Source organism: Stenotrophomonas sp. JC08 (assembly GCF_052180205.1).
In the GTDB taxonomy this organism is placed as follows: Bacteria; Pseudomonadota; Gammaproteobacteria; order Xanthomonadales; family Xanthomonadaceae; genus Stenotrophomonas.
The window spans coordinates 2319884-2376908 of the sequence record NZ_CP197473.1; the positions used below are offsets into that span (position 1 = coordinate 2319884).

Consider the following 57025-nt stretch of genomic DNA (forward strand, 5'->3'; position numbering starts at 1 on the left):
CCAGCGTTCCTGGCAGGCCGCCAGCTCGGCATCATGTTCAATCCGGCGCAGCATGAAGCGCGCCTCGTCGGCGGCCAGCTCACCGTCCACCAGCGACGACAGCTGCCGCCGGTAATGGGCTTCAAACTTGTCGGCAGACATATCCACCTGCTCCAGACGATTACCGGTATTCATGCGCGGCCCTGCTCTCGGGTGGCACTGGTGGCATCCAGCAACGGCCGCAACTGCACATCGATGGCCTCGCGCGCACGGAAGATCCGCGAACGCACCGTGCCGATCGGACAGCCCATTTTCTGTGCGATTTCCTCGTAACTCATGCCTTCCACCTCTCGCAACGTGATGGCCTCGCGCAATTCTTCGGGCAGCGCCCCGAACGCCTTCATCACGGTCTGCTCCAGCTCCTGCCGCATCAGCTCGCGCTCGGGCGTATCGGTATCGCGCAGGCGAATGCCGCTGTCGAACTGTTCGGCATCGCTGATGTCGATATCGCCCGTGGGAGGACGCCGGTTGTGGGCGGCCAGATGGTTTTTAGCGGTATTCACTGCGATCCGATGCAACCACGTATAGAACTGGGCGTCGCCACGGAAACTGCCGATTGCGCGATAGGCACGCACGAAAGTGTCCTGGGCCACGTCCTGACATTCACTCCAGTCGGCGATGTAGCGCCCGATCAGCGCGATGATCCGGTGCTGGTACTTGCGCACCAGCACATCGAACGCCGCGCTCTCGCCGCGCTGCACGCGCCGGACCAGCTCCAGATCCAGCTCCTGCGGTGTTTCAACCTCGGCCATAACGGGCCGCACTCCTGTCAGCCCAACCGACGTCAGGCGATATGACCGCTGTTCGCGGGAAAAGTTCAGTCCCCTCGCCGGAGGGGCGCGCACCGGCTTTTAACTCCCGTTGGGATAGCCTGTCTTCGAGTGCTGGTCGGCGCGCGTGCTTCACGTACCCAAGCATTGGGATTTGACGCCGGGGAAACAACCTCTGGATCATAGCCATCTTCTCCATACACAACCGGATGGAACGTCCCATGCTCCCAGGCTTCGATGGGCTCCGCTTCAATCATTGGCACACCCAGCTGCGCGAGGACGGCATCGCCGTGCTCAGCCTCGACCGCAAGGACAGCCCCGTCAATGCGATGTCGCAGGACGTCCTGCTGGAACTGGGCGACATCCTCGAGCGCCTGGCGATCGACCCGCCCAAGGGTGTGGTGGTGTGCTCGACCAAGCCGGCCGGCTTCATCGCCGGGGCCGACCTGAAGGAGTTCCAGGAGTTCGACCGGCGCGGCACCGTCAATGACGCCATCCGCCGCGGCCAGACCGTCTACCAGAAGCTGGCCGAACTGCCCTGCCCGACGGTGGCGGCCATCCACGGCCACTGCCTCGGCGGCGGTACCGAGCTGGCGCTGGCCTGCCGCTACCGCGTGGCCTCCAATGATCCCTCCACCCGGATCGGCCTGCCGGAAACCCAGCTGGGCATCTTCCCGGGCTGGGGGGGCAGCGCGCGCCTGCCACAGCTGGTCGGCGCCCCGGCGGCGATGGACATGATGCTGACCGGCCGCACCCTGTCGGCCTCGGCCGCGCGCGGCATCGGCCTGGTCGACAAGGTCACCGCGCCGGCGGTACTGGTGGACGCGGCGGTGTCACTGGCGCTGTCGGGCACCACGCGGCCATTCAAGCAACGCGCCACCGCCTGGGCCACCAATACCTTCCTCGCCCGCAAACTGCTGGCCCCGCAGATGGCCAAACAGGTCGCACGCAAGGCCAAGAAGGACCAGTACCCGGCGCCGTACGCACTGATCAGCACCTGGGAGCGCAGCGGCGGCAGCCCGATCCAGAAGCGCCTGGATGCCGAACGCCGCGCCGTGGTCAAGCTGGCCAGCAGCCCAACCGCGCGCAACCTGATCCGCATCTTTTTCCTGACCGAACGGCTCAAGGGCCTGGGCGGCAAGGATTCGGGCATCGCGCATGTGCATGTGGTCGGCGCCGGCGTGATGGGCGGCGACATCGCCGCCTGGGCAGCCTACAAGGGCTTCACCGTCACCCTGCAGGACCGCGAGCAGCGCTTCATCGACCCGGCGATGGCCCGTGCGCAGACCCTGTTCGAAAAGAAAGTGAAAGACCCGGCCAAGCGTCCGGAAGTGGCCGCCCGGCTGAAGGCCGACCTGACCGGTGACGGCGTGGCGCAGGCCGATCTGGTGATCGAGGCCATCATCGAGAACCCGGAAGCCAAGCGGGCGCTGTACCAGACGCTGGAACCGAAGATGAAGGCCGACGCGCTGCTGACCACCAATACCTCCTCGATCCCGCTGGTCGAATTGCGTGACCATATCCAGCGCCCGGCGCAGTTCGCCGGTCTGCACTATTTCAACCCGGTGGCGCAGATGCCGCTGGTGGAAATCATCCACCACGACGGCATGGCGCCGGAAACCGAAAAGCGGCTGGCCGCGTTCTGCAAGGCGCTGGGCAAGTTCCCGGTGCCGGTGGCCGGCACGCCGGGTTTCCTGGTCAACCGCGTGCTGTTCCCGTACATGTTGGAAGCCGCCACCGCCTATGCCGAAGGCATCCCCGGCCCGGTGATCGACAAGGCGGCGGTCAAGTTCGGCATGCCGATGGGCCCGATCGAGCTGCTCGACACCGTCGGTCTGGACGTGGCCGCTGGCGTGGGCAAGGAGCTGGCGCCGTTCCTGGGCCTGCAGATCCCGGCGGCGCTGGCCAGCGTGGAGCAGGGCAAGCGCGGCAAGAAGGACGGCCAAGGCATCTACACCTGGGAAAACGGCCGCGCAAAGAAGCCGGAGGTGGCCAAGGACTACCAGGCGCCGTCGGATCTGGAAGACCGCCTGATCCTGCCGCTGCTCAACGAGGCGGTGGCCTGCCTGCACGACGGCGTGGTCGCCGATGCCGACCTGCTCGATGCCGGGGTGATCTTCGGCACCGGTTTCGCACCCTTCCGTGGCGGCCCGATCCAGCACATCCGCGCCAGCGGCGCCGACGAACTGGTCGAAAAGCTCAAGGTCCTGCAGGCCCGTTACGGCGACCGCTTCGCGCCGCGCCCGGGCTGGGACCTGCCGGTACTGCGTGAGCCGGTGGCCTGAGCCCAACCGCTGCCGGCCCGTCGTGACCGGCAGCCTGCTTCGATAGTGGATACCGGATAGACGGGCTGCCTTGCAGCCCGTTTTCATATCCCTCTGGACAAGGCGGCACCCACCTGGCGACCAGCGTTCCATATCCCTGCCAGAACCTGAAGCACGCACCTTCAACCGCGTGTTGCTTGACCCAGATCAATGCAAAGGCATGCGCCAGGGACGAATCTAGCCCCGTCATCCGGCACAGCATCAGGCCGGGCTGTAGCGACCCGGCAACACCGGTCGCCACCCCATCAACCAAGGAGCCACACCCCATGAAGAATTCCCGTCGCCTCCTCCTCGCCCTTGCCCTGATCGGCACCGCTGGCGCGGCCCAGGCTGCAGCCAACTGCACCGTCACACTCAAGGGCGACGATGCGATGCGCTTCGACCTGAAGGAAGCCACCGTCTCGGCCGGCTGCGCCAACATCACCATCGAGCTGCTGCACACCGGCAAGCTGCCTGCCGCCGCGATGGGCCACAACGTGGTGGTCTCCACCACCGCCAACATGGCCGGCGTCGCCCGCGACGCCATCCGCGCCGGTGTCGCCAACCACTATGTGCCGGCTGGTGACGCCCGCGTGATCGCCTCCACCGAGCTGATCGGCGGCGGCGCCAAGACCCAGGTCCGCTTCCCAGGCAACAAGCTCACCGCCGGTGGCGATTACAGCTTCTACTGCACGTTCCCGGGCCATTCCTCCATCATGAAGGGCAAGTTGAACGTCACTCGCTGAACGACCAGCTGACTGGCCAAGGCCCGGGCAACGGCAACGTTGCCCGGGCCTTCGTTCTATAATTCCGTCAATTGCTGTTCTGACCTCATACAAAATGGCAAGAACCGGGGAATTTGCGAGTACTCCGGCAGCGCATTGATTTCAGTCAATGCTCCACGCTTTTCATCTGGGGGATGATTCTCCCGTTCAATCTGAGGGATATGCCGCATGCAAAGCGTGCTGGGGACATATAATGACAAGGTGGTGCGTCAGTTCGCGGTGATGACCGTGGTCTGGGGCATCGTAGGCATGCTGGTAGGCGTGTTCATCGCCGCCCAGCTCTATTGGCCGACGCTCGGCGAGGGCATTCCGTGGCTGGGCTATGGCCGGTTGCGGCCCCTGCACACCAATGCGGTGATTTTCGCCTTTGGCGGCTGCGCGCTGATCGCCACCAGCCTGCATGTGGTGCAGCGTACCTGCCACGTGCGGCTGTTCTCGGACAAGCTCGCGGCCTTCGTGTTCTGGGGCTGGCAGCTGGTGATCGTGGCCGCGGCCATCTCCCTGCCGCTGGGCTGGACCCAGGGCAAGGAATACGCCGAGCTGGAGTGGCCGATCGACATCCTGATCGCCGCGGTCTGGGTGGCCTACGCCGTGCTGTTCATCGGCACCATCGCCAAGCGCCGGGTCAAGCACATCTATGTGGCCAACTGGTTCTATGCCAGCTTCATCCTGGCCATCGCCCTGCTCCACATCGTCAACAACATTTCCATCCCCGCCGGGCTGACCAAGTCCTATCCGGTCTACAGCGGTGCGGTGGATGCGATGGTGCAGTGGTGGTACGGGCACAATGCGGTCGGCTTCTTCCTGACCGCCGGCTTCCTGGGAATGATGTATTACTTCGTGCCCAAGCAGGCCGGCCGCCCGGTGTACTCCTACCGCCTGTCGATCGTGCACTTCTGGGCGCTGATCGCCGTGTACATGTGGGCCGGTCCGCACCACCTGCATTACACCGCCCTGCCTGACTGGGTGCAGTCGCTGGGCATGGTGTTCTCGCTGATCCTGCTGGCCCCGTCGTGGGGTGGCGCGATCAACGGCGTGCTGACCCTGTCCGGCGTCTGGCACAAGCTGCGCACCGACCCGATCCTCAAGTTCCTGATCGTGGCCGTGTCGTTCTACATGATCGCCACCTTCGAAGGTCCGATGATGTCGATCAAGACGGTCAACTCGCTGTCGCACTACACCGACTGGACCGTGGGCCACGTCCACGCCGGCGCGCTGGGCTGGGTGGCGATGATCTCCATCGGCTCGATCTACGCACTGATGCCCAAGCTGCTGGGCCGCAACGAGATGTACTCGATCAAGGCCATCGACACCCACTTCTGGCTGCACACCGTCGGCGTGGTGCTGTACATCGCCTCGATGTGGATCGCCGGCGTGATGCAGGGCCTGATGTGGCGTGCAACCAATGACGACGGCACCCTGACCTACACCTTCGTCGAGTCGCTCAACTTCACCTACCCCTACTACCTGATCCGCTTCGGCGGCGGCGTGGTGATACTGAGCGGCATGTGCCTGATGGCCTGGAACGTATGGCGCACCTGGCGCACCGCCGCGGCGATCGAAGCGCAGCCGGTGCTGCCGGTCGACGCCTCCGAAGTGCGCGCCTGAGGAATCGAATCCATGAGCGAAAACAAGAATCCCCACGAGAAAGTCGAAAAGAACGTCGGCTTGATGGCAGTGCTGATCGCAATCGCCATCTCGTTCGGCGGCCTGACCGAAATCGTCCCGCTGATGTTCCAGGCCGAGGCGATCGAGCCGCTGGAAGGCGTCAAGCCCTACCCGGCGCTGGAGCTGGCCGGGCGCGACATCTACGTCCGCGAAGGCTGCTACAACTGCCACTCGCAGATGGTGCGCACCCTGCGCTTCGAGACCGAGCGTTATGGCCACTACTCGCTGGCGGGCGAATCGGTCTACGACCGTCCGTTCCAGTGGGGCAGCAAGCGCACCGGCCCGGACCTGGCCCGTGTCGGCGGCCGCTACTCCGACGACTGGCACCGCGTGCACCTGATCAACCCGCGTGACGTGGTGCCCGAATCGAACATGCCCAGCTTCCCGTGGCTGGACAAGGACATGGTCGATGGTGCCAGCGTGACCAAGCGCATGAAGTCGCTCAAGGCCATCGGTGATCCGTACAGCGATGAGGAAATCGCCAGTGCGGCCGCCGATGTCGAGGGCAAGTCCGAACTGGACGCCGTTGTCGCCTACCTGCAGGGCCTGGGCCGGCACGCACCGCGCGGAGGCCAGCAATGATCTCCGGCATCGTCACCGCGCTGCTGCTGGTGCTGTTCATCGGCGGCTGGATCTGGGCCTGGAGCCCCAAGCGCAAGCGTGAATTCGAGGATGCGGCACGCCTGCCGCTGGAAGACGACAACGAGCAGTACAGCAACGGGGGAGAGCACAGATGTTGAGCATGGGATGGACGTGGTACGTCATTGCCCTGGTTGCACTGAACATCCTCGGCTGCGTCTGGCTGCTGTGGTGGACCGCCCGCCGCCGCCCGGATGATCCCAAGCCGGAGGAGACGCTGCACACCTGGGACGGCGACATCACCGAGTACAACAAGCCGTTGCCGCGCTGGTGGATCAACATGTTCTACCTGACCATCATCTTCGCCATCGGCTACCTGTTCTGGTACGGCGGCTTGGGCCGTATTCCCGGCTACAGCAGCTGGAGTTCCCAGAGCGAGCACGCCGAGAAGAAGGCGGTCGAGGATGCCAAGCTGGAACAGACCTTCAAGCCCTTCGCCGGCCAGCCGATCGACCAGCTGGCCAAGGACCCGAAGGCGCTGGCCCTGGGCAGCTCGATCTTCGGCAACACCTGCGCCACCTGTCACGGTTCCTCCGGCCAGGGTGCGATCGGCTACCCGAACCTGACCGATGACATCTGGCACTGGGGCGGCTCGCCCGAGAACGTCCTGGCAACGGTGCTGGACGGCCGCGAAGGCATCATGCCCGAGTGGGGCACGGTCCTGACCGGCATGGGCGGCCCGGAGGCGGTGGACTACACCGTCGCCTACGTGCGCACCCTGTCGGCGCCGGAAACCATGCAGAACAACTTCATGGCCGCCCGCGGCAAGAAGCTGTACGAAGGCGTCTGCGTGGCCTGCCACGGCGTGGATGGCAAGGGCAACCAGGATATCGGTGCCCCCGACCTGTCCGACGACTACTGGATGTACGGCTCCAGCCGCGAAAGCCTGTACAAGACCATCGCCGAAGGCCGCCACGGCAGCATGCCGGCCCACCGCGAACTGCTCGGCGAAACCCGTGCACGTCTGGTCGCTGCCTATGTGTGGTCGTTGTCGCATAATCAGGACAAGCCCACCGCCAACACAGGCGCACAGTGACCGACTTCAGCGAACCTCGCTTCGACCATCCCCCACGTCCGCTGGCCCAGCGCGTGGGGGCCATCGCCTGGCCCAGCTTCTTCGCAGCGGGCGTGGCGACCATGGTGTTTTTCGCCTTCGTCGATCCACTGGCGTTGCGCGACCTGACGTTTCCTGACATGCAGATTTCACGAGAGCTCGGCTATTCGCTGGGCTTTCTCATGTTCTGGGTGGCGACCGCCGCCTCCAGCCTGTTCACCTGGATCCTGCTGCGGCCTGCCAGCCGCTTCAATCATCCCCGCCCTCCGGGCCTGTGATCGGCCGGCTGCGACAATCCGTCACTTCCGGACTTCCCCCACAAGCCGATACTGATCGCACCTGCGCGTTGCAACCCCACGTCATGACTGTCTTGCCACTGCTATTTTCCTTCTCCCTGCCTCTGGCGGCGACCGCCCGGGGCCGTACGCCATGAGCAAGCGTATTCCGCTGGATGTGGTGGACGAGAAGGGCAATTCCTTCTACGTCAGCGAGCGCAAGGTCTACCCGCGTGATGTCTCCGGCTTCTTCAACCGCCTGCGCGTGGCCGCGGTGGTGTGGCTGCTGGGCATGTACTACGTGTTCCCGTGGCTGTCGTGGGATGGCCGCCAGGCGGTGCTGTTCGATCTGCCGGCGCGCAAGTTCTACATCTTCGGGCTGGTGTTCTGGCCACAGGATTTCCTGTTCCTGGCGCTGCTGCTGATCATCGCGGCGATGACGCTGTTCTTCTCCACGGCGCTGTTCGGGCGGCTGTGGTGCGGTTTTGCCTGTCCGCAGACGGTGTGGACCGAGACCTTCCTGTGGATGGAGCGCTGGACCGAGGGCGACCGCCCCAAGCGCATGAAGCTCGACGCCGGCCCCTGGAACCGCGAAAAGATCCTGCGCAAGGGCAGCAAGCACACGCTGTGGCTGCTGTTCGCACTGTGGACCGGTTTCACCTTCGTCGGCTTCTTCACCCCGATCAAGGACCTGGGTGCGCGCCTGGTGCCGTTCGACTGGGGCGGCTGGGAAACCTTCTGGGTGCTGTTCTACGCGCTGGCCACCTGGGGTAACGCCGGCTTCCTGCGCGAGCAGGTGTGCAAATACATGTGCCCGTACGCGCGCTTCCAGAGCGCGATGTTCGATCGCGACACCCTGCTGATCGCCTACGACCCGATGCGCGGCGAGCCGCGCGGCCCGCGCAAGCGCGGCCTGTCCAGCGTGCTGGAGCGCGCGCGCGGCCTGCTCAAGCCCGCCGTCGCCTACGACTATGTGCTGCGCTCGGGCCTGCACCCGTCCGCTGCCACCCAGGCCGCCCACGCCAAGGGCACCATCACTTGGGACGGTGACCAGAGCGAGATCACGCCGCTGCCGAAGTTCACTCCCGAGGAACTGGGTGACTGCATCGACTGCACCATCTGCGTGCAGGTCTGCCCGACCGGCATCGATATCCGCAATGGCCTGCAGTACGAGTGCATCGCCTGCGGCGCCTGCATCGACGCCTGCGACGAAGTGATGGACAAGATGGGCTTCCCGCAGGGCCTGATCCGCTTCTCCACGCAGAACGCCATCGATGGCAAGCCCACCCGGGTGCTGCGCCTGCGCATCCTGATCTATGGTGCGCTGCTGCTGGGCCTGTGCGCGGCATGGATGTGGGGCGTGACCCACCGCAGCGAGCTGATCGCCGAAGTGCTGCGCGACCGCAACGCGCTGTACCGCCAGTCCGCCGACGGCAGCATCGCCAACGCCTACACCCTCAAGCTGATCAACAAGGGCCAGGAAACCCGGCGCTACCACATCACCCTGGAACCGGCCGACGCCGGCCTGCGCCTGGTCGGCCAGACCGAGATCGAGGCCGGCCCCGAGCAGGTGCTGCCGATCGCGCTGAACGTGGTCGCCGATGGCGACATCAGTGGCCGCCGCACCCTGCACTTTGTGGTCGAACGTGAAGATGGCGGCGAGAAGCGCGTCATCGAAAGCAGTTTCTTTGGTCCGGTGCAATGAACGAAAACTCCAAATCCCCCTGGCGCATCCCCGTGTTCTGGCTGGTGATCGGCCTGCCGCTGCTGTCGATCGTCGCCGGCGTCGGCCTGGTGATCATCTCGGTACGCTCCGGTGGCTCGGACGCGGTCTCCGATCCGGTACGGCGCGTGTCGCAGATCCAGACCGCCAACCTGGGCCCTGACGAAGCGGCCAGGAAGCGCGGACTGAGCGTGGTGCTGCGGGTGGAGGATGGCATCGTCGAGGTGCTGCCGGCTACCGGCGATTTCGCCAAGGGCAGCGCCCTGCAGCTGGTGCTGGAACACCCCACCCGCCAGGCCGCTGACGTGTCGCTGGAACTTGTCCCGGAGGGGGCGGGCTGGCGTACCGAGCACACCCTGGACCACGAGCATGACTGGCTGGTGCAACTGCGTGATGCCGATGGCCAGTGGCGCCTGCACGGCCGCCTGCCCCGCGAGCAACATGCCACCCGCCTGTCGCCCTCGCTGGGCGGGGGTCACTGAGCATCACCGTGGTCGCTGATTCCGTCCGGTCGCCCGCTGCTGTGGCGGCCGGCGCCTCCTGCCACCATTGCGGCGAACTCCTGACCGCCCAGCCCTGCATCATGGAACTGGGCGGCAACTCCCATGCTTTCTGCTGCCAGGGCTGCGCCGCCGCTGCCGAGTGGATCGCCAGTGCCGATCTGGAGGGGTATTACCGCCTGCGCAGCGCCAACGCCGCCCGCGTCGGTGAAGACCTGCCGGATCTGGCGGTGTGGGACCGTGCCGATGTGCAGGCCCAGCACAGCCGCGAGATCGCCAGCGGCCGCGAGATCACCCTGCTCACTGATGGCATGCGCTGCGCGGCATGTGCCTGGCTGATCGACCGCGCGCTCGCACGCGAGCCGGGGATCATCGACTGCGCCGCCAACGCCGTCACCGGCCGCATCCGCATCGCCTGGGACCCGGCACGCACCGCACTGTCGGTGCCGCTGCAACGGCTGGCGATGCTCGGTTACCGGCCTTACCTGGCCGGCAGCGAGGCCGCCGAGCAGCAACGCACCCGCGAACGCCGGCGCTGGCTGCTGCGGCTGGGCATTGCCGGCGTCGGCATGTTCCAGGCCATGATGATGGCCGAGGCGCTGTACCTGGATTTCAACAACACGATGTCGGTGCCGACCCGCGACTTCTTCCGCTGGTTGACCTTCCTGCTGTGCACGCCGGTGGTGTTCTATTCCGGCTGGCCGTTCCTGTCCGGCGCGGTACGCGAACTGCGCGAGCGCCGCCTGGGCATGGATGTGCTGATCGCCAGCTCCACCTTGCTGGCCTATCTGGCCAGCCTGATGGAAACCATCCGCGGTGGTCCGCACGTCTGGTACGACGCGGCGGTGATGTTCGTGTTCTTCCTGCTGATCGCACGCATGCTCGAGCAGCGCGCGCGCAGCGTGGCCAGCGCCCAGGTCGATGCGCTGGCCCGTGCCCGCCCGGCCTTCGCCACCCGCGAACTGGCCGATGGCAGCCGTGAGGCGGTACCACTGGCGGCACTGGGCGTGGGCGACGTGGCCTGCGTGGCCGCCGGCGAAGCGGTACCGGCCGATGGCGTGCTGCTGGGTGAGGCTGGCGACGAGGCCTGGTTCGAGGAGGCGCTGCTGACCGGCGAATCGGCCCCGGTGCGCAAGCTCCCAGGCCAGCCGGTCTATGCCGGCACCGTCTGCCGCGAGCGCCCGGCGCGATTGCGGGTCACCCTGACCGGTACCGCCACCCGCCTGTCGCAGCTGGCACGGCTGGTCGAACAGGCGCAGGAACACCGACCGGCGCTGGCGCGGATGGCCGACCGTATCGGCAGCCGTTTCGTGCTGGCGCTGCTGCCGGTGACCGTGGCGGTATTCCTGGGCTGGTGGCACTACCAGCCCGAGCGCGCACTGGAGGTCACCCTCGCCCTGCTGGTGATCAGCTGCCCCTGCGCACTGTCGCTGGCGGTGCCGGCGGCCTTGACCAGCGCCCATGGCGCCTTGGCCCGCATCGGCCTGCTGGCGCTGCGGCCGGACGCCATGGACACGCTGGCGCGCGCCACCGACATCGTCTTCGACAAGACCGGCACGCTCAGCGACGGCCGGCCGGTACTGGCCACCACCCAGGTGCTGGACGCGCGCTTCGATGCCACCACCGTGCTGGACATCGCCGCCGCACTGGAGCGCGACAGCGGCCATCCGCTGGCAGCCGCCTTCACCCTCGGCGACCGTGGTGTGCTGCAGGCAGGTCAGGTCGAAGCCGTACCGGGACACGGCATCCAGGGCATGGTCGAAGGACAACACTGGCGGCTGGGGCGCGCCGATTTCGCCGCCGCACAGGTCGATGACGGCGTGCTGTGGCTGGGCGATGGCGAACGTGCCATTGCCCGCTTCGTGCTGGAAGAGCGTGCCCGTGAGGATGCCGCGCAGACGTTGACGGCACTGCGGGCGCAGGGCCTGCGCGTGCATCTGGCCAGCGGCGATGGCGATGCGGCGGTGCAGCGCATGGCCACGGCGCTGGGGCTGGCCGAGGTGCATGCCCGGCAGTCACCGGAGGACAAGCTGGCGCTGGTACGCCGCCTGCAGGCCGAAGGCCGGGTGGTGGCGATGGTCGGCGACGGCCTCAACGACGCGCCGGTACTGGCCGGTGCCGACGTCTCCATCGCCATGGGCGAAGGCGCCTCACTGGCACACCGCGCCGCCGACCTGGTCACCACCGGGGGCGGCCTGCTGCGTATTCCCGCCGCGATCACCCTGGCCCGCACCACCCAGCGCATCATCCGCCAGAATCTGGCCTGGGCCACCGGCTACAACCTGCTGGCGCTGCCGCTGGCCGCCGCCGGCTGGGTCACGCCATGGCTGGCGGCGCTGGGCATGGCGCTGTCATCGCTGATCGTGACCCTCAACGCCCTGCGCCTGTCGCGGCTCAAGACACCGATGGAGACTCGCTGATGGCCATCCTGCTGATGCTGATACCGATCAGCCTGATCCTGATGGCACTGGCCGTGGCTGCCTTCGTCTGGGCGGTCAAGCGCGGCCAGTTCGATGATATGGATACGCCGGCGCTGGACATCCTCGAAGACAACGACCGTCCAGCACCGGAACCGCCTGCCGGCACCGGCACGGACAGCAACACCACAACCGGAAAACACGGGGGCTGAGCATGCTGCCGCTGGATATCCCGGTCCTGATCGCCGCCGCCATCGCCGGCCTGCTCGGCGGCCTGCACTGCGCGGTGATGTGTGGCGGCATCGCCACCGGCTTCCCGGCAATGGCTCCGGGGCGTCCCCTGAGCGTGGCCTGGCAGGCCAATCTCGGCCGCATCGGCGGCTACACCGTGGCCGGGGCGCTGGTCGGCGGCCTTGGCGGCGGCCTGCTGCGGCTGGCACGCAGCGACATGCTGGTGCTGGGCGTGCGCGTCGCCGCCGGCCTCGCGCTGGTACTGCTGGCGCTGCGCCTGCTTGGCGGTGGCAGCCGCTTCGACCTGCTGGCGCGTCCCGGCCAGCAGCTCTGGCAGTGGCTGCGGCCGCTGCACCGGCACCTGCTGCCGGCCGACCGCACCTGGCGACGGCTGGCGCTGGGCGCACTCTGGGGCTGGATGCCCTGCGGCCTGAGCCTGAGCCTGCTGAGCGTGGCCTGGCTGCAGGCCAGCGCCATCGGCGGGGCGCTGGTGATGGCCGCGTTCGGACTGGCGACACTGCCGGTGATGCTGCCGCTGACCTGGTCCGGCGCGCGCATGGGCCGCTGGCTGCAACGCCCCGGCCTGCGCAAGGCGCTGGCCGGCCTGGTTCTCGCCGCCGGCCTGCTGACCATCGCCGCACCATGGCTGATGCAGGTACCGGCCCTGCACGGCGTGCTCAGCGCACTGGGCTGCCAGCCGCTGTCGTCACGCTGACCGCATGCGGCTGCGCGCCGCGTAACTCAGCGCATGCGGAGCCCGCAGCTTGTGCCATGAACGCGCCGCGCACCTGCGCTTGAGTGCAATGTGGTCGAACAGATAAAGACTTGGCAAAGCGCCGCCCGCAAAAGACAGCCCTCCCCGATCAAGTGACCCGGCATCGACGGCAAACGGAGGAATGCGGCAGCCACTCTCCCTCCCATCACTGCCAGCGTGCCGCAAAGCAGACACGGCATGAGCCGGGAGTCGAGGGTTTCCTGTCCTGCCCCACGTGTTCGCGCCTGACTCCTGCGCCGGACAACACGACGGACGGGATTCTCATGTCATCAGCAATGCGCTGATGTCGGTGACCCGTGGATCATCGAGCAGGCTGCGCCGGAAGATCAGCACATGGCTGTTGCTGTGGGCCGAATAACGGCTCAGCCCTGCAACCACCGCGATCGGCAGCAGCGCGGCGTAGCGCACCACCAGTCCGGCGTCGTACACCACCGCGGCCAGCACATCGAACGGCTCCCGGTCGAGATTGCGCAGTGCGCCCAGCTGTGGCGAGGCGTTGTGCGCGGTGAGCCGGCGGCCCTTGATCTGATAGCGCAGCCCCGCCGCATCGCGCGCGTCATAGCCGGCCCGCGACTGTGCCTCCAGGCGCAGATCCAGCGCGCGTGACACCAGCGATTCGGTGTAGTCGGCAACCGGGTTGTTGGCACTGCGCACCACCCCGCGTGCCTTCAGCGCGGCCAGCAATTCGCAATGGGCCGACAGCAGCTGGCGATCGCTGTATTCCGACCAGTCCGGCAGCGGCGCCACCAGCTCGACGACGATGCCACCCAGGTGCGCCTCGTCGGCGCGGCACAGGCGCCCGTCGATGAAGCAGTCGTGGCCCGCATGCGGACTGCCATCATCGGCATGACGGGCTGCAAAGCCGCCGGAAAGCCCGACGTTGAAGAATTCCAGCCGACGCCCCGCGGCCGAACACGCCCGGCCGGCACAGCTCGTGCAGACGTAACGCGGATAGCGGGTGAGCGCCGGCAGGGCGCAGCCGCAGACCGGGCACTGGTGATCGATACCGGCCATCGTCGCTCAGTGGTCGTGGTCGTGGTCGTGGTCGTGCTTGTGATCGTGCCCGTCGTGACCGGCAGGCGGCCCATGCACCGCGCAGGCATCACCGCAATGTTCGGCCTCCACCTGCAAGGTCACATGCTCGATGCCGAAGCGGTCGTGCAGCATCTGCGCCAGCGCGCGCCGCAACGCCTCCGGCTCCCCACCTTCGGCCAGCACCACGTGTGCGGTCAACGCCGGCGTGCTGGAACCCAGCGCCCATACATGCAGATCGTGGATGCCGGCCACTTCCGCGTGCTGCTGCAGCGCCTGTTCGATATCCGCCAGCGCCATGCCCTTGGGCACGCCTTCAAGCAGCACGTTCAACGCGTCACGCAGCAGCACCCAGGTGCGCGGCACCACCCACAGGCCGATCAGCACCGCCAGGATCGGATCGACCAGGGTCCAGCCGGTGAAATGGATGACCAGGCCGCCGGCGATCACCGCCAGCGAGCCGAGCATGTCGCTCCACACTTCCAGATAGGCGCCCTTGACGTTCAGGCTCTCGCCGCTGCCGGCGCTGAGCAGGCGCATCGCGATCAGGTTCACGATCAGGCCGAACACCGCCACCCAGACCATCCCGCTGGAGGCGATGGCCTGCGGCTGCTGGAACCGCTGCGCCGCCTCCCACAGGATGTAGAGGCCCACGCCGAACAGCAGCAGGCCGTTGGTCACCGCGCCCAGCGCTTCCAGCCGCACATAGCCGTAGGTGCGGCGCGCATCCGGCGGCCGTCGGCTCAGGCGCACCGCGGTCAATGCGATCATCAGCCCCAGCGCGTCGGTGGCCATGTGCGCGGCATCCGACAACAGCGCCAGGCTGTTGGTCATGAACGCACCGATGATCTCGACCAGCAGATAGGCCGAGGTCAGCCCCAGCGCCCACCACAGGGGTTTCTCGTGGCGGATTTCACTGGGCAGGTGGTTGTGGTCGTGACTCATCGGCGGCTCCGGCAGGCGCGGCCAGCATAGTCAGCCCGTCGCCACGGAGACTATTACATCGCCGCGGCCGCGCCCTGCCCCACGGCTTCAGCGCGGCCCGAGGACTGTTTCCAGATCGGCACCCTGCGGCATGCCCGAACGCATCTGCACGCTGCCATCGGCATCCTTGAAGACGATACCCGGCGTGCCCTGGAAACCGAGCTCCAGCATCGTCATCTCGTTGGCGCGCAGCTTGGCCTGCACCTCGGCCGGCACCGTGGACAGCGGCTTGATGCCGCCCTTGGCAAAGGTGCGTTCGTTCTCCAGCAACGCCTGCTGCGGCGCGGTCGCGCCCAGGATCGCGGCGGCCTTGCCGGCGCTGTCCTCGCGGATCACGCCCACCAGGATATGCCGGATCTGCACCTTGCCCGACTCCACCCACGGCTGTGCCGCCTGCCAGAACTGGTTGCAGTACGGGCAGTTGGGATCGCTGAAGGAATAGACGATGCGCGGCGCATCGGCCTTGCCTTCGGCGATCCAGTGGCTGCCTTCGACGCTGGCCCAGGCCTTCTGCCCGAGCGGGCCCTGTACCAGCTCCTTGAGCTTGGCCGCATTCAGGTCCTCCCCCTTGGCATTGACCAGGGTGCCGACCACCGCGTATTCGCCGTCTGCGGAGACGTATACCGCCAACGGCTGCTGGCCGGCCACGCCGGCATAGCCGGTCAGACCAACTGGTGTTTCGAAGGTGCCCATGAAATCCACGCCCTGGTCACGCAGCGTGGTGATCACCGCCGGCTCGGCGGTGGCCTTTTCAGCTTCTGCCGCGACCGGAGGGGCCGCAGCCGCACAGGCGGCCGGCAGCAATACCGCGCAGGACAGCAGCAAAGAACGAATGACAGTCATCATCAACCTCGGGAAAGAACAATCGGTTATTGGATATCGCGCAGGCGCGCTTCAAGCGTGGCGCGCGAGATCTCGCCCATATGGGCGCGGACCAGCCGTCCCTGCGCATCGAAGAACAAGGTGGTGGGCAGCGCCCGCGCACCGGTCTGGCGCATGAGCTCCGACTGCGCGTCGAGCAGCACATGGTCCGGTGCCATGTTTTCAGCACGCAGGTAGTCGGCCACTTCCTGCGGTGTCTCGCCCTGGTTGGCGAAGACGAAATTCACCGCCGGGTGCGCCTGCTGCGCCTGCACCAGCACCGGCATCTCGCGCCGGCACGGGCCGCACCAGGTCGCCCACAGGTTCAGCACCAGGGGCTGCCCGTTGAAGCGTTCCAGCGCCACGGCCTCGCCGTGCAGGTCCGCCAGCACCGCCACCGGCATGCTTACCGTCGAGCGCTGCACCGCGAACAAGGCCAGCCCGGCCATCAGCCAGAACGCGCCTCCGGCCACCAGTCCCAGCAACACCGGTTTGCGCGGCAATGGCCGGCGGGTTTTCCACAGCGCGTACAGCACCGCCACCACGATTCCCGCCACCGGCGAAAATCCGCCATCGCCCAAACGGATGATCGATAGCGGATCGCCCAGATAATCCCGCAAGTGCAAGGCCACATGGGCCAGCCGCGCGGCCAGCAGCCCCCACAGGAACGCATCGAGCACCATCGCACCGGAACGGCTGCGGGCGTCGCCGGCCGCCGGAGTCAGGCCACGCGCAAACCCCCAGGCGATCGCCAGTGCCAGCAACGCCACCACCGCCATCATCGGGAACGGGCCGGCGCTGATCATGCCGGTCCTCCCGGACACCAGACGGCGTGGTCACGCCGAACTATGGAGGCCGCCGATGTGGCGTCCTGCGCGCCCGGAAAAGAGAAGTTGGAGTTCATATCGCATACACCATGGATGAACGCGGGTGAGCCGGGGCTGACCCGCGACACCTGGGCGGTGCAGCGGCCTCTTGCAAACATGTCCGGGAATAGAAAAACCGTGATATTCACCACGGTTCAAGGCTAAGGTTACGTCCCCTCCGGCCGATACCGGCTGCCTGACTCCAGCTGTCGCGTACCTTCCTCATGTCCAGCCCCACGCTTCCCTCCGAAACTGCGGATACCGCCGATACCGGCAACGCCGCCCTTGTCGCGGCCTGGCAGCACAGCCTGACCGGGTGTGGCCCGGCAGCCATGCAGCTGCTGGCCAGCCTGGCCGATGCCGGCGCGGCGGACATGGCGCTGCACTTTTACCGGCTGATGATGGATGACAAGCGCGCCTCGCGGCTGCTGTCGCACGAGCAGGTACGTACCCGCCTGCAGCCGGCCATGCAGCGCTGGGTTTCCGACCTGCTGCTGGCCACGCCGGAAAAGGTGGAGGCACTGATTGCCGCCCAGCGCGTGGTCGGCGACGTACATGCGCGGGTCGGCATTCCGGTGGATCTGGTGACGCGCGGCACCCGCGTGCTCAAGCAGCGGCTGTTCCAGCTCATCCTTGCGCAGGCCGGCCACGGCGAGGTCGCGCATGCGGCCTGTACCAGTCTTTCCGCCTCGTTCGACATCGCACTGGAAGCGATGACGCTGGCCTATTCCAACGCCCGCGAGCGTTCCACCCGCACCGACGCGGCCTACCGGCTGTTCTCGTTGATGCAGAACGTGGGAACCGAACGGGAACGCCAGCGCGCACTGCTGCTGGACTGGGAAAACACCCTGCTCTACACGCTGGCCAGCCAGGGCGACGACACCACCTTCCAGCCACTGGCAGGCTCCGAGTTCGGTCTGTGGTTCCTGCACAAGGGCATTCCCAGCTTTGGCGAGAGCCCGGAAACCGAACAGATCTGCAGCCTTGTCCGCGAGGTCGACCAGATCCTGCAACAAGCCCTGCACACTCCCCTTGACCCGCAGCAGCGCTCGGCCCGTCTGCAGGAGGTGCGCATCCGCGTCCACCAGATCCGCACGCTGCTGGGCATGCTGTTCGAGCGTATCGGCGAACTGGAGGCCGGCCGTGATGTGCTGACCAATCTGCTCAACCGCCGCTTCCTGCCGACCGTGCTGCGCCGGGAAATCGAGCTGGCGGCAAAAACCGGTGGCAGTTTCGCGGTGCTGCTGCTGGATCTGGACCACTTCAAGGCGATCAACGACGCCCATGGACACGAGGGCGGCGACCAGGCCCTGCAGCATGTGGCCGCCATCCTCAGCCAGTTCACGCGCGGCAGTGACTACGTGTTCCGGTATGGCGGTGAGGAGTTCGTGGTCGTGCTGGTCTCCGTGGAGGAGCGCCAGGCGCTGGTGATCGCCGATGGCCTGTGCCGCCGTATCGCCGACACCCCGGTGGTACTGGCGGACGGCAGTTCACTGACGATCAGCGCCAGCATCGGTGTCGCCCTGCATGACGGGCACCCGGACTACCAGCTGGTGATGGCCAAGGCCGATGCGGCCATGTACGAGGCCAAGAAGCGTGGCCGCGACCAGGTGGTGCTGGCCTCCGGCGATCTGCCTGCCACACCGGGACAACAGGCGCTGCAGCGTTCCTGAATCGTCCCGGATACCGCCGGCCACCTCCCGGCGTAGCATTGTTGACGTGGCGCGCACCGGCGCGCCAGCCAGGAAATCACCGATGTCGATCTTCCAGTCCCTGATCCGCCTTCCCGCCGTACTGCTGCTGACGCTGTTGCTGGCCCCGGTGTTGGCCGGAGCACGCGAGGCACCGCCTGCGGCAGCGCATGTCGATGCCGATGGCCCCTATGTGTTCCGCACCCGCGCCGGCCTGCGGGCGGAATGGATCTGCAACGACAAGGTCATCCGCCACACCCTGCCGGCACGGGCTGCCAGCAGCGTCATCACGCCCGAGTGCGGTTATCCGCACCCGTTGACGGTACTGCCTCCCGCCTCGGCCACCACCGCGCAGTTGCCGGCTACCGCGCGCATCGTCGCGCTGTCGGATATCCACGGCCAATACGGTTTGCTGGTCAGGCTGCTGCGTGCCCACCACGTGATCGATGCGCATGACCGCTGGTCACTCGGCAACGCCACGCTGGTCATCGCCGGCGATGTGTTCGACCGTGGTCCGCAGGTCACCGAGGTGTTCTGGCTGCTGTATTCACTGCAGCAGCAGGCCAAAGCCGTCGGTGGTGCGGTGCATTTCGTGCTCGGCAACCACGAGACCATGGTGCTGTACGACACCCTGAGCTACGTCCATCCCAAGTACATCCGCAGCGCCGAGCTGCTCGGCCGCCCGTATCCCGAGCTGTATGGCCCGGATTCCACCCTCGGCCAGTGGCTGCGCACCCGGCCGGTGCTGCTGCGCATCGGCGACACCCTGTTCCTGCACGGCGGCATCGCCCCGGAAAATCTGGACCTGGTGCGTCGCCTGGCCACCACCAACGCCACCTACCGCGCCTCGCTGGGACGCCCGCGCGATGAGGTCAAAAACGGGCGCCGCACTGCGCGACTGTATGACGGCAAAAACAGCCCGATCTGGTATCGCGGCTACTTCGACGGGCAGCTCGATGGCGACCAGGTCGAGGCGCTGCTCAAGCGCCTGAAGCTGGCGCGCATCGTCGTCGGCCACACCTCGATGCCGCATATCAGCAGCTTCCATGACGGCCGCATCATCGCCATCGACAGCAGCATCAAGAACGGGGAGAACGGCGAACTGCTGTTCATCGAGGACGGCAAGCTCAGCCGTGGCCTGCTCGACGGCTCACGCGTGCCGCTGGCCGAGGGCCAGCCGCGCAACAACTGACCTGCGCGACGTTCAGCAGCTGGCAGAAGCTGCGGGCTTCCCGCCCAGCGAGCGCTCCAGCGCGCGGTAATACGGCAGCAGCGCCAGCGCCCGCGCCACCACGAACAGCACCAGTGCCGCCCACAGCCCGTGGTTGCCCCACGCGGCCGTGGCCGGCCACGCGCACAGCACAAACGCCGTCAGCGACGCCATTGCGGCATTGCGCATCTCACGGGTACGGGTGGCGCCGATGAACACACCGTCGAGCTGGAACGCGGCCACCGACAGCAGCACGTACACCGCCACCCACGGCAGTTGCGCGCGTGCCAGCACCACCACCTCCGGCAACGAGGTCAGCAGCCCGACCAGTGCATCGCCGCCCAGCCACAACAGCCCCGCCAGCAGCACCGCGGTGGCCAGTGCCAGTTCGCTGGACAGGCGCACCGCCTGGCGCAAGCGCTCCCGTGCATTGGCACCCACCGCCGCACCGACCAGCGCCTCGACGACGAAGGCGAAACCGTCAAGGAAGAACGCGCTGAACGACACCAGCTGCAACAGCAGGTGGTTGGCTGCCAGCGTCGCCGCGCCCAGCGCGGTGCCCAGCCGCGCGAACAGCCCGAAACCGGCCAGCAGGCACAGCGTGCGCAGCATGATGTCGCCATTGGCCGCCAGCGTGCGGCGCAGGCGCGCGCGGTCGCCGATACGTGTCCACGGCAGGAACGGTTCGGTATCGGCATGGCGCTCGCGCAATATCCGCCACACCAGCAGCGCCGCGATCACGCAGGCGCTCCATTCGGCGATCGCCGTGCCCAGGCCGATGCCGTACGCGCCCATCTCGAGCACCCCGGCCAGATACACGTCCAGCGCGGCGTTGAGGCCATTGAGCAGCAGCTGCACCGCCAGCAGCGCGCGGCTGCGGCCCAGCCCGACCAGCGCCCCGCACAGCGCATACAACGCCAGCGCCGCCGGCGCACCCCACACCCGCGCGCGGAAATAGGCCGTGCCGGTCGCCGCCACCGCATCGCCGGCATCCATCAATGCGAAGTAGCCGGCCGCCAGCGGCCATTGCAGCAGCCACACGGCCACGCCCAGCACCGCGCCCATCAGCAGCGGCCGCAGCAGTGCCGCGCGCACCTCCGCCTCGTCACCCGCCCCCGCCGCCTGCGCCACGAAACCGGTGGTCGCCATGCGCAGGAAACCGAAACTCCAGTAGACGAAATTGAACAGCAGCGCCCCCAGCGCCAGCGCACCCAGATCCACGGTGCTGCCGAAGTGGCCGATCACTGCGGTATCGACCAGTCCCAGCAGCGGCACCGACGCGTTGGCGAGGATGATCGGCCAGGCCTGGCGGACGATGGCCATGCGGGTGAGCGGCGGCGCAGCGGGAACGGACGTCATCGCCGCATGATGCCGGAGTGCGCCGTCCTACCGGCACCGGGACCGCTCACCGGGCGCGCCCTGCGGCGCTGTCGAAAAACGCCAATGCATCGACCAGCGCTTCGGCCAGTGAACGGTCATCGCACTCCAGCCACTCCATCATTGCCGCCAGATACAGGAAGTGCAGATAGCCGGCCAGTCGCGGGGCCGGCCGCTCGTCAGCCAGTTCGCCCTGCGCCTGTGCGCTGGCGATCAGCTGCTCGTAGAGCACACGCATGTCCGAAGCGGTTTCCGCCGCATTGCCCTCGCGCAGCTGCCGGAAGCGGTAACCGATATAGGGCGCCGCATAGGCACGGTGCGCCTCCCACCAGTCGGCCGATGCCTGCCACAGCACAGCCACACGCGCCACAAAGCCGGACGGCTGCAGCACCGCCGCATGCAGCATCCCCAGATCCTCCGCCAACCGGGCGTGGATGGCCTCCACCAGCAGCGCTTCCTTGACCGGGAAATGGTTGTACAGCGTGCCGCGCGCGACACCGGCGGCAACGGCCACCTGCTCCATCGTCACCGTCTCGAAGCCGCTCTGGCCGAACAGTTGCCAGGCCACCTGCGCCAGTTGCCGGCGGGTGCGCAAACGCTTTCCCGGGGACGCTTCACTCATGCTTGCCAATCATTTTTGGACAATGTTCAATATTCTACAGCGTTCAACGAGGTGAGCCGAGATGCCGGCAGGCACGGTGGTGATAGGCGCAGGACTGTCGGGGCTGGCGGCCGCCCTGCGGCTGGGGCGCGACGGCCGGCCGGTGCTGCTGCTGGAAGCCGGCGATGCGATCGGCGGCAGCTGCTCCACGCAGTCCATCGACGGCTACCGGCTGAACAACGGCGCGATCTATGTCGCTGTGCCCTCGCTGCTGCGGCTGGCATTCCAGCGCCTGGGCCTGCAGCTGGAGCAGGCGCTGACGCTGCAGCCGATCACCCACCCGATCCAGGCGCGGCTGCAGGATGGCGCCGCGGTCTGGCTGTCCAGCGCCACCGACTCCTTCGTCGAAGGCGGTCCCGACCCGGCCGGCCGTACCGCGCAGCTGCGCCGCGGGCTGGCGGCACTGCAACAGCAATGGCATCCGCTCTACCGGCGACTGATCGGGCAGGTGCTGGTGCAGGAACCCTCCTTGCCGCGCACCCTGGCCGCGCTGTGGCGCTACCTGCCGCTGCTGTCCGGCAAGGCCGACCGGCTGATCGCCCGCCACTTCCCCGATCCGGGGCTGCAGGCAGCGGTGGCTTCAACCCTGCTCTTCACCGGACAGGCACCGGCGCAACTGCCCTCCACCCAGATCGTCGGCCTGCTCGGGCTGTTGGAAGAAGGCTTCCACCTGCCACAGGGCGGCATGGGCGCGATCAGCGATGCTCTGCGCAACGCATTGCCGGCGAATGTCGAGCTGCGCTGCGGCGCGGGTGTGCGACGGATCGAAGTGAACGGAAAACGCGTGCAGGCGCTGCTGCTGGAAAGTGGCGAACGCCTGCCGGTCGAAGCGGTGGTCAGCACGCTGTCCGGTTTCGACACACTGGAACGGTTGCATCCGGCCAGCGCGGCGCCGGCAGTCCTGCGCCGCATCCAGCGCAAGGCACCGCTGTCACACCGCGCCATCGCGGTACAGCTGGGCTGCACCGGGGTGGACGCGCACGGCGCGTTCATGGTCAACCATGTCCCGGCAATGGACGAACAGGGGCGGATGCACCGCTTCACCCCGCACGCACCACCTGTCGGCCTGTCCTACACCGTGCCCACCCGCGTGCAGCCCGGACTGGCACCGGCCGGCAAGTCGATCATCGAGCTGTACGCTCCGGTTTCCGGTGCAGGCGAGGAACGTCCCTGGACCGAGGCCGATACCGCCGTGGCGGTGGAACAGCAGCTGGCCGCGCTGCGTCGCCAGTTGCCGGCGCTACATATCGAAACCTGCCGGGTCATCGACCCCATCGCCTTTGCCCGCGACCGCCATCTGTACAAGGGCGCGCTGTACGGCATCGCGCCGGGAACCCCGCCGCAACACCACTTCCCGCACCGCTCCGGCATCGCCGGCCTGGCCCTGGCCGGACAGACCACCTTCCCCGGCTTCGGCGTGCCCAGCGCGCTGCTGTCCGGGATCATGGCCGCCGAAGCCCTGGAGGCCAGCGCTCCCGGCTGAGTCGGCCACTACATGCCGCAGCCTCTACCGCCAGCGGGCACTGCTGCCATACTTGCACGCCGTCGTACCCGGCCTGGACAGGCACAACACTCCAAGCACATGCAGAAGATTTCCAAGAGCGGCACGAAGAAGTCCCACGAAGAACACACCCCGCTGATGAAGCATAAAAAGCGGTAGCTTTCTGAAAGACAATTTTTCCCTTGTTTTTGGCTATTATCGCGTCTTACACAGATCACGAAATCCTCATGGTCCAGCTATGGTCCATATGTTTTTGCACGTCAGATCTCGGCCACGCCTGCCCTCTAGCGCGTCTTTTTTGACCACGGATATGCTCTGCGCATGACCACGCACCCGACCAAAGAGGCGTACTACCACGCCGAAGGCATTCCTCAGGCCGTTGCCTTGTTCGACGAGCTGCATCCGCGCAGCCCGAACGGACGAAGCACTCACGGCGTGGACTTCACCATCTCCTTGGACGAGTTGCGCAAGCGCCTGGACACGCTGCCCGACGACACGCTCATTTCATCGGCCCTGGCCGCGCTGTGGCTCAGGATCAGCCAGACTGATGAGCGCGAACGTCGCAAGACCGAGCCGCCGCCCAATCCCTTCAAGAAGGTGGGCGCCGCCAAGAAGGCGCCCAAGAAGGCCATCCTGGAGTGGGATGCCGCGTGGCGCTTAAAGAAGATGGTGAGCAAGGGCGTCCAGGACATGCACGCGTCCGGGGCTCAGGCCACAAACAAGGCGGCAGCCACCCTGCTGCGAAAGCTCCAATGGGTGATCGCCAAGGGCGAAGTGCTGGGCTGGATCGAGCAGTTGCCTGAGGACGCGATCGCTGACATCCCGGTCAGCCAGTGGGAAATCCGTTCGCTGACGCTCCACGAAGCCCTGCTACGCCCGTGGCGCAATCCCAGCGAGCAGAAGCTGTGGGTAGCCCGCTACCGTGCCGGCAATCGCCTGCTGGAAGCCGACGTCGAGAAGAGGGCACTGGCCGCCTTGGCCAAGCGCAAGCCTGACAAGCCCGCACCGCCCAGCACGCTTTAGGTGTCATCCCGCCCACCTATTTCCTTGGTGGGCGGCATCTTCAATAGAGGGTCCCTCAACAGCGGAGCCTGACATGGCCAAGCGCAAGGGTGGCGTCCTCAACCGCCGCAAGTCGCTCATCAAGAGCCCCACCCTCACCCCCATCACCAGCCGGGTGATGTCGGATGCTGAGTTCATTGGGCTCCACGACAAAGCGCCCTACTTCCCTTACATCGGGCCAGGCCTTCCCTTCGAGAACGTGCTGTACAAGAAGATGGGAGAGCTCTGTCCGGCGTACACGGGCGGGTGCTGGTCGTACTACTCGCTGTCCAATGGCGGCTGGTACATGGTGCCTGACGACCATGACACCTACGAACTGACCAACTGGGAGGGCAAACGCTACCCCATGAGCAAGGACGGGGCGGGCCTGACCGTCACGCAGTTCCTGGTCAATCATCTGAGCTGGTACTACCACCAGAAGGGCGACGACGAAGCGCGTCGTGCGGCCATCGCCAACTTCGAGGCGTTGCAGGAGTACAGCCGCCAGCATCCGGATGGGGAAACCATTCGCATGGTGCTCGACTGACGACCTATAGGTGCGCTCCCTCCCACCCAAAGAACGGAGGTGGGAGGGCGATGATCGCCAACATTCCAACAACGGAGCACGCCATGACGAATGAACTGCAAACCAAGTGCTTGGTAGCCTACTTGGCTAGCCTTTCGCTCAGAAACGCGCGGGAAGACGCTATTGCCGAAATCAGGAAGCTGGCTTCCGAGAAGATTGCCGAGGTGATCAAAGAAGGCAAGCTGACCGACATGGACGAGATCGTCCAGGAAGTGACCGAACTGATCGAGCCGGAGTGCGACGAGATCCTGGTTCGGGACGAAGACCAGCAGGTGATCGAAAAGATCATCGAGGCTGCAATGGACAAGTTCCTGGCCAACAGCGACCTGGGCGGCGCAGACGGCGACACCGGCGACCGAATTGTCGGTGTGGTCTGGGAGCACATGGAGGAGATCGCAATGGACTGGTTCTTCGACGCCTATACCTCCATGGACGTTGTCGACGACCTGATTGAAGAAGCCACTGACCGGGCGAATGACGACATCGACGCCATCCTCGCCGGTACCTACGAGGACGAGGACGGCTGCCAATGACTAATGAGGAATGCCGCGCCCTTGCCATCAAGGCCATCGACGTCTTCCTGCTCGGCTACGATCTGAGTGGCGCAACCCCGGAAGGCCGTGAGCGGATCGCCTGGCTGGTCATGGAGGCGATTGAGCGGTGGGCCAATACCGGCTACTACACGGAAGCGGAGGTCGACGCCCTGGTCGAGCACGCCGTGGGGGATGTTGAAAATGAGATTGACGAGATCCTTGACCCCGAAGAGGACGACGAAAGCGAGGAGGACAGCGATGTCTAACCGTAGGCGGTAACAACCAACGGCGCCCCAGGGCGCCGTTGGTCGTTTTGCAGCGGGGCGTTTGGATCAGTTGGAGACCAGCACCAGGGTCGCACCACCATCCTGCTTGCAGTTCGTGGCGATCAGCGCCTCATTCAATGGGAGAGCATCAGTACCAGCGCTGTAGAGGTCCTGCACCTTGACGGGCGTAGCACCGCCAACCAGGACGGTTCCGAAGTTCTGAACAGCCGCACCAGCCAAACGGATGCAGACGTCAGCAGGCACGTTCGGATATGTGATCTTGAAGTAGCGAGCGATCGGCGTTGACACAGTGGCGCCAGCAGCATCGGAGGGCTCAACATTCACCGCGCCAGCCCACTGGTTCTGGATGTCGGTAGCCGAAATATTCATGTTGGCCGGGAAGATCTCGGCATTGTAGGCAGCGGCCTTGCTGACGTTTGCATAATTGTTCGTAGTGAACAGCGCCTTGACGCCAGCCTGAGCCGAGGAAAGAACCTGGCTTTCGTAGGTGGCATTACGGCCAGCTTGGACGCGCGGGTACACGATGAACGCGGCAACAGCCAAGGCCGCGATGATGGCCAGCACCAGCAGCAATTCGATCAGCGAGAAACCACCCTGGTTGCGGGCTTGTTTGAAATTCTTCATTGGAAAAGGTCTCTGAGTAGGTTGTGCGAGCAGCCCTTACCCAGGGCCTTCATCGCAACCTAAACAGAAAATGAACACAGTCAACGGATCATGCGCTTGGGCCCATGAGATCTGCTGTTTTCGTTCGCATTTTCTGCATCAGCTTGCGGCTGATACACCCACTTCTCGTCGATGGCCTTTTGCAAGATCAATCGCAGGTAGGTCGACAGGGTCATGTTGCTTTCCGCGGCCAGCGCTTCAATCTGCTCAGCCTGTTCGGCATGTACGCGGGCGGACACGGGCTTTTCCTTGATGGTGATGTGCTGGTCAGGCGCCAGCCGTCCGTAGTTGGATCCAATCTCTCGCATAGTGGTCTCCGCCTCAGGGCATGCGAGGCTTGGCAGACGACGTAGCGACCGCCGTCATCTCGAGCTTGAACACCCAGCCTTCGGCAATGGCCCGCTGGATCACGTGCCGGATATAGGTCGACTCGGTCATGTTGCTGGCCGTGGCCAGGGTTTCCAGGCTCTCAGCCTGTGCGCCACTAATGCGTGTGCCGACTACCCTCGCCTTCTTGATCGGATTCTTGTCCGGAATGGTCTTGCCGACGTTCTCGCCCTGCTTCCGCATGGATTATCTCTCGTGGTGGTGATGTAACCACGAGTAGCAGAAGGTTTGCGTTCGTCAACTTAAGGGGACGCCCCACGTCAGCGGAGTGAAACGGAGCCGCCGCAACCAAAGGGCGCGTCAGCGTTGCCGCCGCCCTGCGTCAGCGGAGCAAAGTGGAGCCGCCCTGTCCTTCCTGGACGGCGAGCTTCACGGCACCCCAGACTGACGTCGATGGTGTTGGCTCGATCCGGCATCGCAGGCGGCAGGGGTAGAGTGTGCTCTGAGGGAGGCGTTTGTCTTCAGCCGGTGGCGCGCGGCCGTGTAAGGTTTTTCTGATTTTGCTGGGTGCTGCCTGGTGCTATGGGTGAATATCGCCGCACCCATTGAGCAGACTTGCCACAGCCCTACGCTCCCTGCGGGCGCGGACAACTGGCCGGTGCCCAGGGCCTTGGCCGCCGATAGGCGGCCTGCTTACTGCTCAGTGTCTAAGTAGACAACACTGAGGCACACAGATAACTTATGACAGTGCACGAAACAGGGTGGATCCGTGAGCCAACCTAAAGAGAAGAAATTCGCATTCGTCAGCGAGGCGGCCAAACGGGCCTATCTTGATCTTCCGGATACGATCAAACAGCAGTTTGGCACCGATTTGAACGCAATTCAGCAAGGGAAACGCCCTTTTTCTGAAATCAAGGACGTATCAGCCAGCGTCGGCCAGGGTACATACGAACTTATTGAAAACGGAAGCCCCGCCTATCGAGCACTCTATTGCGCCAAGTTCGCCGATACCGTCTATATCCTTCATGCCTTTACGAAGACGACAAATAACGTCGACCAAAAACAGATGGATACCGCCGCAGCACGCTACAAGGAAATGACTGCCCAACTACGGGCAGCTGCAGCTGCGGCGAAGAAGCAAGCTAGGCGAGGCTAGCGTTCTGATTTCAGGCCACTTCCAATTCTTGCACGTCGCACCTGACATGGCCTGTCTTTGAACGTTGCTTGGTAACAAGCCGCGGCCGCATGCGGTAGCCCATCTTGTCCAGAAACCCGATTAGCTTATCCGACGAGAACTTGTCGATCTTGCCGTTGACGAGTTCGCTTACCCGGGGCTGGGGGATGTCGAGAGCCTTCATGATCTCGGCCTGCCCCCACGTACGCTCTTCGAACATGTCGCGCAGCATCAAGAGCATATCGGCCCGGAACTGCAGATCAGCCGCTTGGCTTGCGTCTTGAGTGATCGCGTCGAAGATGTTGTTGTAAACGAGCTTGGTCATAGCCACTCCGGTTTATACGGTTTTTCGTATATTACACCCTTGGCGAGTGATGTCAACCTAGCCGCTCAGGGCTTTGGCTGCTTGCCGGCGGCCTGCCTTCGGCCTGAAACTCAGGCGGCGATGGGCTCTTCCTGGTGATGGAGCGACAGCACCGCAATGGCCTGCTCAGGCGTGATCTGGAAGAACTCCCGCTTGTGGCTTAGCCGCGTCGGACCAAAGGCGACATGCATGGCCTGCTCCACCGCTTCCGGGTCATTGGTTCGACAGGCGTACTCCACTTGGAAGCCCGCGGGCACTCCCGTTGTATGGAGCTGGGCGGCGCGATCAATGGGGTTCAAGCGGGTCTTGCCGATCTTGATCAGGCCAGGCATGGATGGGTTGGTCAGGATGTAGACGAAGCCGGGTCCACGATGGCGTCGTCGTCTTACCCGCTGAACCTCTTCAATGGTGAGCACGTCACCGTTCTCGTCCAGATGGACTGGTTCGAATAGTGTGCTGAAAAGCTCACGGAAAGATCTCATTGTCAGCGTTGGACGAGACGCAAACTCAATCTCCTCGTCTGTGGGCACACAACCGACGTATCCGAGCGTGTCAGAAATTTTGTGTGAGAGGCATACCATGATGCTGCCAAGGAGCATGTATGCCACGCAAGAAGAAGACGCCGGTGGTCACGCCGGCCATTGATCTGCCGAAGGAATTTCTCGAGAAGCTGATCCCGGGTCCGATGGACGCGGCCGGGGTCGAAGCCGTGTTCCAGCAGCTGAAGAAGGCCGTGATCGAGCGGGCGCTGGGCGCGGAGCTCGGCCTGCACCTGGCCGACGCCGAGGGCGGGAGCGGCAACCACCGCAACGGCCGCAGCGGCAAGACGGTGCTGACCGACGAGGGTCCGCTGCGCATCGACGTGCCGCGCGACCGGACGGGTACGTTCGAGCCGCAGCTGATCCCCAAGCACGAGCGTCGCTTCGCCGGGTTCGACGATCGGATCGTCTCGATGTACGCCCGCGGCATGACGGTGCGTGAGATCCAGGGGCACCTGGCCGAGATGTACAGCGTCGAGGTGTCGCCGGAGTTCATCAGCAAGGTCACCGACGAGGTGATGGCCGAGGTCACCGCATGGCAGGCGCGGCCGCTGGAAGCGATGTATCCGGTGGTGTTCTTCGACGCGCTGCGGGTGAAGATCCGCGAGGACGGCGTGGTGCGCAACAAGGCGGTGTATCTGGCGCTGGGCGTGCTGGCCGACGGCACCCGCGACATCCTCGGGCTGTGGATCGAGAACACCGAGGGCGCGAAGTTCTGGATGAAGGTGTTCAACGACCTCAAGACGCGCGGCGTCAACGACATCCTGATCGGCGTGGCTGACGGCCTGAAGGGCTTCCCGGAGGCGCTGGAAGCGGTGTTCCCGGCGACCACGCTGCAGACCTGCATCGTGCACCTGATCCGCAACAGCCTGGACTATGCGGGCTGGAAGGACCGCAAGGCGCTGGCGGCGGCGATCAAGCCGATCTACACGGCCCCGACCGCCGAGGCCGCAGAGGCCGAGCTGGATGCGTTCGAGGCCGGCGACTGGGGCGAGCGCTTCCCGACGGTGGTCGCCGCCTGGCGCCGTGCCTGGACGCGCGTGGTGCCGTTCTTCGCGTTCCCGCCGGACGTGCGCCGGGTGATCTACACGACCAACGCAATCGAGAGCGTGCATGCGCGCCTGCGCAAGATCATCAAGACCCGCGGCCACTTCCCCAGCGACGAGGCCGCCACCAAGCTGATCTGGCTGGCGCTGCGGAACATCACCGCCGAGTGGAGCCGCGCGTCTCAGCACTGGAAAGCGGCGATGAACCAGTTCGCGATAATCTACGAAGACCGATTCACGCTGGCTCGCTGAAAGAGACTTCCGGACTAAACCGCCTCACACACAAAAAATCGGACACGCCCACGTATCCAGCCTCCTCCAACCAAGCTGTAAAAGCGCCGCCGGCACTCAGATTCACCCTCACTTCGGCAAGGCAATACTCTTCGTCAGTAAGCACCTCGTGCACCAACCTACTACGCGCCCATCCTGCCCGTCGTTCGGGATCCTTATGGTTCCTTTCAATACGAGCGTCAGCTAAATCATGAAGAATAGCTTTAGCTGCACCAATTCCTGTCGCCGCCATCGAAACCAGCTCTTCATCACGCAACACGATAACATCCGCCCTCTCCATCCCAAATTCCTTCCGCAGGGACGCCAGGACAAATAGCGCTCGCCAAAGAGCAAGATGCTTTGGACCAAGGGGAGGTCCCGTGTGTTTAAGCTCGTACTCAAACTCGCCTGCTTCATCCACATGAACTTGGATGACTCTCTGGTCACTTTTCTGACCGCCCTCGTTAATGCTAAACAAGTCACTTTCAATCAAGCACCGTGGAATTTGCACAACTGGGATCTCACTACCCATCACAGCACCACCCTTGCCCGAGAAGCAGCCGCCCGGTCGGCTGCTGATCGCCGTTCTTTTGCAGCCACCGTTTTCTTCGTCTCATCGAGCAGCTTCACCAGCGTATGACTCTTCGTGACGATGACCTTGGACTTCTTACGTGCATCATCCCAATCCCAATGGGTCACAAGCGGGTTATCGCCCTCTTTCAAGCGCCTCAATGCGCGATCAAGATCTTCGCAGAAGTGCCTACGCTCCTTGGCCTGCGAACCACACAGCAGGCGCAGCTCGTCGACGGAGAAGGTGTGCTTCGTTTCCTTCCTGTCGGAGCGGCTTGCCTGGCTTGAAATGAAGCCGTGCAACCAAATGGCCAGATGGTGTCGCTTGAGCTCGCGCGACCGTGCGATGTCGTTCCTCAAGATCTCACGATCCAGCAATCCATCAGCAATCTCCTCGCCAAACCTCACGGTCAGTACCCGCGTTTCCAGATTCATCCTTGCCACATCGATAAGGTTCTTAGTGTCGTAATGAACTCGCTCCGAGATAACTGTAACAAGTCCCGCCCTGAGTTCGGTCATGACATCAAGAATGCTCTTTTTGAGATTTTGACGCTTGTAGTTCTTCCCCATGTACCGCAGCACTTCGGACAATGGCACATCAAATTCTTCGCCTCCTATCTGGCCTCGATCATGCGCAATGAACAGCAGTGCCTGCCACAACCTGAAGTGCTCCATGTTCAGATGCGGACCTGTGTAGGTAATCGTCGCATTGACGCCTTTCTTTGCCGTAGGGATGAGGCGATGTTTGTACATCGGCCCATTCGTGGCAACGCTGAACAACGCACTGCGAGCGATCGACAACGGCAGGGGCGCTAACACAGAAACCTTCTTGACCGCCAGCTTTGTACCAGTGCCCACTTCATGGACTTCAGTCATGACGCCCCCCCGTCTTCTCGCTGACAACACGCTCGACGATGTCTGCCCGCTGTTCAACCTTCCATTCCTGAGCCACGGCGTGGTCCAGGACAGCGCGCATGTACACGCCCACCTTGACGCCACTCTTCTTCGCTGCCGCGGCTAGACGCCTGTCTTGCGACGCGGTTAGTCGGGTGACGCGGTTGACGGAAAGCGGCTCACCTTGAACGAGGTGGTAAGTGCTGGTCTTTGGGGATGGCATAGGTTTTCCTAGTGAGAACTCACCAGGATGCAAACAGAAAATCGAAGACCGTCAAGCCATTCGTCACACCGTTCCGGCGACTTACACTGGTGTAATTCCCCGCGACAGGTCCCGGGTGAATATCACCGCGCCCGGCCCAGGGTGGATATCACCGCGAAAAGGTGGATATCACCGCGCCCAGGGTGGATATCACCGCGGTTTTACCCAATTTCGGGTGGATATCACCGCGGAAAAGGTGGATATCACCGCGGTTTTTCAAGCGTTACTTGTTACATGCACGAAAGCTTGCCATCCGCTTGATTTTGCTTATGTTCTTACACTCCCCTCGCGCGCCCGGGTAACGCGCGCGTTACGCGCGCGCAAAAGGCTTTAGGCTTTAGAGCTTTAAGGACTTAAGGGCCCGCTGCCGCGGGCGTGATCTTTCAGATCGGAAGGGAAAAGCAACAGCCAAAGCGCCGGGGGCTGCCGCCCCGCCGGCCTCATCCAATGGGTGGATATCACCGCACCCATGGGAAACCTTCCCCATCCCTACGCTCCCTGCGGGAGCGGACCACTGGCCGGTGGCCAGGACCTGGCCGCCTGCCGGCGGCCTGCCTTCGGCCTTGACCCCAGAACGCTCCCGGCAGCCCGCCAGCACCCACCCACGGGCCAGCCAGCCCTACCTGCCCCAGTGCGGAGCAGCGGCGCGCCAAGCGCCGCCCAGGCCCTTGCTCTGCCCCAGTTGTCCGGCCGCCGTCAGGCGGCCAACCAACCGCTTGGCGCTTAACCGAACCTTGGTGACACAATCGGCCACCACAGGGGGAACCGATGCCATCCAAAGCCAGCCTAACCTTCGACCACGCCATCCAGGATGCCGTCGACCTGGTCAATCACTTCGACAAGCTCAACACCCAACCGCCACCGCCCGAGAACGAAGTTCTGAAACGAGCCAGCCTGGTCATGGCCTTGGCCGCTTTGGAGACCTACTTCGAGGATCGGCTGGTCGAGGCCGTGGAGACCGTTGCTGGCACGGGCGAAGGCCACCTGTCGAAGTTCATGCGCGACAGCCTGGCCAACGATCTCAAGTACTTCCACACCCCCAGCACCGATCGCGTCCGGCCCTTGTTCCAGAAGTACCTGGGCATTGACATCACGGAAGGCTGGAAGTGGAACATGATGGAGCCGTCGGCCGCCCGGTCGGAGTTGAACGCCTTGGCCAAGAAGCGGGGCGACATCGCCCATCGCTCATGGCGTCCGAGCAGTGGCGCACCCACCAAGCACGCCGTCTCCCGTGATGACCTTCGCCGGCATATCCACTTCATCCGACAGGTGGTACTGGCCACGGATGCGGTACTGACCGGCCTGGCTGCATAAGGGCCATTCTCCACGCTGGCAGCCCCTGACAGCCTTGGCCCTCGGCTCGTATCTCCGGTTAAGATCGACGCTGGGGAACGGCTTACAAGGCTATGGGCGAGACCTCTTACACCAGCGAACAGGTGCGTGTCATCGAGCACGATGGTGGCCACGCCGTAGTCGCAGCGGTTGCCGGTTCAGGAAAGACGGAAACGCTGATTGGCCGTGTTCGTCATCTGTTGCGCGACCACAATCCAAATCAGACTGCTGTGGTCATGTTCAACAAGGATGCTGCGCAATCTTTCCGCGAGCGCTTCGAAAGGGCCGTTGGTGGGACAGCACCAGAGATCCGCACGTTCAATTCAATGGGCAATCGGATCGTCAATCGGTTCGTGCAGATCGGCCTCCTGCCGGATGCCAGGATCGAAGAGAAAGACCATCACCGAACCAGGATAGCCAAAGGGGCTTTCACTCATGTTTTCAAGAGTCTCAATGGCGAGGATGAGACACCCGATAAGGACCTGATCGACGCTTTCATCACGTTCCTTCAACTGGTGAAGTCTGATACCCGATCTCCGGATCACGTATTCGAAGCCGGCAACTACCAGAAGTCGGCTCAGGGGTTTGTCGAAGCGTTCCATCTTTTCGAGAAGGAACGAAAGAGGCTGAAGATCCGCTTCTTCGAAGATCAGCTCTACGATCCCGTCAAGCTGATGCTCAAAACCCAGGAAACCCAACGTTACGTCGCCGACAAGGTTGATCACCTGATTGTCGATGAAGCCCAAGACATGAACGGGATCCAGATTGCGCTGCTTAGGATCCTGGCCGGAACGCGCGCGAAAGTCATGCTCGTGGGCGACGAAGACCAAGCGATATACGACTGGCGCGGCTCCAAGCCCGACTACCTCATCCGCGGATTCGAGAAGGACTTCACCCAAGCCGTCCGTTACACCCTGCCGCACACCTTCCGCTTTGGTCACCATCTATCCATAGCGGCGAGTCAGGTCATCACGCGCAATGCCAATCGCAACCCCAAGATCAGCATTTCGGCCGAGGGCACTCCGAGAACTCGGATCCACAGCCTAGGGTTGTCGCTTGGACTCACAGGGCTCGGGGATTACATCAAGGAGGTCGTCGATGAAGGAGCCTCCCCCGAGGATATTGCGGTACTGGTTAGGACCTACAGCCTAAGTGTGTCCATCGAACTGGAGCTTCACCATCACGGCATTCCGTACTTCGTTTATGGACGCCCGCCCCTCACCAGAATTCCGGAAATAAGTGCCCTCGTAGGCGTACTCCAACTAGCCAGCGGACGCTGGAATAAGCTGGGTGAGGATGAAGTCAACTACATCATCCGGAGCCTGTTGCAGCGCCCCGCCCTCTATCTGGACAAAGTGGCGATCGACCGCGTGGTTCAAGACGCATCACGCGCTCCCGAGCACCTTGCGAATGTAATTCGGTCAGTCATCACACCGCAGACCAAGGAGTTTCATGCGGATCAGATCAGGGACCGCGCAGACCTCTTGGACATCATAGGAACCACTACCGAGCCCGATGCCAAGGTGATTGAGGTTCTCGATCTCTACCTGTCGGGAACGAACTTCGAGAAGATGATTGCCAAGCAATCCCCAACCGCGGAGGCGGCAGAGGCCATCTTGGCGAACGTCGCAGCATTTAAGCTCATAGCAAAGCGGCATGAAGGGACGATCGCCGAGTTCCTGGAAGAAATCGACCCCTTGATCGACTCATCGAAGAAAGATCCACCGGACGAACCCCATGTCTGGATAGGATCAATTCATCGTTCAAAGGGCGCGCAGTGGCCGCACGTCTTCGTCCCCGGCCTTGCTGCTCGTTCCTTCCCCAGGGACGACCTCGAGCATGAGCAGATCGAAGCCGAGCGGCGCCTGTTCTATGTTGCGATCACACGTGCAAGCCAGCAGCTCTTTGTCGCACATCCTGCTGACTCGGACTTCAAGGAGATCTCCGAAAACATTGATTGCGATAAGGCCATCTCCAGCGCGAGCCCCGTATCTCAGTTCGTCTGGGAAATGGATCTGGCCTTGGCCCGACATGCTGCCGCTGCGGTGGAAAATGGCGGCCCTTTTTCAACGGCTTCTGTGGCCAGGCCGGAAATTGCCAACGCCTACTTTGAACGCTTCCCTTGCGCGTCTGGGTGGTCCTACACCCGCCGCCCCAGGGTACATCGCGTCGCAACAACTGGCCGCTCTACCTCTACCGACATGCCTCCTGGAACCAGGATCCGCCACCCCAGCTTCGGCCCTGGGAAGATTGATCGCTGGGTGGACGGCCGAGTTGTACGCGTGGTTTTTGACAGTGGAGACTCGCGCATGCTCGTAGCAAGCCAAGCTGGCTTGACTCTGGAGAACGGCCCGGGCGGCCATGCCTCGACTGATCTATGCGATGACGATATCCCGTTCTAGGATCCCTGCCCCACACCTACCCCAGTGCGGAGCAGCGGCGCGCCAAGCGCCGCCCAGGCCAGCACCACGTTGCGCTCAGCGCAAGCCCAATCGCGCTCCGTGCAACTTTCTTGCGCCCTAATCCGCTGTCTACGGTTGCCCGAAAAATAACCTGACCCTCAAGTAGCTACACCTCAATCGAGCCACCGCACTACTGCATAGTTAGCCGCTCCTCCGCGCCGCCATCCACTTCCAAGCCGGTGTGAGATCAACCCAGTCGAACTCATCGCCCAGACTACCGTCATCATTGACGATGCGTAGGCGCGTATCCTCCCGAGTGACGAACAGCACCTTGCCGTAGATCTTGGGTGTCCGCTGCGCCTTGCGGCTGGCGTCCTTGGTGCTCTCCTTCGTCTCTACCATTCGGACTTCCGGGGGCTCTCCCAAGGGGTACTCTAGGCAGACGATGAAGTCTGGATAGAAGTAGTTCCTGTGCTCGCTGCGAACGACCCGGACAGACCAAGGCTTACGTGACGGATTGCGATGCCACCACACGACGTGGTCATCGCGCTCCATCGACTGGATGAACTCCCGTTCCTCCTGGTTGACGCCCGCCGACCCGTCAATACCGAAAACCGAGACTGTCCCGCCTGAGTGGGCCAAGGTTTCCTTGAACATGGTCGTCTGGCCTTCGATGTCGAGGCTGTCACGGGCACTCGTAATCGTGCCATCCAACGGCGGAACAACGCCGTAGAGATTTTTCTGGGCCTGGTCGAGCGCCTTGTTCAGCGGGTAAAGCAGGAACTGGGGCAACGGCGACGCACTACCGATGGTCGCGAACTCCGCAATCGCGTCCTGAACCATCTCACCGATTCGTTGGGCGTCTCGGCGAACAACCCAGCAGGCGGCGTCTCGCGCCAACCGATCCAGCTGCTTGTCGTCCAGCACCGATGAACTCGAATCAGAAGGAGGCACTGCCACATCCTCCCTCAATCGCCCCGCCAGCGTCCCGATAATGATCTTGACGTCGGCATCTTCCACCTGCGGGATCTTCTTCAAGAGGGCAGCCGCATCCCGTGCCAACGAGCCTCGATCCGTGATGACCGTGACTTCTTCCGTTCGGATGTTGTCCTCGTCCTTGGTCAGTTCGGTGTGGATCTCCTTATCGCGCAGCAGGTTGTAAGCGGCACGTACTGCGAAGGCCACCTTGTCCTCGGTCAGTGGCAGGTTCATGGCCACATGCGCCGACACCTTGGCCATGTCGGCCATCGCCGGCCGGCTCTCTTGCTGGAACACCGCGGGCGCACCGGGCAGCTTCAAGTTGAGCCTGTAAGCCTTGAGTCCCTGCTCCTTGAGCCGTTCCAGGATTTCGTTCTCATCTGCAGGAACGACGGCCGGCTTGGGCGTGGTATCCACCACCCAATCCGTCTCCATGATCGTGGTGCCCGTGTCGGCACCCGTGTCCTTGCCGAACAGGCCGGGCTGATCGGTACCGGTACTCGGCAGCCCCTCTTCGTCTTCCTCGTCCGTCTCCTCAATGATCCTGGCCGGCGGGGGCTTGGTCCCATCGTAGAACGCAGGCAGCTGGGGCGAGGTCTTGTTGGTGATGACCGTCGCGCCACTCTTGGTCTGCTTGACGATCATCTGTTCGGTCTGGCCTTCCAACTGGCTCTTAACCGCACCCACCGTATTCACCGCCGACTGGAAGCCCGCTTGGGCCTCTCCATCGGCCAAGTAGATGAACGCCGTATCCAACGAGTCGGGAATTTCCTGAGGCTTGGGGAAGGCGTCCCGCACCTGAGGCGCCACGCGCATGACGCGCCCGATGAACTGCATAGCGAAGTCCGCGTCGTTGACCAGCTTCGTTGACGCCAGAACAAACGCCCGGGGAGCATCGAAGCCCGTGCCCGCCGACTGCTTGAAGATCAGGACTTCCTTGCTATGGTCATTGGCAATGGCCGCCATCAGAACCGGATCGGGCTCGTCGGACGAATGAACGCCAATGGCCCCCATGGGCACCCGGCACAGGCGGATGAGATCCTCCCGGGCTTCGTCCACGGTCTTGTCGCCGTTGGCGACCTGGACCAGCAAAAGTGGCGTAAGGTCGATCCCCTCGGCCTTGAGGATCTTCTTCAACCACAGGTGCTTCTTCCAGGCCTGCCGCAGTACGGTCCGCTTGAGGTCAGCAACGGTGGAAATGGAGCGCTGTAGGTCGTACTTCACCGCCTCGATGTACTTCTTGTTCAAGCGGGCTTCGACCGCCTGAGCCCGGCTCACGACGAACGACCTGCGGGCTTGCTTTCCTGACTGGGTAAGGAACTGGTCCAGGACCGCGTCTTTCGGCGTGGCCGACGCCATCACCATGTAGTCGGGATTGACCCACAGTGCGAACGCGCCAAATTCCGTGCCGGTCTTCAAGCCGATATGGGCCTCGTCCACGACCAGGCCGATCTTGAGCTTGCGGGCACGCGCCAGCTCGACGAACTCGTTAAGCGCCCGCTGATCGTCATCTGCCCCACTGGAATAACCTGTCTTGCGATCCTTAGCACTGGCCACGCCCGCCGCCGTGGATAGCAGCACCATGCCCTTGCTGGGCTCCTGGTTGCGCCCGCGGGAGAGCATGACGGGGAACAGCTGCCCATCCGCATTGCCCAGGATCGCGTCCTCAGTCTGCTGGACCAGGTTCACATAGGGAACGAACCACAGCCACACGGTGTCCTGTGCCGCCGACACTTTGGACAGGGCACGCACCAGCATGAAGGTCTTGCCCGAGCCAGTGGGAGAGCGGAGCAAGACGGGCGGCGAGGGATGGCTTAACAGGGCAGCCGACAGGTTGTTGATGATGTCCTTCTGAAAGCCAATGGGCTCATGACTGGACGTCTGCGCAGCAACAAAATCCATGTTCATGCGCGACCTCCTGCCTGGCCACTGAGCAATGCCTCAACAAGCCCATGGCAGCTGGCATCAACGCCCCTTGCTTCTAGTGCCTCCTGCAATGCAACAGGTCGATCGCAATACACGGATAGACGTTGAACACCATGCGCCTTCGGCCACGCAGCTAGTTCATCCACGGCATCCGCTGTGACCTCGGTACACAACAGGATGTCGTAGTCGTCAGCTCTGGCAATGTGCTGAATCAGTCCCTCGTTGAACTCCCACACTGCGTGAGCCAGTCGCAGGCTCAGTAGTGCCGCAGCATTGCTTGTCTTGGCCTCAAATGGAAGGTCCGCTACTGCAAGCTTGTTGAGCGTCAGATAAGCGAACTCCCCACCCTGCTCTACGGTGAACCCAGCATTGCCGTTGTAGCCAGTGATAACTCTTCGCATGCGAGCTGCACACACGTCCCTGCAAACATTCTTGCCAGGCTCTTTGTCGGTTGCCTCTGTGCTTGAGCACAGAATGAAGCGCCGCTCCCCCCCATCTTCGGCATTCAACTGGAGGAGCGCATGGGCGGTGGTCCCGGAGCCCGCAAAGAAATCTAGCACCGTGTCATCCTGCCGCGTCGCCTGTTCCAGCAACCCCTTCAACAGACTCAACGGCTTCGGATAGGGAAAGGCCTTCCCGCCGAGAACCGACTTCACTTCCTCGGTGGCGACGCCACCACGGGTGCTGCGCATAGTGATGACAGCCTCGATGTACTCGTCATCATCGTTAACCTCTTCATTGATACCCGCAATCCAGCTACTCAACGGCGCCAGGCGCTCTTCCTCAGGGCGTGCGGTCCAGTGCTCCTTGCGGGAAGGGCGCCCGGCTGCGATCGGCTTTCCGATCCAGAAGTCCAAGTCTGGAAGCTCTTCTCGCAGCAGCGGTGTCTTCTTCTTGGGCAGGGCTGGCCCCCGTCGCTCTCGGATAGCTGCCAGCAGATCCTCCCGGGTGTCGAACCGCATGACATCCTCAGGATCGCACGGGGGGAAGTAGATCAGTTTCTTCTCGATGAGCTGCTCGATGGTGTCACTGCGCAGTCCATCAAGGGCCGCGGCAACTGCCTCCTCATCATTGTCGAGTCGTTTCCTGATTTCCTGCTCCGACGCGTATCGCCATACGTTGTCTGGGTCACATGGGTACCAGTACCCGGTCTCTGGATTCTGGATCGGGTAGTAAGTGTTACCGCGCTCGGTGTACGTGTGGGATTTTGTTAGCGGCTGAGGGGACCATTCGCCACGCTCGTCATTGTCCGGGTTGCGGAACTTCTTTCGGTCCGTGGGACGACCATTGAAAGCGAACCCTGGATTTGCATAGACAAGCACATGCTCATGGACATGACTGAAACGCTGGGACAGGTCGTTGCCGGTGTCCTTCGTCCGCCAGACCAAGCTGCCCAGCCGCCGCCCTGGGAACACCTCATCCATCAGCAGTTCAAGCCGAGACCTGTTCTCGTCGTTGATGGATACTAGGATGACGCCATCGGGTGCCAGAAGCTCCCGTGCAAGCAACAGGCGTCGATAAAGGAACTCTAACCACTGGGAGTGTCGCCACCTGTCAGCCTTCCCGACATAGCGATCGTTGTAGACCCAGTCCTTGTTGCCAGTGTTGTAGGGCGGATCGATGTAGATCACCCGGATCCGGCCTGCGTGGGTGGCTTTCAACAGGCGCAGCGCATCGAAGTTGTCACCCTCGATGATCAGGTTGCGGTGCACGAACTTCTCGCCCCCACCCTCAGGTTTGTGACTTAGCTCCGGCACCAACTGAGGCAACACGATGTCGGCATTCAACGCCTCATCATGCTCGATCGCGTTGCGCTCCCAAGTCAGACCCAGCTTCCGCTTGGTGAGGTGCTCGACCAGCAGTCGCCGCAATTCGGGGGCGCCTAGCTGGCCAAGACGGGTAAGAAGGTCTGTCGGCTTTTCGGTTTGGGTCATGGGCTCGATCTGGCTACTTCAGGGCGCACAGGGCAGGCGCAGGTTCGTTCAGGATTGTCACACAGGGTCATCGCCCGGTTCCACGCCCTCAGCCCCAGCCGGACTGGATCGTCGCAAAGCCCTGTCTCACTTGGTGACTCATCCGTTTCGTAGACTGGCATGGACCCCTGTGGATCACCCCATGTCCGGCCGCAAGCACCACTACCTGCCCCAGCTGATCCAACGTCCGTTTGCCTACCGTCAGCAGGGCAAGGAGTTCTACGTCCACGCCCACCACCGGACCCGGGGGCGGTTCACCCCCAACACCAGAGGTCTAGGTAAGGAGCTGGACTTCTACGGCGGCCCTGAGGACACGGCTTTGGACGACGCCATCACCCGGGGTGAGGACGCGCTGGCCGAGACCGTGCAGGCCATCAATCGTGGGGATGCCGTTGCGCCTGCGGACATGGCGACCCTCATCTGCGCTCTGGCCTTCCGCACGAAGTCCATGCGGGAGGCCTTGGTCGGGCTGTTCCCTGCCCTTCTGGAGGCACTTCGCGTAAAGCTGCTTGACCCTATGCGTCTGCGACGTGACCTCATGGCCAGCCTGACAGACCCAAAGGAACGAAAGCGGCTCATCTACGAGCAGATCGACAAGAACATGGGACCACTGCCCCGTGAGCAGCGCGCCAAGGCCTACGGCCTCTTGCTTCCACGATGGAAGACCGAGGTAGCCAAGCAGGAACAGCAACTGGTGGCCCAGGCTTGGCAGCTGGCCTACTTCGTGTTGAGCAAGGCCCGGGCGGAAGCAGACACCTGGGCCAACAATGCCTACCTGCAAGCCCTCGCTAAAGATCCAGCCATGGCCACGCGTGCAACCCGTATGGCCACCGACTTGACGTTCTGCGTAATCGACGCCCCACCAAGTGAGTTCTTCATCCTAGGCGACTGCGGGTCTGTTGCGATGTTCTCCGACGGAAAGCCCAAGCTGATGCTGGCCGCCATTTCCGATGACGTAGTAATCAACGCTGTATTCCTTCCGGTATCACCTACACGCTGCATTGTGGGGCACGTCCCGAATACACCACCGTGCCTTGGCGTGGCCGACATCAACCGCATGAGCGCGTCGCTGTCCTTGGAGTTCTTCATCAGTGACCGCGACACAGGCGGCGAGCTAGACAGCCTCAGGGCTGCCATCGGCTCCCTGGTTCGGATTGAGACCGAAGAAGACATCATTCGATCGCTGGTGCAGGAATGAAACCACCCCCCCTTTTTGCACTCTGACTTCGGCTTAGCTGCTGACGCTACTCATCCATAAGTTTCTTGAAGCGTCGCCGATGATGTCGAAGCTGTCGAACTATCGCCGGCGATCCCGTAGCCGCAGATACGCGTTTCACGTAACTTGGATAGCTTCTCTGATACTCGGGCGCATGCTCCGTATACTGCTGAAGCAGTCGCTTTTGTCGTTGGATGACCAATGGAGTTCCCCCATCCATGGCCTTAGCCTTGGTGTGCTGGCGCACACCAGCGCGCATCTTCTTGTAATAACGTGCAACCCCAGACGATCGCAGAAGGATACGACTTCCGTCGAACACGAGCCCAAGATACTGGAGAGGCTTGTCAGCAAGCGGTGTGAAAACGCATTCCAACGTCTTGGCGGCCTGCATGGTTAACATAAGCCTGGCCAATTTATCTTCCACAAGCCGCTTGAAATCTGCAACATTCTCGGTCTTTACGACCACCAGGATATCGTCGCAATAGCGTCGATAGTAACCTCCAACATAACGAGCCGCCTCACTCATCTCTTTGTCAAAGTTGAGCATGTAAATGTTGGATAGCAACGCGCTCATCGGCGACCCTTGGGGAATACCTTTCCCGGATCCATTCACCCGAATCAAGCCACCCGCACGAATGACACTCCGGAACTCAGATGCCTCGCAAATCCTCTCCTTTTTCTCGAGAGCCGTCCTGCTAATGCCTAGCGCCTTACGTGCCTCAATCAGCTCAACGGAAGCATGCCTAGTAAGGGACCGATACACGGCATAGTGATCCACCGGCAACGTCGATTCCGCAAGCAACCTAGTCCACGCACGCTTTAGGAGCGAATGATCGAGAGAGCCGAAGAAGTCCTTAACATCAAATCCGAGTGCTACACACGGGGTGTTTGAAGCCACCCAATCGAAAGCTTCTTTGGCGAAATCGACGTTCGATCGCCCAAGAGGACGGAACGCAATCACTTCCTCTTGAAGTCCCGCCTGGGCGAGCGCTCGTTCGTACAAGTCAGCCAAGATAAAGTTGTAATACGCATAGATCGCCGCATCGGCATGCGCTGCGTATCGGATGTCCCGAACCTTGCTGCTCTTCTGCAGCTTGCCAGACGCCAGTCTCTTAATGCGCGGACGAACGATATCCAAGCGCAGGAACGGAAAGAATGCATGTCTACTGACTGCAATTGGGTCGGAAACCAGCCGCTCGCATTCTTTTGCGTTCAGTGGCACGTCGAAGTGCTTATAGCCTCGCCTCTTCTGAAGCGCAGCTTCCAGAGCTGAGCGAGGCGGAACTTTTTCTCGCATTCACAGCCCTCAATTTCTACAGGGTGGGGTTGGCTGTGGCGACCATACACCCTCCCTGCTGGTACAACACAGGCCCCATCTAAGGAGACCCTACCCACCTCAGTCGATTACCGAGGTTTAGCCACACAGATACAAGATTGTTGTATTGCCTGCTCACGGAGGAACTTATGGAGTCAATCGTGGTCAAACTGCTGCTGACCGTCTTGGTCGCATTGTTCCACTGGTGGGCGTGCGCTAGCGCACGCTGTCCAGGTGTGATAAAGACGCCCCCGCCTACAAATTAGACGGGCAGAGTATTTTTATCATCGTCCGCTTCAAGCAACAACCCCCTTGCGCCCCGCAAATCCTTTGCTAGCCTGATCCCGTCGGCCGAGGAGTGCTATCCCCTACTGACAAAAGCGGCGGATCCTGAGCATGGGCCCGCCGCTTCTTTTTGTGCGAACCGCCTCGCGGCCAGTTACCCCGCCTGATTCGACAGATCCGGCCCTTTCCATACCTTGGAAAGAGGTACATCCGGAACTCCGCCCATGCTCCCCACCCCTACGCGCCGTCAGCGCGGCATCACTCTCATCGAAATCATCTTGGTCTGCGCCATCATTACGGCCGCCGCCGCTGGGCTTTTCGTCTTCGCCAAGAAGACCTCCGTCAATGCGGCAGTGGAAAAGGAACAACGCCAGGTCAAGGACATCGTCAAGACGGTCGACTCGATGTTCGCGCTCCAGCCCAACTTCGCGGCTCTGGGCACGAACGGCGCCGAGTACCTGAGCACCCGAGGCGCATCGCGCTCGGGCTTGAACCTGACCAAGGAGGCCAGTGGCGCGGCCGCCCTCACGACTGGCTTGGGATCAGGCCAGCTCAACCTGGCGGCATGGAGTGTGGATACCGCGACCGGCCCTGCCGTTCCCAACAGCGGCTACCGACTGGCCTATCAGGGCCTGACTGCCAACGAGTGCTCCCGCTTGGTCACGGCCACCTATCCGATTGCACACAAGGTAAGCGTCGCCCACTCAGCTCTGGATGACACCGCCGCCGCCCAGCTGGCCTTGCGCGGCCAGCTCACCGCAACCCCCGACATCGTCACCAACAACTGCGGGGAAGGCTCGCCCACGGTGTTCCTGTACTTCGCTCCGGCACGCGCAATTCACACCCCACCCGCAGCAACACCTTCCTCCCGCCCCGCTCCTGTCTGCAACCCAACGCGTGAAGTTCAGCAGATCCCCTGTCCGGCTGGTCAGATTGGCACCATCACTCAGGAGCGCACGGGCGACTGTTCGGGCGTCGACAATGCGTTCGTCTACACGACATGGACGACGATTTCCAACACCTGTGGTGCCACGGTAACCCCGCCGCCTACGGTTCCGGTGACTCCTACCGCGGACAATTGCACGGTCACGACCTTCACTGAGGTGGGGACGTGCCCTGCTGGACAGACGGGCCAGGTCATTCGCCGCCGCACTTTGGACACCTGTACGGGCGCCTACACGCCATGGGTGGTTGATGCAAGTGTAAGTAATTGCCAGACCATGCCTGTGGCTACCTGCGTGCCGCAAGATGACGAGCAGACGCTAGCCTGTGCTCCAGGTCAGACTGGATCGATCACCCAGGTTCGCTCTTCGACCTGCTCGTCTCCAACCGCCACCCCCGTATGGTCGGCATGGGAGACCGTTAGTGACACGTGTCGCGGCAATGCGACCTGTTCACCTCAGCGTGAGAATGGCCCTGTTCCCTGTGCAGCTGGCTACTACGGCCCGTGGATGGGCGATCGCGAACGCTTTCGCAATTGTGTGAATGCCACGACCCAAGGCGGCTGGTCGACCTGGAACATCCTTGTTCCGAACACAAGTTGCACGGCATGCCCGGCGAATACGACCGAAACAGGTATCGACTGGCAACCCGCCAGCGCCTCTTGCCCTTCAGGGCAGTCCGGATCGATTACATGGGAAAGAGAGCGTGTTCGCACGCGGACCCGCTCATACGCTTGCCCAGAGGGGACGACAGCGCTTCCCGCAGAAACCATCGGCAGCTGGTCTGGATATTCCTACACAGGCGCAGAGCGCAACTATGTGAACTCGTGCGTTAACAACTGCGTTGCGCCTGCATCGACCACAGCTACGCGCACTCAATCTTGCCCATCCGGCCAGACTGGCGTAATCACTGAGTCCCAGACCACGAGCTGGTCGTGCCCTTCGCCTACGGGCTCGCCAGTATCAAGCACGTCGGCCTGGACGGTTGTGTCCAATACCTGTGCGGCTACTTGCACCGCCCCAGCCCCGACGACGACCGGGATCTCGCGCCCCTTGTCCAACCAGGGCCGGGATGTGGGATGCCCGGCCGGCCAAACTGGCAACCACTGGCAGACCCGCACCGTGACCGAAAGCGGCACGCGCACCACCAGCTGGGCTTGCCCTGGCCCGACCTCATCCACGACAGAAACGTGGAGTGGAAGCTATACCTACGGTGCTTGGACTACGACCAGCAACACCTGCGCGCCGATCCTGCCGGAAAGCTGCTCATGCTGGACGACCCCAGGCATGGTGCCATGGCCAGTGGATCCAAACATGGGCTGCGTGCCTGACAAGCCGGTAGGCGTGCAGTACGACCATGCCGTCTACCCCTGCATGATCGATTAGTCTGAGATCGGCAGTACGATGCGGACGCTGCTAGCGCTCCCCGCGTGGTGGATAACACCTCGCGGGATCGCCAGATACCCGGGGCCAGAGTGAAAGTCGGTGCCGCTGAACGCATCCAAGGCTTGGCCGGCCACGGTCACAATTGCCTTGCCGGCACCTCCCTGGGTCGCCAAGTGCTGCCCCATAAGCGCCTTGTCGTTCTTGTTGGCTCTGCTCGCGCGATCATTACCATGGCTATGAATGGTCTGACCAGTCGGCGCCATTCCTTCGGGCAAGAACGCCTCAAAGTTCGCACAAGCGATGTGCGCCCGATTGGTACCGATCACTACGCCAAAATGCTCGCCATCGGTAGCCAGCACGCCACACGCCTCATAGCCCGTTTCGTCGCTGTAGGCACGCAAGCGCGGCCCGATCCGCAGGGCGAAAGCGTCCATACTTTCCCCCGGTTCGCTCACGACCTCGAACAGTCGCTGATAGTCCACGACGCCGATGCCCGGGATGCGGACGCGCTGGACGTCGTCCGCAGCAACCTCCTTGCGCCGCTCGAGCCCACTGTCCGAGGCATCCTTCAGTAATCCACGAAATACGATAAAAGTAATCGTTGCGGTAATAAGAATGAGGGAAAGGCAGATGGCCATCCGAGCCAGATCGCTGGCTCGGGCACTGTTCGGAAGACGGCTATTCGGTGACATGGACAGATCCTGGCGGGCGGCTACACTTACGATTATAGTAATCTTTGCGCTATAGTCGAGTCTCACCCAACACTGCAGTAACTCTGGAGTCAGCAATGCCGCCCTCTTCTGCCCAAACAACCTACGGCCAGCGCCTCCGCAAGGCACGGAAGGCCGCAGGCCTGACCCAGCCCGAGCTAGGCCGCTGCCTGGATGTGGATCCGGCCACCGCTGCCGTGCGGATCAGCCGTTACGAGAACGGCCAACACATGCCCGATGGACCAACGGCTGACGCCTTGGCCAAAGCCCTGCGTCTCCCTCAGGCGTGGTTTCATGCTGAGACCGACGCGATAGCTGAGGCGATCTTGTTGCTGTCGCGGATGTCGAAGGGAAGGCAGGCCTCTGCTCTTGCTACCATCCAGAACCACATCGCCGCCGGCTAGCAAGGCGTTCGACCAGCGACTCCCCGATGGTTTGCTACCATCCTCAGCGACGGTCAGGCATGGGGGCGGGATTGCGGCCGCCGTCGCAGGGGAGAGCCGAAGTAAATAGGCCGTGGTGCATCGGAAGATGTACCCCCTGCTATACCAAGCCCGCCCTGCGAGACTAAGCATAAGGACTTGGGCATGGCCGAGGCACCAACCGACAAGTTTTCCGCAGGCGAGCAGGGGCTGGGATACATCTACCAACCTCGCCTAGCCCTACTTCATCTGTTGCAGCTGCCAGAAGACACAGCCGTCCTCCTGGAAAAGGATGACGACCTCGATTTTGTCGACGGTGATGGGCGCAAGTCCTTGGCTTCGCTCAAACACAAAGCATCGGGCGACCGATTGACCGACCTATCGACCGACTTCTGGAAGTCCGTCAATATCTGGCTGGTGCGCTATAAGAACAATGGCCGCGCAGCATCGAACCTGCGCTTCCTCCTATTAACCACCGCCACAGTATCGGCCAACTCGTTCCTTTCACGTCTTCTACCCAACCACACCGCGACCGTCGCCGATGCAACGGCACTGCCCGCGTTCGCCGATGCAGCGTTGGCCGGATCAACGTCGAAAACAATTGCTCCGATCACCGCAGCATTCGACGAACTGAGCGAGGCTGAGAAGCAGGACTTCCTTGAACGCATTTTGATCCTAGATGGAAGCCCACGTATCGACGACATCCCGGCGATCATCAAGGACAAGCACATGCGGAGCGTTCGACGCGAGCACCGCGAGTTTGTCTTCGGGCGGCTGGAAGGCTGGTGGACCGATGCCATCATCAAGCACCTGACCGGTTCGAGGCCAGATGGCATCTTCGGCTATGAAGTCTCGGACAAGCTCTCCGGTTTCGCCGAGGAATACAAGGCTGACAACCTACCCATCACATTCCGTGGCAAGTTGCCTGCCGATGAAATTGACACGGATGCCGATCCGCGCATGTTCGTGGCGCAACTTCGCCAAATCGGCATCTCCTCCAACCGGATTAGGAGCGCGATCCTCGACTACTACCGAGCGTTTGAACAACGATCGGCTTGGGCGCGCGAGAACCTACTGGTGTCGGGAGAAGTCGAGGAGTACGAAGATCGCCTTGCCGACGAGTGGAACCGCTACAAGGATGTCGCCTTCGAGAAACTGAAGGACGACAGCGCGGAGGAGGCGCTGCGAGAAGCCGGCGCGACCCTCTACAACTGGGCGGAGTTCGAGACCGGGAAGATCGAGTCCTTGCGCATCCGCGCACGGGTGACGGAGCCCTACGTCCTTCGCGGCAGTTTCCACATCCTGGCCGATGCCACGCCGGAGCCCAGGGTCTACTGGCATCCCAGGTTCCTCGACCGCCTCAGCGGAGTACTGGGGGTGACCCCGTGAAGCGATGGGATCAGCGCCCTTTCGAGATCCGTAACCTCTTCAATCCTGCCTTCTGCGGCTTGGTCTTGTTCCGTGCGCTGCACGGCTATGAGGAGCAGGACACCCGCGGCATGCCCTTCTCATTGTCGCTACTGGTACTGCCCCTGTGCCTGCACAAGGATTCGCGCGAGGTGATTGCCGAGAGCCCTCGAAGCTACCTACTCAAGACTACGGAGAAGAACCAGCAAATCATGGTGGGATTTGCTGACCGGGTCACGCAAATGCTGCCCTACGCCTTCGAGGGGTTCGGCCTGCTGATGGAAAGAGGTTGTATCACCATCACCGACGACGGCCGCATCCAGACAGCGCCGAGAAAGGTCCGCAAATCCGTCGATGGAACCGCCGAGACCATCGCTTGCCAGAAAGTGGCGCGTATCGTTGGAAAGGAATTCGCACGTATCGCCGACCGGGCGACCGTTTATACGACTTTTGGGATCCGCCCATGAAGATCAATTCGATCCACATTTACAGCCACGATGGCCAACGCCGGGATCTCCGGTTCAAGGTGAACGGGCTCAACGTCATCACCGGCCGTTCCTCTACCGGAAAGTCCGCGCTTTCAGAGATCATCGAATACTGTATGGGCCGCTCCACCTTCAATGTTCCAGAAGGAGTCATCCGCGACAGGGTTGCCTGGTTCGCCGTAATCTACCAATTCGAGAAGGAACAGGTACTGGTCGCCAAGCCAACCCCACCAGGTGGCGGAGCTAGCTGCAGCACCGTTATGCTGCGGCGCGGCCCCGAACTGCAGGCACCAGAGTTTAATGAACTGGCGACCAACACCGACGACGATAGCATCGTCGAGTTGCTGTCACGCCTGCTTGGTATTCCCGAGAACCGCACAGATGTCCCGCTCGAACACAGCCGCGACAGCTATGACGCAAACGTCAAGCACACGTTCTACTATCTGTTCCAGAAGCAGGGTCTAGTCGCCAACAAAGATCAGCTCTTCTACCGCCAGAATGAGCAGTTCCAGCCGCAAGCAATCCGCGACACGCTGCCAATTCTGCTCGGCGTATCCTCCCATGACCGCTACGAATTGGAGTCCAGACTTCGCACCGCGCAGCGTGATCTTCGGATCAGCAAAAAAAAGTTGGAACAGGCACGAGACGCCGTCGACACCTCGCAAGAGCAAGCCATAGGCCTATATTCCGAAGCAAGGACGGTCGGAGTTGTCAGCAACTCCGACGAGAACCAGAACAAGGACGGAATTACCGATGCACTGAGAGCTTCTCTTTCATGGAAGCCCGAAACCGTGCCAGATGACGACGGCAGCCGGATTTCTCTTCTGGAGGAAGAGCTGGGTCGGTTGCGCCAAGATCGCCGCGATACTCAGGCCAGGATCGACGCAACTCGATTGTTCGCCAAGCAAGCTGGCGGTTACGAAAGTGAGGCTGCCGAACAGATCGACCGGCTAGCCTCTATCAAAGCGTTGCCGAAGAACCCCGACAGCGGTGAATGGCAATGGCCATTCAGCGAGCGGAATTTGGCCTTGGACTCCCCGGTCGCCGTCGTGCTTCTCAACGAGTTGGAATCCCTCGACCAGGAACTGCGTATCGCCACCGGCCAGCGCCCAAAACTCGAAGCCTACTTGACCGAGCTTTCCGGCAAGGTGGACGAAATCGCGGGAAGTATCAAACAGAAGGAAGCGGAGCTATCCGCTGCAATCTCGGCCAACGAGGTCATCGCCCAGATGGGCACACGAAATAACGCGGCTGCGCGCGTGGTCGGCCGCATCAGCTTGTTTCTGGAGACACTCCTTCCGAACGATGATCTCGCCAAGCTGGAAGCAGAGAACCGCCGCCTCATTGGGAGGGTGAAGCAACTTGAGGAGCAGCTCGGCGCCGACGACAGCAATGAACGCCTGACATCAATTCTCAGCAACATCTCCGCACAAGTTTCGCGGTACGTCCAGAAGTTCAATGCCGAATTCAGCCCTTACCCCGCACGACTCAACCTGCCGCAGTTAACGATCATCTTCGATCGCCCCGAACGCCCGGTACCGATGACCCGGACCGGCGGTGGCGAGAACCATCTTGCCTATCACCTCTCGGCACTTCTTGCCTTGCACCTGTTCGCAGCACAGAACAACCGCCCGATCCCTCGTTTCATGCTGATCGATCAGCCCACCCAGGTCTACTTCCCGTCTGAACAGGCCTACAAGGAGGCAGACGGCTCAGTGCAAAAGACCGAGGCCGACGCCGATCTTGTAGCGGTGCGTCGTCTGTTCGAGTTGCTGCTGAAGTTCACCCAAGAAGACGTTCCGGGCTTCCAGTTAATCGTCACCGAGCATGCGAACCTAAGCGAACAGTGGTTCCAAGACGCTTTGGTTGAAGAGCCTTGGACCAAGCCACCCGCACTGGTTCCCGAGGATTGGCCCTCAAATGCTGCGGATTGACCCTCGCACCCGTGCAACTGCCAAGCCTGCTGTTGTGTCACTTTCGACTGTCAAATCAAGTATCCCTGAAAGCTAATGCCCTCGCCCATCCTCGCCCTACAGGGAAACATCATTCACGCCTTTGAGAACCCCAACGGTAGCGCCGTTGAGCAGCTACGTCGGGCCATTGACGAAGGAAAGGTCTCAAACGAACTGGACTTAGACCTGACACCTGGCATCCCTCAGGCTCCACGCGCTATCCAAGCCAATGGGAGCCCAGCGTCTTTGGTAATGCAAGTGGCCCATCTGGAGCTCGTCTGGGCCTTCATCTACGGCTGGATGGTGGTCTACGAGTGGGGCGTACAACGCCCCATGTTGGCTGACACCTTCGACGGACGCATCCATTTCGACACTCCGCTCAAGGAGCGGGCAGCCCGCCTGCTGGACTGGGCCGCAAGCCTCAAACACGGGTATACACCCTGGCCCCAAGGACTGCCTTCCCCCGCACACCAGAAAGACGAAGAAGAACGGGAGATCTGCCTCAAGGCAAATAGCGTGTTCCAGCAGGCGGTAGCGTTCTACCTGTTCCACGAGTTCGCACATGCCCAGCAAGGCCATCTAGGCTTCATAACGGCAGGCTCAGGTGAAGGGCTTGATCCAAACAGCGTCCTGGAAATGGAAAAGGAGGCTGATGACTTCGCTTATCGCATGATCGTGTCGCACGATGACGACGAAGAAACGCTGCGCCACAAGGCCTGGCCTATCCTTGCCGCGGTGCTCTCATCGTTCTACCTGATCCATGGCCCGCAAGAGGTTTACCAAGAGCGCCATCCGCACCTTCACCAGCGGGTTGCCCACATGCTGGCCAAACTTAACCTCCCGGAAGGCCAAAGCCAGGATTACTACCACTACCTGGCCTCCACCGTATTGAAACTCAGCATGCAGGGCCCGCTGCTTGTCCTTCGAGACGGTTCCGAGGCAGATGATCAGCCGGAGATATTCGACACTGCCCTCGACGCTCTCGATGCGGAACTCGATACTTTGGATGGACATGTGGAAGCGATACAAGCCGCTTCCAGACGAGCCTGATGGCCAGCCCAACAAGGGGAAGCGCTTGAAGATCACCATCATCACGGACACCGAAACGCTGTTCGCCGCGCTCCAAACGCTCACGCGTACTTCTTCCATCGTTGACCTGTGCGTGGCCTGGGCCACGTCAAGCAACGGCCAAGGACGCCACTGGAAGACCCTAGACCTGGGCAACGTTCGCCGCGCCGTGGTTGGCACCGCCTTTGCTCAATCCGAGCCCGCAGCGCTTGAAGAACTGGCCACCCAGCCCAATCGGCTCCGGCTGATGATCAACTCCGAGGGCACCTTCCATCCGAAAGTGATCTTCGGCCGGAACGGAAAGCAGGCCGTCGCCATCTTGGGATCGGCCAACTTCACCACTGCGGCCTACACAGGAAACACCGAGCTGTCTGTTCTACTGGAAGGCACGGACAGCGATCCGGAACTGCTGGCCATCGAGACCTACATCGAAGAGCAATGGCAGCGGGGCACCGCGCTAACCGACGAATGGTTGGCCGAGTACTCGCTGACATGGAAGGCCGCCAAGCGACAGAAGATCGTCGTGCCCCAAGCCAAGCTTGAGGTCGGCTCATTGACTGATCTTGAAATGCCCTGGAGCACGTACGTCGATCTCATTGGGAAGCAGGAAGGTCGCAAGTTGGCCAACGGGACACCGATCCGTGTTTCCGGCGCCTCCCCCTCCTACATGGAGGAACTGCGGCTCGCCCAGGCCGTGTTCCGGCGCGAGCCCCGCTTCGAGAACCTCTCCAAGGATGAGCGCAATCTCCTGATGGGCGTGGGTAGCACGTCCAGCGGCTTCCTGGGCTCAATGAAGCCCGCTGGCTACGCCAGGGGGCTGGTCGGAGGCGAGCCGGAAAAGATCGGCAAGACGCTCGATCGCTTACCGCTAACTGGACCTGTGACGCTCCTGGAAGCGGCCGACCTCCTGAACGAGCTGACCCAGCTCAAGGGCGTGAAGATTGGCGTGGCTACTCGCTTCTTTGCGGTCAAGCGTCCCGACCTGTTCGTGTCGGTGAACAACGGCAGCAATCCCCAGCTAGCCAAGCTACTGGGCGGCCGGGAGGTCACGTCCGTCAAGCAGTACATCGCTCTCTTGGGTGCGCTCTGGGCAACGGAATGGCACCGCTCCCCACGCCCAGCGGACGGGCGCGAAGTCGAACTGTGGGAACGCCGCGCCGCACTGCTGGACGCTGCACTGTATGAGTCCGTCTGATCAGAGCGTGGCCAACCACGTTCCCAATACCCACCCCGTCCCCAGTGCGGTAAGAACGAGCAAGAACCCGCGTTGGGTTCGGGCTTGGGGCGAATCTTCGGGTATCAATGGCATCGATGGTCCTCGGAGTTGTGACGAAGGCTAAAAGCCGATCTCCTGATCCCACCCAGACGGTCTGGGGGGCTGCGGTGCTGTGGGGATCGTGGGCTGGGTCGGCAACATGCCCGGCCGCTTTCTGGGCGCAGGTGCGGGATTGCGTCCAGTTGGCGAAGGCCGGGCCGGAGACTCCGGATCGATCTGCGTGTGCTTATCCCGATCCTCGAAACGGGAGTCGGTCCAGTTAATCTTGTCCGGCGGCACCGTCGTGCCCGCGCCCAGCACTACCGTTTGCTTGGCTACGTCATCGCCCACCTCCTCAATACGTGCCCGTTGCTGCCGATCGCGCTCGATCTTGCGCCGCTGACGTTCGGCCAACCGGCTGAAGAACGCTTCCTGGTCAGCCAAGATCTGCTGCGTCTTCTTCCAGCCGACATCTCCGACAGGTGCCGTCGTCGTTTCAGGTTGGGCAGGCTCCGGTGCGGGATGAGCACTCTCTAGGGGTGTGCCGATGTCGTCCAGGCTGATCTGGCTGCGTTCAAGAACAGCCAGCCGCCGGTACACCGCCCGCTCACGGAGTGTGGGTAACCGTGTTGGAGCCTTGCGCAGCTCCTTGTCCCGCCTGGCGGCGTCGCTCCCACCGATGTAAAAGCCATCCAGCCACGCCATCAACTCGTGGCTGTGCTTGTCCTTGTGCTTTTCTGACGCCAGCGCCAGCACGTCCCGCCGCTCCTTCAAGTGGGCGTACTGCCGCATGGCCTTGTCGTGCTTCTTCTTGAGTGATTCCTCGATGTAGGGGTCGTCACCACCCTGCATGTCCTTGTAGCGCTGGATATCGCCATCGGGAGCCGCCAGCACTTCCAGCTCAGCTTCCACCCGTCCCCGCTCTTCCAGGCAGCGCTCCTGCCACACGGCGATGGCTTGGTCGAACTCGCGCCCAGCGCGCTGAACATCCTGGGCATGGTCCAGGCTCTTGATCGTCTCAGCCGCCTTGACCTGCTGCACTCCGCTGGCCAGCGGGTGTTCCTTCTCGCCAAGCGCAGTCGGCAACGGCTTGCCCAAGGTGGTCGCCACCTCAGGGGCGTTCTTCCGTCTGGCCAGTTCCTTGACTGTCTCCTTCTTGCCCCATTCGTCCAGGGCGCCGGCCAGCCGGGCCACCTCCTCGGGAGAGGCGAAGGCGTGGAAGTTGCTCTTCGTGCGCGTCATGGCCACAAGGCCTGCGTTGCGGTCGATCATCCCGCCCCTGGCCAGCCAGTACACGCTCTCCGCACCCAGCCCCTGAGCACTGTGGGCAGTGCGCGCGTAGGCGTAGCCGAAGCGCTGGAACTTGGCTGTGTCGACCTCCACCACCCGGCCGTCGTCGTCCATCTTGATCTTCAGGACCAGGCCCCGCTTGCTAGTGGCGCGCTTGAAGCCCACCACCGTGCCGATGTCGTTGTTGTTCCAGCTCCGGTTTCCGTCTTTGTCTTTCCGGTCGTTCTTCTGGAACAGGATGCGCTCGCCCAGGCACACCTCCAACTGGCGCTCATACTCGCCCGATCCTAGGGTCAGGATTTCGACAGCGCGCTCGTGGAGCACGCCGCTGGCCTTCAAGCCGCGGCGAACGTAGTGGTCCACGGCGGCCGCATCCTTGTGGGTGTGCACCACGATCAGCTTGTCCTGGACCGAACGCTCGTCGGCCAGGTAGGCCTCGGCCATGGCCTTGACCTGGCGCTTCTCCTGCCTGAGGAAACCCTTGGCCAGCATCTCCTCCACGATGTCCTCGCCGGTCTTCTTGTCGTCGTAGAACGACTCGGCCAGCGCGCGCTCCTCGGGGTTGCGCTGCCGCTGGATCTGGGTGATTTCCGCCGCCCCGAACTTCTCGCATAGCTCGGCGAACGGGCCGCCGGCTTCAATGGCTTCCAACTGCTTGGGGTCGCCTACGGCCACCAACTTGCCGCCGGCCTTATCCACGTGCTTCTGGATCCGGCGGAAGGTTTTCGCGCCCACCATCCCGGCCTCGTCCAGCACGATGACATCGTCCAGGCCCAAGGTGAGCTTGCCGCTGTCCAGAGCATGAAGCAGCTCGGCGCAGTTGTAGCCCTCAATCCCGGCTTCCTTCTTGAGGTTGTCGGTGGCCGCCTGGCTGGTGGACGTGCCGATGACTCGTCGCCCCGCCAGCTCGAATGCACGGATGTAGGCACCAGCGCTGGCGCTCTTGCCAGTACCCGCTTGACCGATAATGCAGGCCAGCCCGCCCGTCTCGCACAGCACGTGATACACGCTGGCCTTTTGCTCGTCGGTCAGGTGAACCTCCTTGCCGAAGCGCTCGGACATAGCCGCCTCGTGCATGGTGATCGCCGTCCTGGCAGCCGACCGACTCAGACGCAGCCCCGGATCTTCCACCCGCGCCCTAGCCGCGGGCAGCACGCCCACCTCCAGAAACCACTGGTCGCGCGAACACCACCGCGCCTGCTGGAGGTCGGGATCGTCCTTCAAACGGATGATCGTGCCGTTGGCCTCCCACTCTGCCAGCAGTCGGTCGGCCTCTTCCGGGATGTCCAAGCCTGTTCCCAGGGGCAGCTCACGAGCCAGCTTGGCGATCAGAGCCGACCGGTTCCAGTGGCTGTCGGTGGCATGCAACTCGTCGAACCACTGGCGGGCGCTCTTCTGTTTTTCCAGCTCCACCGACGGCAGCCTCAATAGGTCGCGGGCCTGGGTGAAGTGGCCTGGTGTTAGCGATGCCAGCTCTTCCAATCGGGTGCGGGCAGCCACCAGCACTTCACTGGCGCTCATGTGCTTGGCAGCCCGGGTCTTCATGGCGGCCTCGCCACCGGTCAAGGTCTCGCCCTGCTCGGCAGCCTCCTTGATCGCCTCCTTGATCTCGGCGCGCCGGGACGAGAAAGCATCGCAGGTTGCCTGGTCAATGCCAGCGATCTTGTTGGCCACCTTGCCCGTGTCACGCTCGTCCTCGTCCAGGATCCGCTCCCGCTCGATGCCGAAGCCAAGTCGCTGAAACCCTTCGGCCAGCTCCCGAGCGAAAACTTCCTGGGCGGCTTCTTGCAGGCTTCCGCTCGTTCGCATGAGGTCGCGGAAGTCGACCGAGCGCCACTCGCCATCGGCGTCCAGGGCCACGTTTGCGACCACCGCGTGGCAGTGCCATTGGGGGTCACCGTTGCGTGAGTCGATGTGGTCTACGGCGCGGATCACCAGGCCATCGATGGCCACATGGAGCTTGCCACCCTTGCCCGCCCGCGTGTTGAGACCGCTTGAGATCAGGGCCAAGGCCTTGTCACGTGCCGCATGGAAGGCTTGGGTCATCTGCTCGCGCTGCTCCGGATCGCGGGCCGCGACGAATGCCAAGCTGTACTCTTTACGCGGAGAGAAGGTCAGGTCCAGCCCCATGCAGCGACCGGCCTCGCCTGCGTTCTGGACCAAGGGCGCGCCCGTGCGGGGGTGGTAGCCGGCGAGCAATTTGGCGAAGTCGTCGTCGGGGTCACGCCCCGAATCGTTCAAGCCAAGACGGTCGGCCGCAGGGCTATCCAGCCACTCAGCGTCCGGCAGGATGGGGTTGCCGTTCGCGCTCTCGCCGGTCTGGGCGTAGTACTCGCGCGTCGTGCGCAGGTAGTTCCGGACCGCACCAACGCTACCGCTGGTCTTCAGTCTGAGGCGGGTGGACTTCAGGATGGCCATGGGTCAGCCGCCTATCAGTGTTCGCTTTGGCCGGGCGTCGTCCGGCGGTGCGGGATGTCGGGCAACGGCTCGCCGTCCAGCAGGCGCAGGATGGCGTTGATCCCGGCAATCTGTTCACGCCGCAGCTCGAGGATGAGATCGGTAGCATCCAGCCCCTTGACCAAGGTGGCGGGGCCCTGGGCCATGGGTGTTGCCGGTGCTGGGCTGGCCAGCTTGCCTTCCAGTTCTGCAAGCCGACGCTCGATCCGATCCAGCGCAGTGTCTGGACGGTTGGCGGAAAGCTTAGCGGCATGGCGGACGTAGTCGGCCGGTCGCATGCCCGCATGGCGGGCTGCTTCAAGGATGG

At 62.9% G+C, this 57025-nt stretch carries 52 protein-coding genes (2 of these 52 cut by a window edge); 31 read left to right on the top strand and 21 right to left on the bottom strand.

Annotation, left to right across the window (positions count from 1 at the left end; all coding sequences use genetic code 11):
• Both ACSBPQ_RS10670 and rpoE read right to left on the bottom strand, forming a co-directional pair.
• Positions 1-174: the beginning of a sigma-E factor negative regulatory protein gene (locus tag ACSBPQ_RS10670; RefSeq protein ID WP_442682127.1), read on the bottom strand. 711 nt of this gene lie to the left of the window's left edge; the window shows 174 of its 885 coding nt (coding positions 1-174); its start codon is at positions 172-174; the stop codon falls past the left edge of the window.
• The gene (rpoE, locus tag ACSBPQ_RS10675) at positions 171-791 is read right to left on the bottom strand and encodes an RNA polymerase sigma factor RpoE (RefSeq protein ID WP_442682128.1); all 621 of its coding nucleotides are present in this window, start codon (positions 789-791) and stop codon (positions 171-173) included. The genes ACSBPQ_RS10670 and rpoE overlap by 4 nt, the downstream gene beginning before the upstream one ends.
• A gap of 239 nt (positions 792-1030) precedes the next feature.
• Here rpoE and ACSBPQ_RS10680 point away from each other — a divergent pair, with 239 nt between their 5' ends.
• From ACSBPQ_RS10680 to ACSBPQ_RS10735, 12 genes are all read left to right on the top strand, one after another.
• Entirely contained in the window at positions 1031-3094 is a 2064-nt protein-coding gene (locus ACSBPQ_RS10680; protein ID WP_442682129.1) for a 3-hydroxyacyl-CoA dehydrogenase NAD-binding domain-containing protein, read from the top strand.
• 305 nt (positions 3095-3399) lie between these two features.
• Positions 3400-3858, top strand: a complete 459-nt coding sequence (gene azu / locus ACSBPQ_RS10685; protein ID WP_442682130.1) for an azurin — start codon at positions 3400-3402, stop codon at positions 3856-3858.
• Between the two features lie 207 nt (positions 3859-4065).
• The gene (ccoN, locus tag ACSBPQ_RS10690) at positions 4066-5505 is read left to right on the top strand and encodes a cytochrome-c oxidase, cbb3-type subunit I (protein WP_442682131.1); all 1440 of its coding nucleotides are present in this window, start codon (positions 4066-4068) and stop codon (positions 5503-5505) included.
• Positions 5506-5517: 12 nt separating this feature from the next.
• Positions 5518-6147: a cytochrome-c oxidase, cbb3-type subunit II gene (gene ccoO / locus ACSBPQ_RS10695; protein WP_442682132.1), complete on the top strand. Its 630-nt coding sequence runs from the start codon at positions 5518-5520 to the stop codon at positions 6145-6147.
• Entirely contained in the window at positions 6144-6305 is a 162-nt protein-coding gene (locus ACSBPQ_RS10700) for a cbb3-type cytochrome oxidase subunit 3 (RefSeq protein ID WP_442682133.1), read from the top strand. The genes ccoO and ACSBPQ_RS10700 overlap by 4 nt, the downstream gene beginning before the upstream one ends.
• A gap of 2 nt (positions 6306-6307) precedes the next feature.
• Positions 6308-7240 carry a cytochrome-c oxidase, cbb3-type subunit III gene (gene ccoP, locus ACSBPQ_RS10705; protein ID WP_442682134.1) on the top strand — a complete coding sequence of 311 codons (933 nt, stop codon included), beginning with the start codon at positions 6308-6310 and terminating at the stop codon, positions 7238-7240.
• Positions 7237-7536 carry a hypothetical protein gene (locus tag ACSBPQ_RS10710; protein WP_442682135.1) on the top strand — a complete coding sequence of 100 codons (300 nt, stop codon included), beginning with the start codon at positions 7237-7239 and terminating at the stop codon, positions 7534-7536. The genes ccoP and ACSBPQ_RS10710 overlap by 4 nt, the downstream gene beginning before the upstream one ends.
• A gap of 151 nt (positions 7537-7687) precedes the next feature.
• Positions 7688-9238, top strand: a complete 1551-nt coding sequence (locus ACSBPQ_RS10715) for a 4Fe-4S dicluster domain-containing protein (protein ID WP_442682136.1) — start codon at positions 7688-7690, stop codon at positions 9236-9238.
• On the top strand, positions 9235-9738 hold the full coding sequence (locus ACSBPQ_RS10720) for a FixH family protein (RefSeq protein ID WP_442682137.1): 504 nt from the start codon (positions 9235-9237) through the stop codon (positions 9736-9738). Before ACSBPQ_RS10715 ends, ACSBPQ_RS10720 begins: the two co-directional genes overlap by 4 nt.
• A gap of 8 nt (positions 9739-9746) precedes the next feature.
• On the top strand, positions 9747-12176 hold the full coding sequence (locus tag ACSBPQ_RS10725) for a heavy metal translocating P-type ATPase (protein WP_442682138.1): 2430 nt from the start codon (positions 9747-9749) through the stop codon (positions 12174-12176).
• Complete coding sequence (gene ccoS, locus ACSBPQ_RS10730; protein WP_442682139.1) at positions 12176-12385, top strand: cbb3-type cytochrome oxidase assembly protein CcoS; 210 nt, start codon at positions 12176-12178, stop codon at positions 12383-12385. The genes ACSBPQ_RS10725 and ccoS overlap by 1 nt, the downstream gene beginning before the upstream one ends.
• Positions 12386-12387: 2 nt before the next feature.
• The gene (locus tag ACSBPQ_RS10735) at positions 12388-13119 is read left to right on the top strand and encodes a sulfite exporter TauE/SafE family protein (protein ID WP_442682140.1); all 732 of its coding nucleotides are present in this window, start codon (positions 12388-12390) and stop codon (positions 13117-13119) included.
• 321 nt (positions 13120-13440) lie between these two features.
• Here ACSBPQ_RS10735 and ACSBPQ_RS10740 read toward each other — a convergent pair whose 3' ends face one another.
• The 4 genes from ACSBPQ_RS10740 to ACSBPQ_RS10755 all read right to left on the bottom strand — a co-directional run bounded on the left by ACSBPQ_RS10740 (position 13441) and on the right by ACSBPQ_RS10755 (position 16862).
• Positions 13441-14193, bottom strand: coding sequence for a hypothetical protein (locus ACSBPQ_RS10740; protein ID WP_442682141.1), 753 nt, complete (start codon positions 14191-14193; stop codon positions 13441-13443).
• A 6-nt stretch (positions 14194-14199) separates the two neighbouring features.
• On the bottom strand, positions 14200-15156 hold the full coding sequence (locus tag ACSBPQ_RS10745; protein ID WP_442682142.1) for a cation diffusion facilitator family transporter: 957 nt from the start codon (positions 15154-15156) through the stop codon (positions 14200-14202).
• 87 nt (positions 15157-15243) lie between these two features.
• Positions 15244-16038: a thiol:disulfide interchange protein DsbG gene (gene dsbG / locus ACSBPQ_RS10750; protein WP_442682143.1), complete on the bottom strand. Its 795-nt coding sequence runs from the start codon at positions 16036-16038 to the stop codon at positions 15244-15246.
• Between the two features lie 26 nt (positions 16039-16064).
• Positions 16065-16862, bottom strand: a complete 798-nt coding sequence (locus ACSBPQ_RS10755) for a redoxin family protein (RefSeq protein WP_442682144.1) — start codon at positions 16860-16862, stop codon at positions 16065-16067.
• Between the two features lie 284 nt (positions 16863-17146).
• Between ACSBPQ_RS10755 and ACSBPQ_RS10760 the strand changes: the two genes are divergently transcribed.
• Together ACSBPQ_RS10760 and ACSBPQ_RS10765 are read left to right on the top strand one after the other, a co-directional pair.
• Complete coding sequence (locus tag ACSBPQ_RS10760) at positions 17147-18595, top strand: diguanylate cyclase (RefSeq protein WP_442682145.1); 1449 nt, start codon at positions 17147-17149, stop codon at positions 18593-18595.
• 82 nt (positions 18596-18677) lie between these two features.
• Entirely contained in the window at positions 18678-19805 is a 1128-nt protein-coding gene (locus ACSBPQ_RS10765) for a metallophosphoesterase (RefSeq protein ID WP_442682146.1), read from the top strand.
• Positions 19806-19817: 12 nt separating this feature from the next.
• Here the strand turns inward: ACSBPQ_RS10765 and ACSBPQ_RS10770 are convergent, their stop codons facing one another.
• Together ACSBPQ_RS10770 and ACSBPQ_RS10775 are read right to left on the bottom strand one after the other, a co-directional pair.
• Entirely contained in the window at positions 19818-21182 is a 1365-nt protein-coding gene (locus ACSBPQ_RS10770; RefSeq protein WP_442682147.1) for an MATE family efflux transporter, read from the bottom strand.
• A 46-nt stretch (positions 21183-21228) separates the two neighbouring features.
• A complete protein-coding gene (locus tag ACSBPQ_RS10775; RefSeq protein ID WP_442682148.1) occupies positions 21229-21822 on the bottom strand; it encodes a TetR/AcrR family transcriptional regulator in 594 nt (197 codons plus the stop codon).
• 61 nt (positions 21823-21883) lie between these two features.
• On the opposite strand from ACSBPQ_RS10775, the gene ACSBPQ_RS10780 reads away from it, so the two are divergent.
• From ACSBPQ_RS10780 to ACSBPQ_RS10800, 5 genes are all read left to right on the top strand, one after another.
• Positions 21884-23344 carry a phytoene desaturase family protein gene (locus ACSBPQ_RS10780; RefSeq protein ID WP_442682149.1) on the top strand — a complete coding sequence of 487 codons (1461 nt, stop codon included), beginning with the start codon at positions 21884-21886 and terminating at the stop codon, positions 23342-23344.
• Between the two features lie 339 nt (positions 23345-23683).
• Positions 23684-24385 (top strand): hypothetical protein, encoded by a 702-nt coding sequence (locus ACSBPQ_RS10785; protein WP_442682150.1) that lies wholly within the window; start codon positions 23684-23686, stop codon positions 24383-24385.
• A 73-nt stretch (positions 24386-24458) separates the two neighbouring features.
• A complete protein-coding gene (locus ACSBPQ_RS10790) occupies positions 24459-24950 on the top strand; it encodes an antirestriction protein (protein ID WP_442682151.1) in 492 nt (163 codons plus the stop codon).
• A 50-nt stretch (positions 24951-25000) separates the two neighbouring features.
• Positions 25001-25522 (top strand): hypothetical protein, encoded by a 522-nt coding sequence (locus ACSBPQ_RS10795; protein WP_442682152.1) that lies wholly within the window; start codon positions 25001-25003, stop codon positions 25520-25522.
• On the top strand, positions 25519-25788 hold the full coding sequence (locus tag ACSBPQ_RS10800; protein ID WP_442682153.1) for a hypothetical protein: 270 nt from the start codon (positions 25519-25521) through the stop codon (positions 25786-25788). Before ACSBPQ_RS10795 ends, ACSBPQ_RS10800 begins: the two co-directional genes overlap by 4 nt.
• Positions 25789-25854: 66 nt before the next feature.
• Here ACSBPQ_RS10800 and ACSBPQ_RS10805 read toward each other — a convergent pair whose 3' ends face one another.
• From ACSBPQ_RS10805 to ACSBPQ_RS10815, 3 genes are all read right to left on the bottom strand, one after another.
• On the bottom strand, positions 25855-26433 hold the full coding sequence (locus ACSBPQ_RS10805) for a type 4 pilus major pilin (RefSeq protein WP_442682154.1): 579 nt from the start codon (positions 26431-26433) through the stop codon (positions 25855-25857).
• Between the two features lie 80 nt (positions 26434-26513).
• A complete protein-coding gene (locus tag ACSBPQ_RS10810) occupies positions 26514-26780 on the bottom strand; it encodes a plasmid mobilization protein (protein ID WP_442682155.1) in 267 nt (88 codons plus the stop codon).
• A gap of 13 nt (positions 26781-26793) precedes the next feature.
• Positions 26794-27042: a hypothetical protein gene (locus ACSBPQ_RS10815; protein ID WP_442682156.1), complete on the bottom strand. Its 249-nt coding sequence runs from the start codon at positions 27040-27042 to the stop codon at positions 26794-26796.
• Between the two features lie 526 nt (positions 27043-27568).
• On the opposite strand from ACSBPQ_RS10815, the gene ACSBPQ_RS10820 reads away from it, so the two are divergent.
• Positions 27569-27955, top strand: a complete 387-nt coding sequence (locus ACSBPQ_RS10820) for a type II toxin-antitoxin system RelE/ParE family toxin (protein WP_442682157.1) — start codon at positions 27569-27571, stop codon at positions 27953-27955.
• A gap of 10 nt (positions 27956-27965) precedes the next feature.
• Here ACSBPQ_RS10820 and ACSBPQ_RS10825 read toward each other — a convergent pair whose 3' ends face one another.
• Positions 27966-28298, bottom strand: coding sequence for a helix-turn-helix domain-containing protein (locus ACSBPQ_RS10825; RefSeq protein WP_442682158.1), 333 nt, complete (start codon positions 28296-28298; stop codon positions 27966-27968).
• A gap of 110 nt (positions 28299-28408) precedes the next feature.
• Positions 28409-28753, bottom strand: coding sequence for a GIY-YIG nuclease family protein (locus ACSBPQ_RS10830; protein WP_442682159.1), 345 nt, complete (start codon positions 28751-28753; stop codon positions 28409-28411).
• Between the two features lie 185 nt (positions 28754-28938).
• Between ACSBPQ_RS10830 and ACSBPQ_RS10835 the strand changes: the two genes are divergently transcribed.
• Positions 28939-30174: an IS256-like element ISEc58 family transposase gene (locus ACSBPQ_RS10835; protein WP_001137513.1), complete on the top strand. Its 1236-nt coding sequence runs from the start codon at positions 28939-28941 to the stop codon at positions 30172-30174.
• Here ACSBPQ_RS10835 and ACSBPQ_RS10840 read toward each other — a convergent pair.
• Both ACSBPQ_RS10840 and ACSBPQ_RS10845 read right to left on the bottom strand, forming a co-directional pair.
• The gene (locus ACSBPQ_RS10840; protein WP_442682160.1) at positions 30158-30724 is read right to left on the bottom strand and encodes a hypothetical protein; all 567 of its coding nucleotides are present in this window, start codon (positions 30722-30724) and stop codon (positions 30158-30160) included. The two genes, ACSBPQ_RS10835 and ACSBPQ_RS10840, sit on opposite strands and share 17 nt — an antisense overlap.
• Complete coding sequence (locus ACSBPQ_RS10845) at positions 30724-31638, bottom strand: hypothetical protein (protein WP_442682161.1); 915 nt, start codon at positions 31636-31638, stop codon at positions 30724-30726. The genes ACSBPQ_RS10840 and ACSBPQ_RS10845 overlap by 1 nt, the downstream gene beginning before the upstream one ends.
• A 1048-nt stretch (positions 31639-32686) precedes the next feature.
• Here ACSBPQ_RS10845 and ACSBPQ_RS10850 point away from each other — a divergent pair.
• Both ACSBPQ_RS10850 and ACSBPQ_RS10855 read left to right on the top strand, forming a co-directional pair.
• The gene (locus ACSBPQ_RS10850; protein ID WP_442682162.1) at positions 32687-33232 is read left to right on the top strand and encodes a HEPN domain-containing protein; all 546 of its coding nucleotides are present in this window, start codon (positions 32687-32689) and stop codon (positions 33230-33232) included.
• Between the two features lie 92 nt (positions 33233-33324).
• The gene (locus tag ACSBPQ_RS10855) at positions 33325-35652 is read left to right on the top strand and encodes an ATP-dependent helicase (RefSeq protein ID WP_442682163.1); all 2328 of its coding nucleotides are present in this window, start codon (positions 33325-33327) and stop codon (positions 35650-35652) included.
• A gap of 201 nt (positions 35653-35853) precedes the next feature.
• On the opposite strand, the gene ACSBPQ_RS10860 is transcribed toward ACSBPQ_RS10855, so the two are convergent.
• Positions 35854-38538: a DEAD/DEAH box helicase gene (locus ACSBPQ_RS10860; RefSeq protein WP_442682164.1), complete on the bottom strand. Its 2685-nt coding sequence runs from the start codon at positions 38536-38538 to the stop codon at positions 35854-35856.
• Positions 38535-40490 (bottom strand): site-specific DNA-methyltransferase, encoded by a 1956-nt coding sequence (locus ACSBPQ_RS10865; protein ID WP_442682165.1) that lies wholly within the window; start codon positions 40488-40490, stop codon positions 38535-38537. The genes ACSBPQ_RS10860 and ACSBPQ_RS10865 overlap by 4 nt, the downstream gene beginning before the upstream one ends.
• 181 nt (positions 40491-40671) lie before the next feature.
• On the opposite strand from ACSBPQ_RS10865, the gene ACSBPQ_RS10870 reads away from it, so the two are divergent.
• The gene (locus tag ACSBPQ_RS10870; protein WP_442682166.1) at positions 40672-41727 is read left to right on the top strand and encodes a DUF4238 domain-containing protein; all 1056 of its coding nucleotides are present in this window, start codon (positions 40672-40674) and stop codon (positions 41725-41727) included.
• Positions 41728-41773: 46 nt separating this feature from the next.
• Here ACSBPQ_RS10870 and drt2 read toward each other — a convergent pair whose 3' ends face one another.
• The gene (drt2, locus tag ACSBPQ_RS10875) at positions 41774-43042 is read right to left on the bottom strand and encodes an antiviral reverse transcriptase Drt2 (protein WP_442682167.1); all 1269 of its coding nucleotides are present in this window, start codon (positions 43040-43042) and stop codon (positions 41774-41776) included.
• Between the two features lie 527 nt (positions 43043-43569).
• On the opposite strand from drt2, the gene ACSBPQ_RS10880 reads away from it, so the two are divergent.
• Positions 43570-45672: a prepilin-type N-terminal cleavage/methylation domain-containing protein gene (locus ACSBPQ_RS10880; RefSeq protein ID WP_442682168.1), complete on the top strand. Its 2103-nt coding sequence runs from the start codon at positions 43570-43572 to the stop codon at positions 45670-45672.
• Here ACSBPQ_RS10880 and ACSBPQ_RS10885 read toward each other — a convergent pair.
• Positions 45669-46364, bottom strand: a complete 696-nt coding sequence (locus ACSBPQ_RS10885; RefSeq protein WP_442682169.1) for a hypothetical protein — start codon at positions 46362-46364, stop codon at positions 45669-45671. The genes ACSBPQ_RS10880 and ACSBPQ_RS10885 overlap by 4 nt on opposite strands.
• 95 nt (positions 46365-46459) lie before the next feature.
• On the opposite strand from ACSBPQ_RS10885, the gene ACSBPQ_RS10890 reads away from it, so the two are divergent.
• From ACSBPQ_RS10890 to ACSBPQ_RS10915, 6 genes are all read left to right on the top strand, one after another.
• The gene (locus tag ACSBPQ_RS10890) at positions 46460-46786 is read left to right on the top strand and encodes a helix-turn-helix domain-containing protein (protein ID WP_442682170.1); all 327 of its coding nucleotides are present in this window, start codon (positions 46460-46462) and stop codon (positions 46784-46786) included.
• 183 nt (positions 46787-46969) lie between these two features.
• Positions 46970-48193 (top strand): ABC-three component system protein, encoded by a 1224-nt coding sequence (locus ACSBPQ_RS10895; RefSeq protein ID WP_442682171.1) that lies wholly within the window; start codon positions 46970-46972, stop codon positions 48191-48193.
• A complete protein-coding gene (locus ACSBPQ_RS10900) occupies positions 48190-48678 on the top strand; it encodes a three component ABC system middle component (RefSeq protein WP_442682172.1) in 489 nt (162 codons plus the stop codon). The genes ACSBPQ_RS10895 and ACSBPQ_RS10900 overlap by 4 nt, the downstream gene beginning before the upstream one ends.
• Positions 48675-50630, top strand: coding sequence for a DUF3732 domain-containing protein (locus ACSBPQ_RS10905; protein ID WP_442682173.1), 1956 nt, complete (start codon positions 48675-48677; stop codon positions 50628-50630). Before ACSBPQ_RS10900 ends, ACSBPQ_RS10905 begins: the two co-directional genes overlap by 4 nt.
• Before the next feature lie 75 nt (positions 50631-50705).
• A complete protein-coding gene (locus ACSBPQ_RS10910) occupies positions 50706-51698 on the top strand; it encodes a phage exclusion protein Lit family protein (RefSeq protein ID WP_442682174.1) in 993 nt (330 codons plus the stop codon).
• 25 nt (positions 51699-51723) lie between these two features.
• On the top strand, positions 51724-52911 hold the full coding sequence (locus tag ACSBPQ_RS10915; protein ID WP_442682175.1) for a hypothetical protein: 1188 nt from the start codon (positions 51724-51726) through the stop codon (positions 52909-52911).
• Between the two features lie 141 nt (positions 52912-53052).
• Here the strand turns inward: ACSBPQ_RS10915 and mobF are convergent, their stop codons facing one another.
• Together mobF and ACSBPQ_RS10925 are read right to left on the bottom strand one after the other, a co-directional pair.
• A complete protein-coding gene (gene mobF / locus ACSBPQ_RS10920; protein WP_442682176.1) occupies positions 53053-56679 on the bottom strand; it encodes a MobF family relaxase in 3627 nt (1208 codons plus the stop codon).
• Positions 56680-56693: 14 nt separating this feature from the next.
• Positions 56694-57025 carry the 3' portion of a hypothetical protein gene (locus ACSBPQ_RS10925; protein WP_442682177.1) on the bottom strand. The gene runs 46 nt beyond the window's last position, so the window shows 332 of its 378 coding nt (coding positions 47-378); the start codon falls outside the window, past its right edge — the gene reads right to left on this strand; its stop codon occupies positions 56694-56696.

Bases quoted from the DNA above. Each gene is read 5' to 3' on its own strand.
- rpoE (WP_442682128.1), bottom strand. From the start codon at position 791: ATGGCCGAGGTTGAAACACCGCAGGAGCTGGATCTGGAGCTGGTCCGG.
- ACSBPQ_RS10680 (WP_442682129.1), top strand. From the start codon at position 1,031: ATGCTCCCAGGCTTCGATGGGCTCCGCTTCAATCATTGGCACACCCAG.
- azu (WP_442682130.1), top strand. From the start codon at position 3,400: ATGAAGAATTCCCGTCGCCTCCTCCTCGCCCTTGCCCTGATCGGCACC.
- ccoN (WP_442682131.1), top strand. From the start codon at position 4,066: ATGCAAAGCGTGCTGGGGACATATAATGACAAGGTGGTGCGTCAGTTC.
- ccoO (WP_442682132.1), top strand. From the start codon at position 5,518: ATGAGCGAAAACAAGAATCCCCACGAGAAAGTCGAAAAGAACGTCGGC.
- ACSBPQ_RS10700 (WP_442682133.1), top strand. From the start codon at position 6,144: ATGATCTCCGGCATCGTCACCGCGCTGCTGCTGGTGCTGTTCATCGGC.
- ccoP (WP_442682134.1), top strand. From the start codon at position 6,308: ATGGGATGGACGTGGTACGTCATTGCCCTGGTTGCACTGAACATCCTC.
- ACSBPQ_RS10715 (WP_442682136.1), top strand. From the start codon at position 7,688: ATGAGCAAGCGTATTCCGCTGGATGTGGTGGACGAGAAGGGCAATTCC.
- ACSBPQ_RS10720 (WP_442682137.1), top strand. From the start codon at position 9,235: ATGAACGAAAACTCCAAATCCCCCTGGCGCATCCCCGTGTTCTGGCTG.
- ccoS (WP_442682139.1), top strand. From the start codon at position 12,176: ATGGCCATCCTGCTGATGCTGATACCGATCAGCCTGATCCTGATGGCA.
- ACSBPQ_RS10735 (WP_442682140.1), top strand. From the start codon at position 12,388: ATGCTGCCGCTGGATATCCCGGTCCTGATCGCCGCCGCCATCGCCGGC.
- ACSBPQ_RS10740 (WP_442682141.1), bottom strand. From the start codon at position 14,193: ATGGCCGGTATCGATCACCAGTGCCCGGTCTGCGGCTGCGCCCTGCCG.
- ACSBPQ_RS10745 (WP_442682142.1), bottom strand. From the start codon at position 15,156: ATGAGTCACGACCACAACCACCTGCCCAGTGAAATCCGCCACGAGAAA.
- dsbG (WP_442682143.1), bottom strand. From the start codon at position 16,038: ATGACTGTCATTCGTTCTTTGCTGCTGTCCTGCGCGGTATTGCTGCCG.
- ACSBPQ_RS10755 (WP_442682144.1), bottom strand. From the start codon at position 16,862: ATGATCAGCGCCGGCCCGTTCCCGATGATGGCGGTGGTGGCGTTGCTG.
- ACSBPQ_RS10760 (WP_442682145.1), top strand. From the start codon at position 17,147: ATGTCCAGCCCCACGCTTCCCTCCGAAACTGCGGATACCGCCGATACC.
- ACSBPQ_RS10765 (WP_442682146.1), top strand. From the start codon at position 18,678: ATGTCGATCTTCCAGTCCCTGATCCGCCTTCCCGCCGTACTGCTGCTG.
- ACSBPQ_RS10770 (WP_442682147.1), bottom strand. From the start codon at position 21,182: ATGACGTCCGTTCCCGCTGCGCCGCCGCTCACCCGCATGGCCATCGTC.
- ACSBPQ_RS10775 (WP_442682148.1), bottom strand. From the start codon at position 21,822: ATGAGTGAAGCGTCCCCGGGAAAGCGTTTGCGCACCCGCCGGCAACTG.
- ACSBPQ_RS10780 (WP_442682149.1), top strand. From the start codon at position 21,884: ATGCCGGCAGGCACGGTGGTGATAGGCGCAGGACTGTCGGGGCTGGCG.
- ACSBPQ_RS10785 (WP_442682150.1), top strand. From the start codon at position 23,684: ATGACCACGCACCCGACCAAAGAGGCGTACTACCACGCCGAAGGCATT.
- ACSBPQ_RS10790 (WP_442682151.1), top strand. From the start codon at position 24,459: ATGGCCAAGCGCAAGGGTGGCGTCCTCAACCGCCGCAAGTCGCTCATC.
- ACSBPQ_RS10795 (WP_442682152.1), top strand. From the start codon at position 25,001: ATGATCGCCAACATTCCAACAACGGAGCACGCCATGACGAATGAACTG.
- ACSBPQ_RS10800 (WP_442682153.1), top strand. From the start codon at position 25,519: ATGACTAATGAGGAATGCCGCGCCCTTGCCATCAAGGCCATCGACGTC.
- ACSBPQ_RS10805 (WP_442682154.1), bottom strand. From the start codon at position 26,433: ATGAAGAATTTCAAACAAGCCCGCAACCAGGGTGGTTTCTCGCTGATC.
- ACSBPQ_RS10810 (WP_442682155.1), bottom strand. From the start codon at position 26,780: ATGCGAGAGATTGGATCCAACTACGGACGGCTGGCGCCTGACCAGCAC.
- ACSBPQ_RS10815 (WP_442682156.1), bottom strand. From the start codon at position 27,042: ATGCGGAAGCAGGGCGAGAACGTCGGCAAGACCATTCCGGACAAGAAT.
- ACSBPQ_RS10825 (WP_442682158.1), bottom strand. From the start codon at position 28,298: ATGACCAAGCTCGTTTACAACAACATCTTCGACGCGATCACTCAAGAC.
- ACSBPQ_RS10835 (WP_001137513.1), top strand. From the start codon at position 28,939: ATGCCACGCAAGAAGAAGACGCCGGTGGTCACGCCGGCCATTGATCTG.
- ACSBPQ_RS10840 (WP_442682160.1), bottom strand. From the start codon at position 30,724: ATGGGTAGTGAGATCCCAGTTGTGCAAATTCCACGGTGCTTGATTGAA.
- ACSBPQ_RS10845 (WP_442682161.1), bottom strand. From the start codon at position 31,638: ATGACTGAAGTCCATGAAGTGGGCACTGGTACAAAGCTGGCGGTCAAG.
- ACSBPQ_RS10850 (WP_442682162.1), top strand. From the start codon at position 32,687: ATGCCATCCAAAGCCAGCCTAACCTTCGACCACGCCATCCAGGATGCC.
- ACSBPQ_RS10855 (WP_442682163.1), top strand. From the start codon at position 33,325: ATGGGCGAGACCTCTTACACCAGCGAACAGGTGCGTGTCATCGAGCAC.
- ACSBPQ_RS10860 (WP_442682164.1), bottom strand. From the start codon at position 38,538: ATGAACATGGATTTTGTTGCTGCGCAGACGTCCAGTCATGAGCCCATT.
- ACSBPQ_RS10865 (WP_442682165.1), bottom strand. From the start codon at position 40,490: ATGACCCAAACCGAAAAGCCGACAGACCTTCTTACCCGTCTTGGCCAG.
- ACSBPQ_RS10870 (WP_442682166.1), top strand. From the start codon at position 40,672: ATGTCCGGCCGCAAGCACCACTACCTGCCCCAGCTGATCCAACGTCCG.
- drt2 (WP_442682167.1), bottom strand. From the start codon at position 43,042: ATGCGAGAAAAAGTTCCGCCTCGCTCAGCTCTGGAAGCTGCGCTTCAG.
- ACSBPQ_RS10880 (WP_442682168.1), top strand. From the start codon at position 43,570: ATGCTCCCCACCCCTACGCGCCGTCAGCGCGGCATCACTCTCATCGAA.
- ACSBPQ_RS10885 (WP_442682169.1), bottom strand. From the start codon at position 46,364: ATGTCACCGAATAGCCGTCTTCCGAACAGTGCCCGAGCCAGCGATCTG.
- ACSBPQ_RS10890 (WP_442682170.1), top strand. From the start codon at position 46,460: ATGCCGCCCTCTTCTGCCCAAACAACCTACGGCCAGCGCCTCCGCAAG.
- ACSBPQ_RS10895 (WP_442682171.1), top strand. From the start codon at position 46,970: ATGGCCGAGGCACCAACCGACAAGTTTTCCGCAGGCGAGCAGGGGCTG.
- ACSBPQ_RS10905 (WP_442682173.1), top strand. From the start codon at position 48,675: ATGAAGATCAATTCGATCCACATTTACAGCCACGATGGCCAACGCCGG.
- ACSBPQ_RS10910 (WP_442682174.1), top strand. From the start codon at position 50,706: ATGCCCTCGCCCATCCTCGCCCTACAGGGAAACATCATTCACGCCTTT.
- mobF (WP_442682176.1), bottom strand. From the start codon at position 56,679: ATGGCCATCCTGAAGTCCACCCGCCTCAGACTGAAGACCAGCGGTAGC.